This is a genomic window from Candidatus Binataceae bacterium (assembly GCA_035508495.1).
Classification (GTDB): domain Bacteria; phylum Desulfobacterota; class Binatia; order Binatales; family Binataceae; genus JASHPB01.
In genome coordinates this window covers 113,146-155,315 of sequence record DATJMX010000021.1, presented here as the reverse complement: position 1 = coordinate 155,315, position 42,170 = coordinate 113,146, and the positions used below count along the sequence as shown (strand labels likewise).

Genomic DNA, 42,170 nt, shown 5'->3' with positions numbered 1-42,170 from the left:
CCGATCTAATTGTCACCGAGCTCTCGTTGCCGCTTCCGTCCTGCACGAACAGCAATCCACCGATGACCTCCTGCGGATCGTTTAGCGGGATGAGGCGCTCGTCCTCCATCATGTCGCTGCTCATCTTGAGCGTGAGCTTACCGGTCTGACCGGGGGCAATCGGGTTGGTGCCTTCGATTCCGAGCGGAGCCACGAAGTCGGCCGGCCCCGCCTTGGCGAGCGCGTCCTTGTCGCCGTTCACGAATGACATCATGGCCATCGTGAATTGCTTGACAGTGATCGGAGTCGAACCGATGTTCTTGAGATCGACGTTGATAGTCAGCGTGTGAGTACTGGGGTCGTAGATCGAAGAACTCGAAATCGCCTTCGCCATTTCAGTCACATCCGGCTGCGGCGGCGCGAACCGATCGGTCTGCTGCTTGATGCGCAGCGGATAGGTCGATTCCATGTAGATCCATCCGGCGACCAGCAGCGCCACCGTCGCCGCGGCGATCCAGGTCGAGATGCGATGGTCCTGCTCCGTGATGAGCCCGAAGTCTCGCCCCTGGTCCCAGGTCGGAAGCTGCACCGTCACGGCGAGGTTGTGAACTGTGCGGCGGTCCGGCCGAATCGGCAGCGGCACCGTCCAGTAGACCATCCAGATGCATCCGAGGATGAGGCCGGCGAACGACCACCACCATACGCCGCCCGTGCCCAGTGTCTCGAGGTTGACGGTTTTACCGTTGAGCAGGCTGACGTTGAGCGCAAACGGCTTGTCGCCGGGATCGACATTGACCCATACGCCGGGGCCGATAAGAGTACCCGTACCTTCGACGGCGAAACCCGGATGCACGTGCCAGCGGCCGACCTCGCGCGCAACGATCGTCATCGAATAGTTGTAGATACCGTCGCGATCGATGTTGATCGATCCGATCGTCGGGATGCCGTTGATCGTGCGATCCATGAGCACGAAAACCGGCCCCGGCACGACCGCATTGATGTAAGCGGTCTGCGGCGGATCGAGCGTGAACGGCCAAATCGGCAGAACCTTCACGCTGCCTGTGATCGTAACCGGCTCGCCGACCTTAACCTGAAGCGGCGAGATATGCGTGTCGTAAAACGCGACGGTGAGGTCCTTGAGGAACGGCTCGTCCGCCGCCTCGCCATGCGCACAGACCTTGGGTGCGTACGACAACACGAGCGCGAGAAGGAGAAATCCCGTCAGGTAACTGGCTATCTTCGAACGCACTTGCAGGATCTCCTTCAACGCTCGACAGTTCCGCTCCTGTCTTCCGACGTAACCTTCTTGACGAGGCGCATTTGCGGCTTGCGATGGCGCCGCGGCTCAGCGCGCCTTTCGACTTCGCGTACCAAGGGCGCATCATCGTTCTTCTTCGCGGGCCATAGCAGCACGAGCCAATAGCTCGCGAACGCGAGCACCATCGAAATCGTAAGCGGCGGTCCGAGTTCTTCGGGCCCGACCATCCCGCCGTGGGCATGCGCGGCGGTTGCGCCGGCCGCGAGCCAGGTGCCGATCGCGAGCGCGCCGGCGATGCTCGCTCTCGACTTTGTGCGCGTGATTCTCATGGTCAGCTCTACTTTTTGCCAGGCCAGAAAATCATCAGCCAGTACCCGATCAGCGCGAGCGCGCCCGAGATCGCCATCGGCGGCCCCAGCTCATCCGGCCCGACCATCCCGCCGTGGGCATGCGCGGCGGTCGCGCTCAGCGTCACCCAGATACTCAATCCCAAAACAGTTGCTGCGATTCGCCGCACTGATGTGCTCCTCGCCGTCAGCAATGAATCAATAATTCTTGATAAACCGGCCGATCGGCCACACCGCAAGGTATCTGCCGATGAATTGACCGACCCAGTAGCCCGCGATCGCCAGCGTCGAGCCAAACGCCAGCGACACGTATTGCGCCTCGCCGAGGAAGCTGCGCAACGTGCCGCGCTCGATGTGCCGCAAGTACTCGGGAGTCTGGCTGCGGATGTAGGCGACGCCCTGGATGTCGGCAACCGTAACAACATGATGCATAAAGATCGCAGGTTGTAGGAACGGGGCTAAAGGCACGTAGTTGAACGCCCACACGGCGACGGCAAAGACCGGCGCCCCGAATAACGACGTGATCAGGTAGCTGCCGGTCTTGAGCAGGATCCAATCCATGAAGATTCCGGCGCCGATCGTCGAAATCGGCCACACGAAATTCATCGGATAGTATTCGGCGATGTGCCACTGGAAGTAGCGGCCGATCCACGCGCACAGAAATAGCGCCACCGACGTGTAAGTCGCGCCAGTCGGGAAGCGCCACGCCGTCCACTGGATGTACTGCAACGCCGACGGAATGATCACGACGGCAAACGCGGTGACTGTCGGCCACCATACGGGATCCTTCCAGTCAGTCCAGAAATCCCAGTCGCCCGCGAACAGGAGCTTGGTGATATCGGCAGCGGCGCCGACGATCGGAATCGCCGTGAGCCAGAAGATCAGGTCCCACGACCGGTCGAGGTACTTGTATTTCTTGTGAAGGAGTTCGCCGAGTGCCACTCGCTCCGGCGCGATCGCGGTCGGTGTCGCTGCTGCCATTTCAGTCTCTCAATCCTTGCGCAATGCGCTCAATCTGCGACCAACTGCGGCTGCGGACGCGTCGCTTCCGCAGTGGGTGCTTCAGCAGCCTCAATTTCCTTTTCAATCTGGAACATCGCGAGAATGGTCTCGCCCCACAGGGCAAAAATCCCCGACGCGAGCCATCCGTAACCGACAAACGGCCAATGGAACGACACCGAGAAGAATTCCTCGGCGATCCACAGGCTGTGCCCCCATTCGTTCATCGCGACCTGGAAGCATTCGAAGATCGACGCGCCGAGCAGCAGCGCGAACGACCACGGAAAACCCTTGTCGAACGAATAAACGCGCGGCAGCCGATAGCGGCCGTAGAGATACGTGCCGAGCACGAGGATCGCCGAGAGCGGGAACCAGAAGTAGAACATCGGGATATGCGTCGGCGTGAGCGCCGTGTCGCGCACCATCGTCTGATGCCAAGCGCCATCCCAGTTCGGCCAGAAGCTCGCCTCGATGTAGAGCGACAGGCTGATGACGCCGATCAGCGACCAGAACACTGCCATGCGACGGAACTCTTCGCGCGGCTCGACCCGGCCCTGCTCGCGCTCGAGGATTTCGCGCCCGGTGCGGACCAGCCATCCGTACCAGAGGCCCGAAAAGATGCCGAGGCTGATCAGCTCGCACCAGAACAGCGACCGGTAATGGATCGTGAAGGCGCGGGTGCTCGAATCGAGGCCGGCGGAGTACATGAACTTGTAGTTCCACATCTCGAGGAACACGTTGATCGCGAGCAGGATCGCGCAGCCGATGAACAACCATCGCCATCCGCCCAGCCAATCGGTTGGACCGTACGCGCTCGCGGCCGGAGTGCTGCCCGTGCCGCTGCGATACTGCATTGCTGTTGCCATAAGTCGAGCTCCGTCGAAGCTTCACCGTTGCTGTTCGATGCTGCCGTCCTGCGGACCGATCAATCGTTGAACTTTCTCTCCTTTAGCGCATCGGAAAGAAATGTTGAACCCTTGACGGGGTCGAGATTCAGCTTAAGAAATGCCGCCGCCGGTCATTAGAGATGCTGATGCAACCCAGTCTGCACCTTGGCCTGATTGACGGACGCCGCCTGCCGCATCTGATCGGCGACCAGCTTCGGCTTCATGATGATCCCGTTGTAGTCGTGAACCGTGCATCCATCGGGGCCGAGCAGGAACACCTGCGGAATATGTGCGGGCTCGCCATCAGGCTCTTTGCCGTTGAGGCCGAAGGCTTGCAGCATTTTCGCGACGTCGTCAGGCTTCCCCGTGACGAAGTACCATCCGGACTGATCCGCGCCATGCTTGCGCGCGAGCTTGAGCAGTTGCGCAGGATTGTCGTGTTCGGGATCGTTGCTCACCGATAGCAGCATCACGTCGGAGCCCATCTGCGGGCCCAGCTTCCTGGCGACGTCGGAGAATTTCTCCGTGAGCGTCATGCATACTCCCGGACACGAGGTATGGACGAAATCGAGCAGCGTTGCCTTGCCCTTCAGCGATGCGGGATCGAAAGGCTGCCCATGGGAATCGACCAGCGGCACGTCGGGGATGCATGCCTTCGAGCCAGCGCTGGCGAGGCTCGCAATCGACAGCGCCGCAACAAGGATACCTGCTGCGATTATCCCCCCTGGATGACGCTTCAGCCGCACAAACGTACTCATTCGATTCCTCACATCGGATCTGCGCTCAGATATTCTGCTTCGCGCATTCCTCGGAAATATAATTCGCCTGGCGGATTGCCAATGTAACTATAGTCAGTGTCGGATTCTCCGCCGCGCTGGTCGTGAACTGACTACCGTCGGAAATAAACAGGTTTTTGATATCGTGCGATTGACCGTGCTTGTTGCACACGCCGTCGCGCGCCGACTCGCTCATCCGGCACGTGCCGAGGTTGTGCGTCGAGGGATACGGCGGCACCTTGATCGTCTGCACGGCGCCGACCGAATCGTAAAGAGCGCATCCGCGATCGAATGCATAGTTGCGCATCGCCAGATCGTTCGCGTGATCGTCGTAATGCACATTGGGTATCGGCAATCCCCATTTGTCCTTCTCCGTCGGATGAAGCGTGACGGCGTTGGTCTCCTGCGGCATGTCTTCGCCGACGATCCACATCGCAGCCATGTTGGGATAACCCTCGAGCTGCTTCGTGTAGTCGCGCCCCCATGCGCCAGGGTTGAGAAATGCGGCGGTGAACGGCAGGCCGAGCGAGATCGTCTCGAACTCGAAACCGCCGGTAAAGCCGCGCTTGGTATTGAGCTCCGCTTCGTCCTGGATAATCCCGGCCATCACCGTGCCGCGATAAAAATGCACCGGCTCCCTGAAAATGCCGAATACCGAGCCCGTCGTATGCCGCATGTAGTTCTTGCCGACCTGGCCCGACGAATTCGCGAGCCCGTGCGGGAAGGTTGACGATTGCGAGTTGAGCAAGAGGCGCGGCGACTCGATCGAATTGCATGCGACGCACACGACGCGCGCCTTCTGATAATGATGCGCACCGTCCTTGTCCGCATAGAGCAAGCCCGTCGCCTTGCCCTTGTCGTCATGTTGAATCTGGAGCGCCATGCATTCCGATCTCAGATCGAGCTTGCCCGTCGCCTCGGCCTTGGGAATCTCAGTGTAGAGCGTTGACCACTTCGCGCCGGACTTGCATCCCTGGAAGCAGAATCCCATCTGCCAGCATGACGAACGGCCATCGCGCGGGCGGCTGTTGATCGCCATCCTGCCGGTCGAGCAGGTTTTGTATCCGAGCTTGACCGCGCCGTTGTACATCACCTTGAAATTGTTGTTGCCGGGCAGGCCCGGGATGTCGTTAGTGCGCGTCACGCCCATCTTGTTCTCGGCCTTGGGATAGTAAGGCTCGAGATCGGCGAGCGTGATCGGCCAGTCGAGCAGATTCGCGTTCTTGATTCCGGAGTAAGTCGTCTTGGCCTTGAACTCGTGCTCCTGGAGTCGCAGCGAGGCGCCCGCCCAGTGAGTAGTCGTGCCGCCAACCGTTTTGCAGATCCACGCCGGCAAATTCGGGAAGTCCTTGGCGATCTGCCAGGTGCCGGATGTCGTCCGCTTGTCGAGCCACGCGAGCTGATTGAACGCCGGCCACTCCTGGTTCACGAACGTCGCCGGCGATTGACGCGCTCCCGCCTCGAACAGAACAACCTTCATCCCTTTTTGCGTAAGCTCGTTGGCAAGAGTGCCGCCGCCCGCTCCCGAGCCGACAATCACAACTACCGAATCGTCATTGAGATCGTGTTGCGCCATCGCAGTTTCCTCCGCCGATCAGGACGCCTTGGGGCTCGCCGACGCGGGAGGATTCGGCAGCCAGGTAAGATCGTTGAAGCCGCGATGCAGGTATCCGCCCTTCGGAAACGACGGTCCCTGGTAGCCGAGAATCTTCCAGACTTCAGGATCGCTGTAGAACGATTGCAACTCGGTCGCGTGAACCTTCTGAAAGAAGGGCCCGGTTTCGATTTTCTTGAGCACGATGACCTGCTGATCGGCGGACAAAGTCGCAAAGCCCGCGCCGTTCACGGTGTCGATTTGCTCGATACCGTCTTTGAGAAGCTTGGCGGTCTCGGGCGATGTGCCGGCGTCGGTGTCGAGCACGACGACTACTTTGGCGTAAGCGGAATCGGGAACGTTGTCATGCGGAAAAATCTGCCGCGTCATTTTGAGCAGAGTGTCGGCCTGATGCTTGTCGAGCGTCTTGAGCGACGACCATTGATCGTCGGCGCTTGCCACCAGTGGCACTCCGGTCGCGACAGCCGCCGCGCCCGCAACCACCAGGGCGCTGGTCTTGAGAAATTCGCGGCGTTTCATCTCCACAGTTGCTCTCCTTCGATACTCACTTGCCGAACTGACGCACTTTTGCAACCAGCGCTTGCACCACTTCAGGCTGATTTGCAAGATCGGGATTCGGCTGCATCTCCTGGCTGAGCCCCAGCGCCGCGCCGCCCTGCACGATCGCTGTCGCGATTTGCTTATCCGTCACCTTGCGCTGGAATTTTTTGCTGCTGAAGTTCGCCGGCTTGGTGCCGAGTGCAACCGCTCCCGGGCCATCGCCATGCCCTTCCTCGCCGTGACACGACTCGCATCGAGATTCGTAAAGATCGTTGGCCTGCGCGGTGGCTTTCTCGCTCACTCCGGCTGCTTGCGAGTACCCGACGCCGCCCGCCGCAAAACATACAGTCAACAGTCCTACGTTCCACCAGCTCACTCGATTCATGGAACCAGTACCGCCCTTCCCTTCACCTTGCCCGCGTGGAGATCGTGAAGCGCCCCGTCCGCCGCGCTCAATGGATATTCCTTCGTCGCGAGCTTCACCAAGCCGCGCTCCGCGAGCGCCATCAGCTCAAACAGCTCGGCATAGTTGCCGACGAGATTGCCGATGATCGATTTCTCGCTGACGATCAGGTCCATCGTCGGAATTTCGATTTTCCCGCCATAGCCCACTAGGTAGTAAGCGCCCGCGGTGCGCGTCATCGCGAGGCCGCGCGCGACCGCATCGCCTTCGCCTACAAAATCGATCACCGCTTGCGCGCCCTTGCCCTGCGTGAGAGTCAGCACCGCCTCGACCTCGCTGCCGTCAGCTTTGACAACGCGATCGGCCCCGCATTCGCGCGCCAGGCTCAGCGCGAGATCGGATCGATCAACCGCGATTATCTCGGCGGCGCACAATGCTTTCAGAACCTGGATTCCGATATGACCGAGGCCGCCGACCCCAAGCACGACCGCATAGTCACCCGGCTCGAGCGTGCGCGCGGCTTTCTTGGCGGCGCGGTATGCGGTCAGACCCGCATCGGCATATGGCGCGACAGCTTTGGGCGCGAGATCGCTCGGCAGTTTGACCAGCGCGCGCTCGGCGGTTTTCAAATACTCCGCGTATCCGCCGTTGGCGTTGATCCCGGGGAACAGACTCTGCTCGTCGTGCATGTCGTTGCCGCGCCGCGCCGCGAGCGAATGACCGCCAGTTACCAGAGGATGGCAAATAACCGCGTCGCCCTGCTTCACACTCTCGACGCCCTTGCCCACCTCCTCGACCCAGCCCGCATTCTCGTGGCCCATGATGTACGGCAGCGCGACATTGGTGCGCTCGCGCCAGAGCCCCTCGATGATATGAAGATCGGTCCGGCACACGCCGGCCCCGCCGATTCGCACGATCACGTCGGTCGGCTTTTCGATCTTCGGATCGGCGACCGTCTCGAGGCTCACGAAACTCGCGCGGCTGACCTTCGGATCGTAGTCGTGGAGTACTGCAGCTTTCACAGCGGTAATCTCCTGCGTTCGAACATGTCGCGACTATATACGCGAAAGGGCGCGATTCCCCCAACGCCCGGAACCTCGAACGATTCCAACGCGCGAAGACCGGATACCTACTTGAACGAGGCGGCGCGGAAAAGTAAAAGGCGACAGGCGAAACCGCACCACTTGCAGTTCAGGCGGCATTCGATGCACTCGCGCGCGCAGCTTTGCGAACGCGAGATGGCTGGCAAACCGATCTCACCAACGGAGGATGCCCGATGACGCCGCTCAAGATGTACGCCCTCACCACGATCGTACTCGCACTCAAGATGGCCGCGATCTCAATCGCCCAGGGGCGCGCGCGCACCGCTGCCGGAGTGTTTACAAATCCTGAAGATGCGAAAGCTTTCGGCGGTCAGACCGCAACCGAAGAGGCTCCCGGAGTTCGCCGCGCGGCGCGCGCCTGGTTAAACGATCTGGAGAATATTCCGATCTTCCTGTTTCTCGCCGGGATCTACGTTGCCGCTGGTCTCTCGGCCGGAGTGTTCACGATTTACTGCATCGTATTCATGGCGGCGCGCATTGTTCATACGATCGCGTATCTCAACTCACTTCAGCCGTGGCGCACGATCGCCTACGTCGTCGGCTCGCTGGTTACGGTCGCACTCATCATTAACCTGTTCATAAGAGTGGTGCTGGCCTAGGCTTGAAGACATGAGCGAAAAGCTGCCGCAGATTTATCTTGCGCGGCACGGCGAGACTGCCTGGAGCCTATCCGGGCAGCATACGGGCCGGACGGATTTACCGCTGACTGAGAATGGCGAGCGGCTCGCGCGTGGGCTCGCCCAACGGATACGCGGGCTTGCGTTCGCGAAAGTGCTGACGAGCCCCTCGCAGCGCGCGCGCCGAACCTGCGAGCTGGCGGGCTTCGGCGCGGGCGCCGAGGTCGTCGACGATCTGGCGGAATGGGACTACGGCCAGTACGAAGGCCGGACCTCGGCGCAGATTCATGCTGACAATCGCGATTGGGACCTGTTCCGCGATGGCGCCCCGGGCGGCGAATCGCCCGCCCAGATCGGCGCCCGCGCAAACCGCGTGGTCGCGCGGCTGCGCGCAATCAACGACGATATCGTCATTTTCTCCAGCGGCCACATCCTGCGCGTGCTTGCTGCCCACTGGCTCGGGCTCGAAACCAACGCCGCCCGCTATTTCCTGCTCAGCACCGCCAGCCTCAGCGTCTTGAGCTACGAACATAATCTATCGAACCCAGCACTCAAGCTGTGGAATGCGGTTGGCTGAAACGCTTGAGAGAAACAATCGCCTCGCTGGTTCGCGCGATCGCGCCGCACGATGCGATCGAAGCGGCGCACAAGGCCTGGATTCTTGAATGGATCAGGTCGGGCGCTCCGCTTTTCAGAATCAAGAAGCCGGACCTGCCCGCGTGCCACCTCGGCACGTATTGCGCGGTGTTTGATCCGGCGCGGAGAAAGCTGCTGCTCGGCGATCATCGGAATGCCGGCCTATGGCTGCCACCCGGCGGGCATATCGAGCCTGATGAAGATCCTCGCGTGGCAGCCGCGCGCGAGTTGCAGGAAGAACTCGGAATCGACGCGCGCCCGCGCTTCGAGACCCCACTCTTCGTTACGGTCACAGAGACCGTCGGAATCGACAGCGGTCATACCGATGTCTCGCTGTGGTTCGTGTTCCACAGCGACAGTCTCTCACGCCCGCAGTTCGATGACGCAGAATTCAAGTCGCTTGAGTGGTATGAACTCGGCTCGATTCCATTCGCGCGCAGCCACCCTGACATGCAAAGGTTCGTCGACAAGCTGAAGCGCCCGTGGTGCGTATCGGGCCAGCGCTAACGATCAACCGCTGTTTGCGGCGTTACTTCCGAGCGCCTCGGCGCACTGCTAGAATTGTCCGGTTAAGGTGCTTAGTCTCGACAATCTCTCCAAGTCCTTCGGCGCACGGAAGATCTTCGACGGCGTGAGCTGGTCGATGCCTGACGACGCGCGCGTCGGGCTGGTCGGCCTCAACGGCGCGGGCAAGTCCACGCTGCTCAAGATGATCGCCGAGGTCGCGTCGATCGACGGCGGGCGTATTACACGGCCGCAGCGCACTCGTGTCGGCTACCTCGCCCAGGATGCGCCCGATATGCACGGCCGCTCCGTGCTGCGCGAAACGCTGTCGGCGCTCGAGCGGATGCAGGCCATCGACAATCGCCGCCGCGAACTCGAGGAGATCCTTGCGCGCGAGCATTCCGGGCCCACGCACGACACAGCCCTCGAGGAGCTCGGCGAAGTGCTGACTGATCTCGAGCGCCACGATTTCTACAGCGCCGAAAGCCGCGCCACCGCGGTGCTGTTCGGCCTCGGATTCAAGGAAGAGGATCTCACGCGCGATGTCGCCGAGTTCTCCGGCGGTATCAGGATGCGTATCGCGCTCGCGAAACTGCTGCTCGACGCGCCCGAGTTCATGATGCTCGACGAGCCGACCAACCATCTCGATATCGAGGCGCGCAACTGGCTCGAGGAGTATCTGGGCGCGCACGAAGGCGGCATCATCCTCGTCTCGCACGATCGCTACTTTCTCGATCGCCTGACCGATCGCACGCTCGAAGTTTCGCGCGCGCGCCTGACCGAATACCCCGGCGGCTACTCGCGATATCTCGAGCTGCGCGAGCAGCGCTACCTGCTCGAGCAGGCGGCGTACGAAAAGCAACGCGCCGAGATCGAGCATATCGAGAGTTTCATCAGCCGCTTCCGCTACCAGGCGAGCAAGGCGAAGCTGGTGCAGAGCCGTATCAAGCAGCTCGAGAAGGTCGAACGGCTGCAATCGCCCGAGGGTTCGCAGAAGCCGCCATCGATCGTTTTCCCGGCTTGCGAGAAGAGCCATCGCCGCGTCTTCGAGTTGAAGGGCGCGGTGAAGAAATATGGAACCCTCACCGTTTACGACGGCGTCGATATGACGATCGAGCGCGGCGCGCGACTGGCGCTCGTTGGTCCGAACGGCTCGGGAAAATCGACCATGATGAAGATTCTCGCCGGCGTCGAGGACTTGACCGGCGGTGAACGGATCGTCGGAGGAGAAGCGCGGATCGGGTACTTCGCGCAGAATCTCTCCGAAGCGCTCACCTATGAGAAGACCGTGCTGCAAGAACTGTCGGACGACGCGCAGGGCATGACGACGCCCGAGATTCGCGGCCTGCTCGGCGCGATGCTCTTTTCCGGCGACGACGTCGACAAGCGCGTGGCGGTGCTGTCGGGCGGCGAGCGCGCGCGCCTTGCGCTAGCGAAGGTCATCGCGCAGCGCAACAACACGCTGCTCCTCGACGAGCCGACCAACAACCTCGATATCGTGGCGAAGGACACGCTCCTCGAAGCGCTGCGCCGCTTTCCGGGCACGGTGCTGATCGTCAGCCACGACCGCTACATCCTGAACGAGCTCGTGACCGAAGTGATTGAAGTCGGCCGCGGCCACGCGACGAGGTATCTCGGCAACTATGACGAGTACCTGCAAAAGAAGGCGCAGCTCGAATCGCTCGCGAATGGAGCCAGGCCCGAACGTCCGCTGCCGGCTCCAAAGCAGGCGCCCGCGAACATCAACGGCAAAGTTGAAAAGGCAGCAACAGAAAAGGCCGCCAACGATCGCGAGTTACAACGCAAGCGCGAGCGAATCGCCAAGCAGCGCACGCAAGTCGAGGCGCAAATCGAGCAGAAGGAAAACGAACGCGCCGCGCTCGCCACCGAGATGAGCGACGCCGACTTCTACCTCAAACGTAAAGACGCCGACGATCTCATCGCACGGTACGAGCGCCTCGGCCGCGAAATCGAAAAGCTCTACGCCGACTTAGTGAAGTTCGACGAACCCGCGAGCGCCTGACATCGTTTTAGTCTGATTCACTCGCGCGCTGCGTCAGTCATTTGAGTCGCTGGCTGCTATTAAGCCGAGAGCTTTCGACTCCGCAGACTCCGCTCAAGATGACGGACTGGATGGCAACCAACTAAATTTTTAGCTGACAGAAAGTGTAGAGCCTCTCCCGCGGCTGCGGACGCGGGCGAGGGAGAGGCTATTCGGAGAACCCACTCGGTCTCAGGTCAAATCGCGGTAGAACTCGCGGATGTCTTCTGCCAGCAGCTCCGGCTCTTCCATCGCGGCGAAATGGCCGCCCTTTGGCATCTGTGTCCAGCGCTTCACGTTGTAGGCGCGCTCAGCCCAATGCCTTGGCGGTAGGAGCAGCTCGCCCGGGAACAGCGCGACGCCGACCGGAGTCTCGATTCGTGTGCCGGGCTTCAATCGCCACGGATGATGCCGCGCCTCGTAGTAGAGCCGCGTCGATGAATTCGCCGTCTGCGTGATCCAGTAGATCATCACGTTGGTCAGGAGTTGATCCTTCGTGAAGCTCGACTCGACCTGGCCTTTGCAATCGCTCCAGGTGCGGAACTTCTCGACGATCCACGCCGCGAGGCCCGCGGGCGAATCGTTGAGCCCGTAGGCGAGCGTCTGCGGCTTGGTGCCCTGGATCCACTGGTAGCCGCTTTCATGGGTGCGAAATTTCTCGGCGTTGCCGAGGAACACTTTTTCTTCGGGCGTGAGCTCGGGAGCGTTGCGGCCTTCGGCCGGGCCGACCGCGATCATGTTGATGTGGATGCCGTAGAGATGGGGCTGATGGACCTCGCCGATTCGCGACGTAATCGCGGCGCCCCAGTCTCCGCCCTGCACCGCGTAGCGATCGTAGCCGAGCACTGCGGTCATCAGCTTGTGGAACAGTTCGGCGATCGCCTGGATATTCATCGCGCGCGCTTTCGCGTGCTCTGAGAATCCGTAGCCCGGCAGCGACGGGGCGATAACGGTGAACGAGTCCTTCGCGTCGCCGCCGTGCGCCGCCGGGTCGGTGAGCATCGGGATGATCTCCATGAACTCGTAGATCGATCCCGGCCATCCATGAATCAGCAGCAGCGGCTTGGGATTCGGCCCCTTGCCTTTCTCGTGGATGAAATGGACTCCGAAGTCATCGACCTTGGCCTGGAAGTGCGCGAACCGGTTGAGCGCCTTTTCCTGCGCGCGCCAGTCATATTTTGTACGCCAATAGTCAACAAGCTCCCGCAGGTAGGCCAGGTTGGTGCCGTATTCCCACCCGGTGTCGGGAATTTCATCGGGAAAGCGGGTCCGCGCGAGACGATCGCGAAGATCGGCGAGCACTTCATCGGAGACTGCAATACGAAACGCTTCGGGTTTTCCGTGCGCCATCGGGAACCTTTCTCCCTTCAGAATTAGACGCGAACCAGAGTGATAGAGGGAAAAGTGCGCCGCCGTCAACTGTCAAGCGATTGGAAAAGCCGATGCGATCTGTGCGATAGGGTCAGAAAATTGCGTTGCGCGAATCAGAGGTAATTATCGATGGCAGAGGGAAGAGTCGCCGGCAAAATCGCGATCGTGACGGGTGGAGCATCGGGAATCGGCAAGGCCACGGCTGAGCTCTTCGCCAAGGAAGGGGCCAGGGTTTTTATCGGCGATCTCGAATCGAGCGAGGGCGCGAAAGTCGCCAAGAGCATCGATGCGACTTTCGTCGCGACCGACGTGCGCGAGGCAGCGCAGGTCGAGCGGCTCGTGAAGGCCGCGGTCGATAAGCATCGCCGCCTCGATATCATGTTCAACAACGCCGGGATCGGCGTCGGCGTGCCGCTGCTCGATACGAGCGAGGACGTTTATCGCCGTACGATCCAGATCGATTTGGACGGCGTTTACTGGGGCGTCAAGTATGCAGGGCTTGCGATGCGCGCGCACGGCGCGGGCGCGATCGTCAACACCGCATCCGTCGCGGGGCTGATCGGCTCGCCGGGATTGTCGGCCTACAACGCCGCGAAGCACGGCGTGGTCGGGATCACGCGCAGCGCGGCGCTCGAGTTCGCGCGCTTCGGCGTGCGCGTCAACTGTATCTGCCCGGGCGTAATCGAGACTCCGCTCGTCGAGCGCGAGTTCTTTCATGCCGAGGGCGCGCGCAAGCGCCTCGACGCGATGCATCCGCTGGGCAGAATCGGTCAGCCTATCGAAATCGCGAGAGTCGTGATGTTCCTGGCGAGCGATGATGCGTCGTTCGTCACCGGGCATGCGATGGTGATCGACGGCGGCATCATGGCCGGAGGCTTCGGCGGCGCCTTCGAGTAAGATGACGACGGCGCCGCCAGTCGGCGCCGTTTCGACTACTTTTGCGCGAGAGCTTCCTTGGCGAGATCGCTTGCGATCTTGCCGTCGAGCTGGGCGCCGAAGCGATCGCGCAGCGCCCTCATCACGGGACCCATCTGGTTCGCCCCGCCCGCGATAACTTCGGCAATCGCGGCGCGCACGTCGTCGGCTGAGGCGGCGGCGGGGAGATACGATTCCAGAACCTTCGCCTCGGTCTCGTTCTGCTCGATAAGATCGGCGCGGTTCGCTTTGCGCGCGAACTCGAGCGATTCCTCGCGCCGCGCGCGCTCGCGCTTGATGACCTGGATGACCTCGGCGTCGGTGGCTTGGTGAGGCACGTCTTTCTCGACGCGGGTGACTTCGGAAATGATCCCGCGCAAAGCCATCGTGCGCAGCTTCTCGCCGCTCTTCATCGCGGCCTTCAGGTCTTCCTGCAACTTCTGTTTAAGGCTCATAAAAATAGACGCGGCGGCATTCGCGAACCTGCCGCCGCGCCAGATTATAACTCGAACGAACCCGCGAGCGAACCTCGCTACTTGCTCTTGGCAGCCTCAGCCTTCACGTCTTCCCATTTGGGAGGCTCGAGCGACGTCCATTTGTTTCCATCGAGTTGATAATTGAAGACCAGCGCCTTGCTGTTGCCGGTGGCTTTCCCCCTGCCCTCGCCACTCTTCGGCGGCTTGTATTCCGACGCTGTCAGCTTGGCTTCAACAGTGATCTTCCCACCCTTTTGCGCGGGCAGATAGGAAAACTTCGCGTGTTCCAGATCCATGTAGGGCTGACCCGAAGATTTCTTTTCGCTCTCGGCGTTAAGGAACGAGTCAGAGTCATCGCTCACGGTCTGCATCAACTGCTGCTGCGCCGCTTTGGGAATCGGGTTGGCGCGCTGCGGTCCGCCGCCGCTCGGTTGCGCGCTGCCACCGCCACCGCCTCCGCCGCCGTAAGGACCGAGCTCTTTCTTGACCTCGAGCGCACGCGCCGCCATCGGAATACTGAGCAGAGCCACGGCGATTGCCGCAGCCGTTAAGGTTCTGGATGCTTTGGAAGCCATTCCTCCTCCTCCCGAAAACGGCTGTACAACACTGCGGGCCTGATGCGCAAATGGCGCGTGGCCAGTTTTGCGAGGCATCCGGGCCTATTCTTCTGCGGCGACCGTAACTTTTGAGCCTAGCGCCGGTTATACATCTGATTGACGATGCCAAATGGCAAGCCACAGCTCTGCGCCCGCGTTGACGACGACGAGCGGCTTCGAATCGAGGCCGCGCAGCTCGACCGCGGGCGATTCGCGGAGCTTTACGAGGAGTATTTCGCGCGTGTCTATGCCTTCATCGTGCGGCGCGTGCGCGATCGCGACGATGCGCAGGATCTCACGTCGGAGGTTTTTCACCATGCACTGCGCAATCTGTCGCGCTTCGAATGGCGCGGCGTTCCGTTCTCGGCGTGGCTTTACAAAATCGCCGCGAATGCGATCGCGGATCACATGCGCAAGGCAACGCGCGAAACTCCGGCGCCTGATCTCGATCCACCCGGCGCCGGCGCGCTGGACGAAGTTGAAAGCCGCGCGCGCCTGTTCCGGCTCGTCGACCAGCTTCCCGCCGACCAGCGCCGCGTGATCATCCTGCGCTTCGCCGAACAGATAAGCATCGCAGATGTCGCGCGCCAGCTCGGCAAGTCCGAGGGCGCCATCAAGCAGCTTCAGTTCCGCGGGCTAAAGAACCTGCGAATCCGGATGGCCAGCATCAATGCCTAAACGAAACAGCCAAATCGAACAGCTAAACCAGGCGGTGGAGGCCCTTATGAAGCGTCATCCGGCGCCGCCTTCGCAGGTGAGTCCGCAGATCGCGGAGTTGTTGCAGCTCGCGGCCGACTTGCGCGAGCTGCCGCGCGACACGTTCAAGGCGCGCCTGCGCGACGAACTCATCGGCGAGGCGCAAGTCGGCGGCAAGCCTCTCATCACATACGAAGACATCATGCAGCGCCTCGTGGAGATCGAGCATGAGCCGAAGCTCGTGCCGTACGATGTGCGCGCGGCGCTGCGCGGACTGCCTGACAGCGCAATGCGATTCATCACGCCGATGGACGAATGGATCCTCAACGTGTCAGCGGGACGTGAACACTCGCACTGGGAAAAGCACAACGGCGACGAGCTGCTGTACGTGATCGATGGCGCCGCCGACATCAAGATCGCAACGGTCGACGGTCTCAAAACGACTCGTCTCGAGAGCGGCTCGCTCTTCGTATGCCCCGACGGTTTATGGCACATGCTCGTGCCGCGCGGCCGCGTCGAGGCTTTCTATGCAACTCCGCGCGATACCGAGGCATCGGACACGAAGAATCCGCCGCGGCCGCCGAAGCCCAAGCGCAAGCCGCATAAGGCCAAGCCGCAGCACTACGTTGCTCACGATCTGAACGCGATCCTGCGCGATCTGCCCGAGCTTAGAATCACCGATGAAACGACCAAGGAAGAGGCCGACGCCGCGGTGCACACGATCGGCGCCATGGGCGACCGATCGCTCGGAGTGATGCGCTTCTCCGGACCCACGCCTTGGGAGCGGCATGGCGGCGACGAACTTCTGTACGTTTTCGAGGGCGGCGTCGATCTGACTACGTTGACCGACGACGGCCCCGTGGAACGCCGCATCGAGGCGGGGTCGTTCTTCGTATGCCCGCGGGGGCTGTGGCATTGCCAGGCCGCGCGGCCGTCAGCGGCGATCCTCTACGGCACGCCGGCCAAGACTTCGCAGCATTCGTTCGCGGAAGATCCGCGGCTTGAATAATTTTCGCCAACTGCACGAAGGAGAATAGCGATGGCATCGAAGGTGAAGCCCATTCCTGAAGGACCGCGCGCGGTCACGCCCTATCTGACTGTCAAAGGCGCGGCGGAGGCGCTCGAGTACTACAAGCAGGCGCTCGGCGCAGTTGAAACAGTGCGCCTGGTCGGACCCGATGGCCGCGTCGGCCACGCCGAGATCGAAATCAACGGCACGCCCATCATGCTCTCGGAGGAATATCCGGAGATGGAAGTGGTGAGTCCCGCCACGCTGGGCGGATCACCCGTTGGCCTCCACCTCCTGGTAGAAAATTCCGACGCCGTGTTCGATCGTGCGGTGAAGCTCGGCGCAACGGCGATGAATCCCGTGAAGGATCAATTCTATGGCGAGCGCAGCGGCAAGCTGAAAGATCCCTTCGGCCACGTCTGGTACATCTCGACTCGTATCGAGGAAGTGAGCAATGAAGAGATGGTTCGCCGCGCCGAGGCCTGGACCAAGGGCGAGGCCAAGGAAACCTGAGCGGAAATGTCGATGAGAAGATGGAGCGCTGCCGGGATCGCCGTCACTGTGCTCTTTCTGCTGAGCGTGGCCTGGCTGGCGCATTTGCAGAACGGCGGTCCGGCGCATCAGCCCATCGAGCTCAGCAACGGCGTTACCGGAATGATGTACCTACCCGGGCCGATAGAGCCCGCGCGCGCGAATCCGTTTTACGAGCTGTTTGCGAAACCGCAGGCGCTGCGCCCGCCCGCCGTCGTGTTGATGCATGGATTCATGTCGGACAGCGTGATGATGAGCACGCTCGCGCGGCGGCTCGCGGAGAATGGATACGCGGTGCTCGCGATCGACGCCAACGGCCACGGCGCCAATCGCAACCCGTTCGGCGACACGATGACGAGATCGGGCGCGCTGCGTGACGACTTCAGTGCGGCGGTTGATTTTCTTCGTAACTACGAGCGCGTCGATGGCTCGCGAATCGTCGTGATGGGTCATTCGATGGGCGCGGGCGCGACGCTCGATTTCGCCACCCATGAGCCGGGCCTCAGCGGCGCCGTGATGATCTCGGGCGGATGGACGCTCGGCCCGATCCGTCCGCGCAACGCGCTCTTCATTTTCGCCGAGCACGATCCGGCCGAGGAGATCCAGGGGCCTTCGACCGCAATCGCAGAGCACCTTGCGGGAGTGAGTCCAATCGAAGCGGGCAAGCAATACGGCGATTTCGCGCAGGGCAGCGCCGTCGAAGTCGTGCAGATGCCCGGCGAGAATCACATCAGCATAGTGACCTCGCGCGCGGTTGCGATGCGAATCGTGCGATGGGTCGACGGTGTTTTCGGCACAACGCGGACAAGCCCGATCAACCTGCACGACGCGCGGACCCGAGCAAGAAATCTCGCGGCGGTGCTCTTCATCTTCGTGCTGATCGTAATCGGCCGTGTGACCGGGTCGATTGCTCCGCTCTGGAACGAGCGTCCCGCCGGCGCCGCAGGTTGGATCGGCGTGCTGACAATCGCGGTCGCGCTGCTGGCGGCAATGCCGTTGATCTCGACTATCTTACCCGCTGGCTTCTTTCCCATGGTCGTCGGCGATGCACAGGTGTCATGGCTGATAGCGGCGAGCGTGCTCGCGATCGGCTACCTCGCGATCTTCGGCCGGCTCGAAGGCCCGAGCCTGCGCGGTCGCATCGGCCGGACCGTGCTCGCTGCGACGCTCGCGTTTGCGGCGATATACCTGGGCTCGAACGCGATCGCCGTCACAATGCATCGGCTCTCGCTCACGCCCGAGCGCCTGCTGATGCTGGTCCTCGGCACGATTCTCACTCTGCCCTTCTGGTATGCGTTCGAGGTGCTCGTGCGCCGCGGCGGTGTCGTGATCTCAACGGTACTGGGCACGACGGGTCGTATCGTGTTCATCGCGCTGATGGGCGTCGGCGTCGCGCTGCGGATCCTGCCCGGTGTCCTGATGCTGGCGATGCCGATTCTGGTACCTATATTTCTCGTCTTCGAGATCTTCGCAGCCTCGGCTTACAGCACTTCGCGCAATCTCGCCCTCATTGCGACAGTCGAAGCGCTCTGGTTTGTTTGGCTTATCGCGGCGACGAATCCGATCACCTTTATGCTTTAGGCGCGCGCGGCAAGGACGGCCATCATGCTCGAAGTCGGCAAACCATTTCCCGCTTTTTCGCTGCCCGACCAGGACGCCAGGATTCATCAGCTCAGCGACTACGCCGGCAAGTGGCTCGTGGTTTACTTCTATCCAAAGGATGACACGCCGGGGTGCACGATCCAGGGCAAGACGATGACCGCGGCCAAGCCCGCTTACGACAAGGAAGCGATCGCGATTGTCGGCGTCAGCCAGGACGATGTCCCATCGCATAAGAGCTTCTGCGAAAAGTTCAGCTTCAAGATCGACCTGCTCGCCGATCCGAAGGCCGAGCTGATGAAAGCGTGCGGGCTGAACCAGGGTGAATGGCAGGGGATGAAGTTCTGGGAGCGGACCAGCTTCATCGTCGATCCGAAGGGCATCGTGCGCAAGGTTTTTGCGAAGGTGAATCCCAACGGCCACGACAAAGCGTTACTCGAAGCTGTCAAGGAATTGCAGCGTCACGATCTCGCCGCGACCAATCCGCGGCGGCATTGAATCTTTACTGATTGGCACTCGCCTCGCTAAGTGCGAAGCGAATCGGCACCAGCACCCAGCTCTCGGCCGCGAGGCCGTCGTGACGTGCCGGCACGAAGCGCCATCGCTCGCGCACCGTGTCGAGCGCGGCATCGTCGAGCGCATCGAATCCGGATGACCGCGCGATCTCGACGCGCTCGACCGTGCCGTTCGATCCGACCAGAACGTGGAGCAACACCGTGCCTTCTTCACCATCGCGCCGCGAGTGAGATGGATACGGCGGCAGCGGATCCTCGCCGTAGTTTGCATGCGCCAGCGAATCTCCGGGCGCACCGTTGCCAATGCCAGGTCCATTGTCGCCAGTTCCACCGCCAATACCGGCGCCGGTGCCTGCGCTTCCAGAGCCGCCGAGACTCGCGAGAGCGGCTTCGCCCGCTCGCGATGCACCGGCAGGGGCCGCATGATTCTCGAGCTTCGCCGTTGACGACGTAACAGCCGCAGTTGGCGCGATGCTCGCCGCTTTAACCCTCGGAGCCGCAACGAGAAGCGCCGCAGGCTTCGCGCGATGCTTGTGGATGTGCCGTGGTATCGCGATCTCGCTCGACGATGCCGACAGCGCCGGACTCTCGGGCTTCGGCGCGCCCCTCGCACCGCCGTTGCCGAGCTCGACCATGTACGCCAGCACCCATTCGTTGCGCGGCCGTTCGACCGCCGGAATGAGAATCGCCAGCAGCGCAATCAGAACTGCGTGAACTGCAATCGAAATCGCGAAAAACGACGCATGACGACCCGTCGCGATTCCTCGCGTGTCGCTACGTACCTCTGCGATGTCCCAATCGTTCTCCAACATCCCGACCCATCAACGCGGAGAGCAGGCCGGGAGTCAGAAACCATGAAGTGAAAAAAGCGGAACTCCCGAAGCCTCCCTCTCCCGCGAAGGTGCGAACGGCTTCACAGTTCGTCCGGTAGCCTGGCTCGAAATCGCCGCTTATCGCGACGATTCCCTACAGTTGCGGGGCAGCGCCGGCTTCTAACCGGCTTTCCCGAGTCGAACTCTATCGCACACTACTTCGCCAGCCGGGCGAGTCAATAGGAAAGGAAATCACTCGGAGATTTTGAGGTCGCAATCGCAGTCGTTGATAAACTGCGTGTCATCGTCGAGGATCTCGTGCCAGCGATGGCCCTCTTCGCACTCACAGTGCAGTCGCGCGCCCTTCCAGTCAGCCCGCTGGTCCAGCCGTTTGACCTTCAATTCCGCACGCATCGCGATGCAGTGGGTGCCATCAATCAAATCACGCCGGCAACTCATCACAAACTCACAACCGCTCTGCACCCCCTCTGAGCTATTCTTTTAAAGTCATGGTCGCGACGTCAAGCAGAAGTTTGAGACCCCTGATGAGTAAGCGCTCACGAACGTTGACTTTCGCTCATTAGCTGCGATATGAACTAGGATTCATAAAATGAATCTGTATTCATTCGTCCGAGGCAGACACGGTGAGCGTTAAGGACCGTCAGGGGCGTGAGCGCCAGGCGCGGCGCGAGGCGATCGCCGCCTCGGCATTTGCCGTCTTCGCGCGTCACGGCCTCGAAGGCGCGACAATTGAAATGATCGCGCGCGAGGCAGAAGTGGCGGTCGGCACGATCTATCTTTACTTCGCCTCCCGCGACGATCTTTATCTGCAACTCGTCGCCGAGCGAATCGAACGTCTGCGCGCGAGCTATGCCGAAATCCAGGCGCGCGCGCTCGACCCACTGAGCGAGCTACGCGCGGTCGCCGCCGCATATCTCGATTACCTGCGCGAGTCGCGTGAGCTGTTCATCAGCCAGCACTCGGTGGTCTATGCGCAACTGCGCAAGCGCCTCAAGCGAGCCTCGGAGCTGCGCCACTTCAACGAGGTTATCGAGAAGAGCCACGCGGTGTGGAAGCTCTACGAGCGCACGGTGCGCCGCGTTTTCGACGCCGGGCTCATCGTCAACTCCACCGATCCCAAGAAGACCGCCGCCGTGATGTGGTCGAGCCTCAACGGCGCCTTCATGTTGATGGGCGACGGTAACTTCTTCCGCGATCTCACGGGACTCGATCCCGAGCACTTCGTCGAAGAGACACTCGATTCCTATATCAAGACTCCCGCGTCATCGGATCAAACGCGTGCCGCGTTAAACGGCGCATCGACACACAGGCATAAGAGCGCGGTCCGTACCGCCCGTGCAAAAATCAACAAGGACCGCGACGCTGCTCAGCTCGTCGCGTCCGCCCCTGCCTGATTGCGCGGGCCGGGCCAAAGGAGAAGAGGCTATGAAATTTACCTGGTTCCATCTGATGCCCTACCGCTTCCTGCCGGAGGACTTCAAGGACAAGTATCGCAGCGTGTGGGTCGACATCCCGCGCAACCTGTACGATCCCAAGGTCGGGCATCGGCTCTATAACGACTACCTCGATCAGCTCGAGCACGCCGACGAGATGGGCTTCGACAATCTCGGCGTCAACGAGCATCATCAGAATGCTTACGGCATGATGCCGTCGCCCAACCTGATGGCGGCTGCGCTGACGCGCCGTTCGCGCAACGCGAACCTGGTCGTGCTCGGCAATTCGATCGCGCTCTACAATCCTCCGGTCCGCGTCGCGGAGGAGTTCGCGATGCTCGACGTGATGAGCGGCGGGCGCCTTATCGCGGGCTTCCCGGTCGGCACCTCGATGGACGACAACTTCTGCTACGGCGTCGTGCCTGCGACGCTGCGCGAGAAGTATTACGAGGCGCACGATCTGATCGTGAAGGCGTGGAAGGAGGAAGAGATGTTCTCCTTCAACGGCAAGTACACCCAGCTCCGCTACGTCAACTTGTGGCCGCGTCCCGTGCAGAAGCCGCATCCGCCAATCTGGATTCCCGGCGGCGGCTCGGTCGAGACCTACGACTTCTGCGCCGACCACGATTACCAGTACAGCTTCCTTTCCTACTTCGGGTATATCGCTGGCAAGAAGGTCGCGGACGGCTATTGGGACGTGATGGCCAAGAAGGGCAAGCCGCTCAATCCTTACAGCATGGGATTCGCGCAGGTCGTCGCCGTCGCGGAGACCGACGAGCAGGCGGAGAAGGACTACGCCGCGCACATGGACTACTTCTATAACCGCTGCCTGCATGTCTATAACGGCTTCGCCGACGCGCCCGGCTATCGCACCGTGAAGACGATCAAGGCCGGGATGCTCGGCCAGGTCGGCGAACAGGCCGCGATGCGCCGCGAAGGCCTCAAGTGGAAGGACTTCATCGATCAGGGCTACGTGATCGCGGGCTCGCCCAAGACCGTGCGCGAGCGGCTGCGCGAAGCGCTGAAGACGCTCAACTGCGGGCACCTCATGATGCTGATGCAGCTTGGCTCGATGCCGCCGGAGCTGGTGCGCAAGAGCACCGATCTGTTCGCCACCGAAGTGATGCCGCATCTGCGCGATCTGTGGAGCGACTGGGAAGACAAATGGTCGCCCGAGCGCATGCCGCAGAATGAGATCGCGGTTCCGGCTCCGATTCACTTTGAGTCACGTCAAACCAACGGCAAGACCTACGCGGGCGCCGCAGTTGCACAGGAGGCCCGCTCCGCGAAATGAACACGACAGTAAATCTGCTCAACGGCAAATTCTCAATTGAGATGCAGACCTTTGGCAGCGGCGGCGAGCCGCTGCTGTACCTGCACGGCGCCGGCGGTAACAACGGAATCGAAGGATTTCTCGAGGAGCTCGGCAAGGACTTCAAGGTCTTCGCGCCGCAGTTTCCCGGCTACGGCGAGTCGACGGGCAACGAATATATCGACGACGTGGTCGACGCCGCTCTCTTCTATCATCAGCTGATGGACGAGCTGGGCATCCCGACCGCCAACGTCGTGGGTCATTCGATGGGTGGGATGCTCGCGGCGGAGCTCGCCGCACTCGACGTGCATCGCGCGAAGAAGCTGGTGCTGGTGGCGCCGGCGGGTTTCTGGATCGACTCGAATCCGATTCCGGATTTCTTCGCCGCGCAGCTCAACGAGATCGCGCCGCTGCTCTTCCATGACACCAACTCGCCGATGGCGAAGATGATGACCGCCATCCCCGAGGACTTCAAAGCGCTCGAGACAATGTACGTCGAGCGCGTGAAGCGCCTCGCCACGGCCAGCAAGTTCCTGTGGCCGATCCCGGATCGCGGGCTCAAGAAGCGCGCCTACCGGATCCAGTCGCCGACGCTGCTGATGTGGGGCGAATCGGATCGCCTGATTCCTCCGGCTTATGCCAAGGAATTCCAGAGCCGCATCAAGGGCAGTAAACTCGAGGTCATCAAGGCCGCCGGCCACATGGTGCAGTACGAACAGCCCGAAGCGTTCGTGAAGACGGTGAAAGCGTTCCTCAAGGGCTGATCGAGAACAACGAACCGAGAAAAACGGCCGCGGCGAAGACTCGTCGCGGCCGTTTTCTTTTCGCGGCTTGCGGAGCACAGGTTGCGCGGCTACCGTCGGTCGCATGGCTAGCCCAAAGGCACCCGAATCGCGCCGTGGAATCTTTCTGACATTGATGACGATCCTGTTTGCGGTGCTGGCGATTTCCGACTTCACCAAGGCCCTTCAATACTCGAACAATCATCATATGGGCCTGGTCGTGCTCGGCTACAAATTCGTCGGCGTCGGCGCCAACATCGTCGGCGGCGGCTTGTTCGGCTTGTACCTGCTGGCGTACGCCATTGGGATATGGCGGATGCGCTCGTGGGTGCTGCCGCTCGCGATCGTTTACGCGCTCTATGTGCCGGTGAATCTCGTGATGTTCTGGTTCCTGCATACCGATCCGCGACCATCGATCGGATTCATCGCCTTTTACCTGGTCCTCTCGGTCGGGGGTTCAGTCGGCACCGCGCTCTATCTCGCATACAATCGCGATCGGCTTACCTAGTTTCCCGAAAGTGGTACCATGAAATTTTCCGAAACTGGTCTCTGGATTGGGCCTCCGACGGCCCATAGATGCAGAGACTATGAAACTCTATGATTTCACGCTCGCACCAAATCCGCGCCGCGTGCGAATCTTCGCCGCGGAAAAAGGCCTCAACCTTCCAAACGAGCAGGTCGATCTGACCCAGGGCAAGAGCCGCACGCCCGAGTTCCTCGCGATCAATCCCGCCGGCCGGGTCCCGGTCCTGCAACTCGACGATGGCACCTACCTGGCCGAGTCCAATGCGATCGCGCACTACCTCGAAAGCCTGCATCCCGAGCCCAACCTATGCGGCCGCGACGCGCTCGAGCGCGCGAGGATCGAAATGTGGGAGCGGCGGATGGAGCTCGACTTGTTCACGACCGCCCTGCGCGCTTTCCTGCATCTGCACCCGATGAACGCGCAGCGCCTTAAGCAGCTCAAGGAGTATGGCAACTCGCAGGTCGCGGCGGTGCAGACGCAGCTCGAATGGCTCGATCGTCAGCTGAAGGGCAAGGAGTTCATCGCGGGGCCGCGCTTCACGATTGCCGACATCACGGCATTCGTCGGGATTGAATTTGGCGTCGCAACGGCCGGGATCAAAGTCGATCCCGCGCTCGCCGATCTGACGCGATGGCATCGCGCGGTCTCCTCGCGGCCGAGTGCCAAAGCTTAAATCCCCTCACTCAAATTTTTTTATGCGGCGGCCGCGGCGAAATCGCCGAGACTGCCGCTTGTCTTTTCAAACTTGACGATGGCTGCGGATTAGTTTTAATTTGCAACCGTCATGAAACTTTACGATTTTCCAGGAGCTCCCAACCCTCGCCGCCTGCGCATCTTCATGGCGGAGAAGGGAATCAAAGTTCCGCTCGAACAGCTCGAGATTCTCAAGGGCGCCGGGCGCACGCCCGAGTTCCTGAAGAAAAATCCGTTCGGCGGAATCCCACTGCTGGAACTCGATGACGGCAGCTATCTTGCGGAGTCCGTCGCGATTTGCCGCTACCTCGAAGGCCTGCATCCCGAGCCGAATCTGATGGGAAAGGATTTCCGCGAGCAGGCGTTGATCGAGATGTGGCAGCGGCGCGCGGAACTGAGTCTCTTTGGCTCCATCGGGCGCGCGTTTCAAAACACCAATCCGATAATCGCGCCGGTCATCGGCCAGCAGTTCCCGGAATACGGCGCTAAGCAACTCGCCACCGCGCAGCAAACACTCGCCGTCTTCGACGCGCAACTCAAAGGGAAAGAATTCATCGCCGGCCCGCGCTACACGATCGCCGATATCACCGCGCTCGTCGCGATCGAGTTCGGGAAACAGAACGCGGGGCTCCAGCTCGATCCCGCGCTCAAGGAAATCGCTCGATGGCACCAGGCGGTATCGAGCCGCCCCAGCGCCAAGGCTTGAATTTCAACTCCGCGAAAAATTTATCGAGGTAGTCGATCTATGAAACTCTACGAATTTACCCAGGCTCCAAACCCTCGGCGCGTGCGCGTGTTCCTGGCCGAAAAAGGCGTCAGCGTTCCCACCGTGCAGGTCAATATCGGCGCGGCAGAGAATCGCAAACCCGAATTCCTGAAGATCAATCCGATGGGCGGGTTGCCGGTGCTCGAGCTCGACGACGGCACGCACATCGCAGAGTCGGTCGCGATTTGCCGCTACTTCGAAGTGCTCCATCCCGAGCCCAACCTGATGGGCAAGGACGCCAAGGAGCAGGCGGTCGTCGAAATGTGGAACCGGCGCATGGAGTTCGAGGTCCTGGGCATGGCCGCGGGCGCATTTCGCAACACCAGCGACTTTTTCAAGGGCCGCATCCCGCAGGTCAGGGAATATGGCGAGGTCTGCCACGCGGCCGTGATCAAACGCCTCGAATGGCTCGACCAGGAGCTTGCTAACCGCGAGTTTATCGCGGGCAACCGCTACACGATCGCCGACATCACGGCGCTCATCGGCATCGACTTCGGTCGCACGACGCAGATCAGGATCCAGCCCGAGCAGAAGAACCTCGCGCGATGGCATGCGGCAGTGTCGGCTCGTCCCAGCGCCAAGGCGTGACGATCGGATCAAGACCAATTGCGAATTTGACGCGGCGATGCCGGACGGCGTCGCCGCTTCCTTTTAGCGGCTACTCGATGAGGCGGCGACGGCGACCGGCGCGGCGGTCGGCGGCCAGATCGGCGTGAAGACGCGATAGAGCAGGAGATAAATAATCACGCCGGTGACCGACACGTACATCCAGAGCGGCCAGGTCCATCGCGCGATTCGGCGATGACGCATGAAGCGGCCGCGCAGCGCGAGCCAGATTGTGCCGATAACGAGCGGAACGATCACGCCGGCCAGGATGATGTGCGGGATCAAAATCGCGAAATAGACCGGACGAATCGCGCCCTGCCCGCTGAAGCGCACGTCGCCCACGTGATAGTGGAAAATCAGGTACGAAGTCAGAAATAGCGCCGACATCATCAAGGCGGCGATCATGCAAGCGCGATGGGCCGCGACGCGCTTCTGCTTGATGAACACGAAGCCCGCAAGCAGCAGCACGGTCGCGCTGCCGTTCAAGATCGCGTTAAGCGGCGCCAGGGATCGATAGTCAAACACAAATCGGACCTCAGCCCCAGAGAATAATGTCCGCCGGCGCGCGCCGCCAGTACCGCATTGGCGTAGGCCGCCGGGTTAACGACTCATCATGCGCTGGCGACCGATCCATTATTGTTCCACCTGGTGGTAACTGCTTAACTGTTCGCTGCGCGCTTTGATGAAGGCTCGAGACCGCGCGAATCAGGGGTTTCCGCCATTTGAGTTGGACATCTTTTGCTTCCTGCCTGCGTGGCGGAATCACCGGCCTCGCCATGCTGGCGGTGTTAGCGTGCGCGCTCTTTGCGCACGATGCCGGAGCGGAGATGCTTCTGCCGCCAGCGACTTCGAGCACGACCTGGAGCGTGGCGAGCGATCACAAAACGATCCTGCTCGCGATCGATCACGGCCATCCCGCGCCTTTCATGGTCAAAGGCGTCGATTACTCGCCGCGGCCGATAAACGATTCGTCGAAGGTTGGTCCCTCCAGCGATTATTTCTGGGGCGACCCTTCGCATCTCACCTATGAGTTGATCTGGACGCGTGACGTGTGGGGCTCGACCTACAACGACTCGAACCTGCATCTGCCCGACGGATGGATTCGGCAGCTCGGCGCCAACAGTATCCGCACTTACGCGTGGTGGAAGTGGGCGCCACAAACACCGGCGGATTACTCGAAGTGGCGAGATTTGGATTGGAGCGTCGGGCCGCGAATCCGTTTCGGAGATGACAGCACTCCCGCTGGCTTCGCCGCCTACCCTGCTCACGACGGTGGCGATCAATTCCTCGATCTGTGTTGGAACAACGGCAAGAATCCGATCTATGTCGTGATCGGAATCTCAGTCGATCCATGGACCGGCTTCGCTTCAGCCAATTTTGACTCGAAGCAATGGCACGACGAGCAAATCTTTCTCGCCAAGACCACGAAGTGGCTAGCGAAACGGTACGGATATCATCCTGCGGTTCTTGGGTTTGCGATCGGCAATGAGACCAACCTGCCGTTCGATCGTGGCACCGACAGGTTCATCGAGTACTGGAATTATCTCGACTCGCTCGGCGCGATCGTAAAGCGATATGCGCCCGGCAAACTAACGATGAGCGCGTTCGAGGACTATCCCCACCCCGAGCGGCCGATGCTGCTGCGGCAGCTCGTCAAGTTCAAGAACCTCGCCGCCGCGAAACCAGGCTCGCCGACGATCCCGGTATGCGTCGACATGAACGGCGCGCATCCCGGCACCAACTGCGTTTCGCCGCATCGGCGCCCCGCGTATCCCGCCGACGTTTACTCACTCGATGTCTGGGGATTCAATTCCTATCGCAAGCCCGAAACCGAGGACGCTGCCAATTTCAAGCACTGGGTAGTCGATGGCTACTATACACAAGGCGCGAACCACTACGATGCGGCTCCTAATCCCGAGCCCAAGCCACTGTTGCTAACTGAATGGGGAGCACCGGCGTCAGTTCGCACACGCGAGGGTCAGCCGCCGCATCCGCCGAATCCCGAGTGGGTGAATGTCGACCGCGGAATGCCAGGCGAGTTTCACGGCGCCAGTGGATATCGAACTGCGAAACTCATTCAGCAAATTGGCAACGATATTTATGGACCCGATTCGAAAATCTCAGTTTTGAACGGTGGAGTGTTGGCTGGCGGATATATATTCGAATTGCAGGACGAATGGTGGAAAGAGGATCAGCGCAATCCGGCGAGCTGGGCGACGCACGACACAACAACCCTGACATTCAAGTTTCCATTCGGCGAGGAAGGACACGGCTTCTCATCCTTTTGGGATGAAGAGTGGTTCGGCCTGCTGTCGACTAACGTCAGCCCCGCGCGATTGCAACAATGCGCGATAGCTGCGCCGCCGGCTTCGACCACCTGTGAAGGAAGTGGCGCCGGGGCATCGACCGATCCTGTACTCACTGCGGCGGGCAGCGCGGCATGGCTCAACGGCGGGGCGGATGAGCTCACGCCGCGCGCGGGATATTACGCACTGCAATCGATCTTCAAGGGCAACAGCGGCATCGACGCGCCGGCCGGAGGAAAGGCGCCGGTTGTGTTGACGCAGACCACCTGCGCATCAGGCCCATCGGTCTTCTGCCAGGTCGGCGCGACAAACGCCCCGACGCGCTTCGAAGCTCGCGGGCTGCCAGCCGGGTTGCAGCTCGACCCGCGACAGGGAATCATCTTCGGCAGCTATAACAAGCCGGGGAATTTCTCAGTCCGCGTGACGGCCATCAACGAGAGCGGCAAGTCTGCCGAGACTTCGGTAATGGCTACTCGCGAACCTGCGGTCGCATCAGCCGCTCCGAAGCCTCCTCCGAATGTGACTGCGATTTCGTTCAAGCCCAATCATCATCCGTGAGGATGCGGATAGTCACACCATCCGAGATTGCGTGAGGTGCCGTCGAAGGTGTCGCGCGTCTTGTAGTATTCGTATTTTCCTTCGAGCGCGGCTTCCTGGGTTTTAGCGAGAATCACAGCGACCTGCTCCTTACTCATCGGACGGAAGGTGTGCGCCGCTTCGAGTGCCTGATCCAGAAACGACATCCAGTCAATTCCCGTCACGAGCGTGCTGATCGGCAAGTTCATCGTATAGTGCAACGCCTCGATCGGTGTCACCGTATTGCTCTGCAGAATGAAGTTGTCGCCGAATGCTTTCATCCCGATCACGCCCATATTCTTTTCGAGTGCGACCGGCAGCACTTCCCGCTGGAAACTATCATAGTGAGCGTCCATGACATTGAGCGGCATCTGTACCGTGTCGAACGTCACGCCATATTGATCGGCGAGACGAATCATCTTGAGCAGCATGCTAGGCGTCTTGTGACCGGTGAAGCCGATGAACCTGGTTTTGCCGGCTTTCTTAAGGCGCAGCAGTGCTTCTATCGCGCCGCCCTTGCCAAATACCATGTCGGGATCGGTATCGCGTATCACTTCGTGAATCTGCAGCAGATCGACATAGTCAGTTTGTAATCGTTTCAGGCATTCATCGAACTGCCATTCGACGGTCGCGGCCTTGCGGCCATCGATCTTCGTCATAAGAAAGACTTTCTGCCGATAGCCGTCGCGGAGCGCAATTCCCATGCGGCGCTCGCTCTCGCCGAGATGGTAATCCCAGGAGTTGTCCATGAAGGTAACGCCGTTGTCGATGGCGCTGCGAATAATCCTGATTCCATAATTGGGATCGGGCGGCTCACCGATGTGATATCCGCCGAGGCCGATGATGGAGACTTTCGCCCCGGTGCGGCCGAGCGTTCGATACTGCATTTCCCCGCCGGGCGCGATCGCCGCCCAGACTTTGCTGGCCGCCAAAGTTCCAAGTGCACCAAGTCGCGCCGCAAGCGCAATAAATTTTCTCCTCGTCACTAAATCCGGACGCTCCTCTCCACGAACGCAGCTTGACTCGTAGTTATTAACCCTGAGGCCTGGCTGGGTTCCCTCTCCTCATCCTAGGAGAGGGTAAGGGAGAGGTTCAACGCCCGAAGTTGTAGTGCGATGGCCTCGTCGCGATGGTAAGAAACCTGCATTGCAAGCGTCTGTGGAACTTCGCCCTCACCCGCAGTCCGATTCAGATCGTGAATCGGACTGCGGCCTCGCCCGATTCGCGGCGGCAACCAGAGGTTGCAGCCGCGGGGAGAGGCTATTGGCTTGCGCAACCAACCAGAGAAAAAAAAGGCGAGAGCGAAACGCTCCCGCCTTTTTACGTTCGAGCTTGTGTGTTTGCGATTACGGTGCAGCTTCGGGCGCAGGCGCGACCGGATTGGCACCTTCCATCGCTGGATTCGTCACCTTGATGCGATGGTCGTAGTGCGTCCACAGCCGGGTCGTCAGATCGGGCAGCAGCATGAAGCACAGGAACGTGACCAGGACTACCGGCGTAATCGCGATAATCCAGAGACCCTTGCGCTCCATCGCCAGATGCATGAAGTACATCGCGACCATTACTGCTTTGGCCCAGGCGAGCGCGACCAGCAGGCTGACCTTCATCACCTTCGGCAAACCGAGCGCGTAAATTACCAGTTCGATTCCGGTGAGCACCGAGAGGTAGATGAAGATTGCGATGTAGTTCGGTTCTTCGTGCGCCACCGCGTGTCCGGCAACTGCTTGTGTAGCCATTGTCGTTTCTCCTCTGCGCCGCGCCTAGATCAGGTAGATGAAGGTGAAGATCAGAATCCACACCAGGTCAACGAAGTGCCAGTAGAGGCCGGCGATCTCGACTAATTTCGCCTTTTCCTGCGGCAGCTTGCCCATCAGGCCGCGGATCCAGAGCACGCTGTTGTAAACGACGCCGCCGAAGACGTGGCAGCCGTGAAATCCGGTGAGGATGAAAAACGTCGCGTCGAACAGGTCGCGCTTTATCGACATGCCCTTGATTTCGAGCAAGTGATGCCATTCGAAGGCCTGCATCCCAAGAAAGGTCGCGCCACCGACGATCGTCAGGAACATGAAAGTCTTGAACTTGCCTTGATTGCCGCGCTGGATGCCCGACAACGCCTCGACCATCGTCACGCTCGAGCAAATGAGGATGAACGTCATGATCGCGGTGGTAGTGATGCCAAGGAACTGGGCGGGTTCAGGCCAGTTGATGTTGTTGATGCGCAGCGCACCATACGCCGCGATACCGGCGCCAAAGGTCATCGCGTCGGCCGCCAGGAACGACCACATCCCGAGCTTGCCTGAAGTATCTGGCGTTAACGACGGCTCGTGCTGATCGAGCTGTTCGACGCCGTGTCCGTGTTCGAGAGCTGCGGCCTCGCTCATCGCTACCATCCCCGTAGAGGAACAAAGGTTGAGGGCCTGCGCGCGCGCAGACCGTTAGTCACAATTCTCAGCGCTTGGACGCCTCCGCCTGCGAATCGCGCCGCGAGCGCCGCCATGCGAAAAACATGATGCTGCCGAAGACGGCGAAGGTCACGTATGGGGCGGAGAGCATGAAAAGGACGCTGGTGTTGTAGGCGTGGATCGCGTGATCTCCGGGCGACAGCCCGCACATCGCGCAAGCATTGGCGATTTGCGGCGCCGCGGCAATCGCGGTTCCGACTGCGGCCCCGATATATGCTCCGAGTTTCTTCATCTCCGTTCCTCCGAATCTTCTCATCTACATAAGGTAAACGAGCACGAACAAAAGCGGCCAAATCGCACAAACGAAATACCAATACACGGCGCACAGCTCGACGCCGGCGGCGTTGCGCGCGTTGTAGCGGCCCCCGATGGCGGCCGCGACGACCCCGCACAGCCATACGACGCCGGCCGTGACGTGCGCGCCGTGCAGTCCGATCAGAGTGTAGAAAGTCGCGCCGTAAGTGCCGCTGGTGAGTCGCAGGCCGTGCGCTACGAGCCTGACCCATTCCGATCCCTGTACCGCGAGAAAGGTCACGCCGAGGATGCCGGTGATGACCAGCCACTGACGCAACAGGCGCTGGCGATTTTGATGCACCGCGCGCACCGCCATGAACATCGTGACTGCGCTGGTCAGGAGCACGCCGGTGTTGATCCAGGTGATCTCGATCGGCAGGCGCGGCAATGCGGGCGGCGGCCAGAACGGCGCCGAGAGGCGGAATATCAGGAACGACCCGATAAATCCGCTGAACAGCATGACCTCCGACGCGATAACCATCAGCACCGCGAGCATGCCGTTGCTGATGAACGGCCGCTCGGTCGTTTCCAGATCGCTACCACCGCCGGACGTGCGATTCCGCCGCAAAACTGCGGAACCGATCGGGCGTATTTTTGCTGCCAATTCTGCTGCCATCTCTTAGTGCTTCAGGATGATCGTGACAAAGGCCACCGTGGCCAAGGCGATCATCACGCCGATCAGGATTTTCAGCACCCTCCGATTTTCTTCGCGAGCTTCCTCGCGCGTAACTAACGTCGCCATCGCTTCACTCTCAAAGCCTGTCGAGCACCAGCACGAGCAGAACCGTCGGCAGATACACGATCGAAAACAGCAGCACGCGACGCGAGGCGGTCAGATCGAGCGGCCGCCGCACCATGATGATCCCGAGCGTCAGCATCGCGAGGCCGAGTGCGCCCGCGACTAGCATGTAGGGCACGCCGGCGAATCCCATCAGCGTTGGAATCACTGCGAGCGAGACAAGTCCGAGCGACGCGGCGATCACAACTGGATTGGAGGGATTGCCACCGCGCGCAGTGTTCTCAGGAAGCAGGTGGATATTCGCGCGCGCGTAGTCGGTTCGATAAAGCCGCGCCACCGCGAAGGTATGCGGCAACTGCCAGAGGAACATCAGGCCGAACAACGTCAATGGCTCGATTGCAAAACCGCCTCGGGCCGCGGCCCATCCTGCGACAGGCGGGAGTGCGCCGGGGATTGCGCCGACGATGTTGCACATCCAGGTGATGCGCTTCAGCGGTGTGTAGGCTGCCAGGTAAACGATCGTGACCGCGGCAGTCACCCCAGCACAGAGCAGATTAGTCGTGAAAGCCAGGTATGCGATTCCAATCGCGGTCGCATTCGAGCCGAACAGCAACGCCTCGATGGGCCGCATCCGATTCGACGGCAGCGGGCGATGCCTGGTGCGTTCCATCAGGCCGTCGATGTCGCGCTCGAAGTACTGGTTGAGCGCGAGCGTTCCGCCGGCGGCGAGTGCGGTGCCAATCATCAGGTTCGCGGCGAGCGCGAGGTCGAATCCGCCCTGTGTGCCGAGGTAAAAGCCGGCAAGCGTCGTCACCAGGACCATTAGCACGATGCGCGGCTTGGTTAGCTCGTAGTACTCCGCGATACCGCCGTGCGTGGCGGTGAGTGGCGGCGAGGTGGCGACGACTTTGGTGCTCACGCCGTCACCCCGTGGCTCGTGATCGCTTCCATCGCGCGAGCATGACTGCGCGCGGCGCGATTCGACGGTGCGAGCAGATGGCTCGCGCGAATCGCGATCGTGAGCGTCGTCGCGAGCACGCCCGCGCCGACCAGCACGTGCGCGGTCGTCGGAATTACAGCGCGACCCGTCCAGATCGTCAGCGCGCCAAGCGAGATCTGCATCGCAAGCAGGAGGAGCAGCAACAGCGCTGAATGCCGCAGCGGCGTGTTGTTGGTATGCACCCGCAACACGCGAATCACTGTCCACAGCACCATCGTCGTAACGACGACCGCGCCGCATCGATGCGCAAAGTTAATCCCGATGTACTCGTTGATGTAGGGCGGAATGAGATGACCGAACGACAGGGGGAAATCAGGAATCACCAGACCCGCACCAAGATGCCGCATCAGCGCGCCGATCAGTATCTGCACATAGATGATCGCGGTCGTGACGATAGCGAGAGTCGCGAGCGGAATCCTGGCTGGCGGTTCCTCGCGACGCGGCGCATCTTCCCAATTCGGATTCGTCACCAGCGCGATCGAGACCATCAGGCAGACGAATGCCTGCGCAGTCGCCGCATGGGTGACCGCGATCAGGAGCGGCAACTCGAACAGCACCGTGATACCGCCGAGTACTGCCTGAAAGATGACCAGCCCGAACGCGATATATGCGAGGCGCCGGACCCATCCACGCGGCTCGGCTCGCGAGGCCCAGAGCATGAGTGCGAGCGTCAGAACAACGACCGTCGCCGCCACGAGGCGATGCCCGAACTCGAAGCGGATACCGCCCTGCCATGAGGGAATGAGCTTGCCGAACGCGAGCGGCCAATCAGGCACGGCGAGCGCCGATCCCGTCGAGGTAACCAAGCCGCCGACGAAGATCAGGAAAAAAGTTACGCACGCGCTCAGCACCGCAAAGCGGTGGAGTGCGCACGGGGTACGATCAGCTAATCGAGACTGTTCCATTTCAACCAATCGGTCCGCTCAATCAGCCGCCGCAGAAACCTCCGGCAGAGCGCGCGATTGAGGCAGGTAATCCTCCGCAACTTCGTGCGAGCTGTACTCGTATGGACCGCGATAAACGACCGGCACCGGGCCAGGCCAGTTGCCGTGTCCCGGATGTACGGGAGTGGTCCATTCGAGCGTGTTTGCGTGCCACGGGTTCTCCGTAGCCTTCTCGCCCTTGATGAGACTGTAGATGATATTGGCGAGGAAGATAAACTGCGCCGCGCCCAGCACGAATGCGCTGATGGAGATGAACACGTTGATGTGCTGCAGGGGCTTCAGGAAGTCATACTGGGTCGGATTGTAGATGCGCCGCATATGGCCGCCCATGCCCAGGATATGCATCGGGAAAAACGTGCAGTTGAACGCGACGAAGGTGATCCAGAAGTGAATCTTGCCCAGCGTCTCGTTCATCATACGGCCGAACATTTTCGGAAACCAGTACGTGATCGCACCGAATATCGCGAAGATACTGCCGCCGAACAGCACGTAATGGATGTGCGCGACGATGAAGTAGGTATCGTGGATGTACATGTCAACCGGAGTGCAGGCCATCCATACCCCTGACAGGCCGCCGATCACGAACATCGCGACGAATGACAGCGCGTTCAGCATCGCCGCCGTGTAGTGGATGTTGCCCTTGTAGAGGGTGCCCAGCCAGTTGAAGGTTTTGATCGCCGACGGCACCGCGATCACCATCGTGGTCAGCATGAAGCTCGTGCCGAGCGCCGGATCCATGCCCGACTGGAACATGTGATGGCCCCAGACGACCCACGACAGGAACGCGATCGCGATCATCGCATACGCCATCGCGCGGTAGCCGAAGATCGGCTTGCGCGAGAATACCGAAATAATCTCTGACGCCATCCCCATCCCAGGCAGGATCATGATGTAAACCTCGGGATGGCCGAAGAACCAGAACAGATGCTGCCAGAGGAGCGGCTCGCCACCACCGGCGGGCAGAAAGAAGTGGGTGCCGCCAAGACGATCGAAGAGCAGCAGCGCGAGCGCCGTCGTGAGCACCGGCAGCGCCAGCAGCAGCAGGATCGCCGTGATGAAGAGCGACCAGATCACCAGCGGCATGCGAAAGAAATACATGCCCTTGGTGCGCATGTTGATGATCGTGGTGATGTAATTAATCGAGCCCATCAGCGACGACACGCCCAGTACAATGATGCTGATGCACCAGAGATTCTGGCCCCAATCGACACCTGTATAGACGGGGACCGCTGACAGCGGTGCGTACGATGTCCATCCTGCCGCGGCCGGGCCGCCCGGCACGAAGAACGACGACAGCATGATCACGCCGGCCACCGAGCCCACCCAGAATGACAGCATGTTGAGGACCGGAAACGCCATGTCGCGCGCGCCGATCATCAGCGGGATCAGGAAGTTGCCGAAGCATCCGACCAGGATCGGCATGACCACGAAGAAGATCATGATGGTCGCGTGCATCGTGAACATCGCGTTGTAGGTGTTGGGCGGGATCGCGCCTTCATACATGAAAGGCTCGGGAACCCAGCTGAACCCGGGAACCGCGGTTTCGGGAAAGGCCAGCTCCCACCGCATCAGCATCGCCATCAAGCCGCCGATCGACATCATGAAGAGCGCCATGAACAGGAACTGGCGCCCGATCATCTTGTGATCGGTCGAGAAAATGTAGGTGCGCCAGAAGCCGTGCTCGTGATGCTCCGCGTGCGCGCCGTGAACCGCAACCGCTGCCGTGCTGCTCATCTTCGAATGCCCCTCTCCGCGCGCCTACTGGCCGGAGTACTTGTCCTTGAGATACTTCTGGAAATCTTCTTCGGATTCGACCGTCAAGTTACCGAGCATGCCCGAATGGCCGAAGCCGCAGAGCTCGGCGCACGGGATTTCGTAAGTTCCCTTCTCCGTCGCCTCGAACCATACGTGAATGATTCGGCCCGGAACCGCGTCCTGCTTTAGCCGGAGATTGGGGACGAAGAAGCTGTGGATTACATCCTTCGAGGTGAGGTCGATACGCACGACCTGGTTCACCGGCACGTGCATCTCGTTCTCGACCGTGACGTCGTCCTTGGTGCCGAGCTTGCCGTCGGGACCCGGATACGTGATCTCCCAGTTAAATTGCTTGGCGGTGACGTTGTAGAAGACCTGCCCCGGTGGTCCGTGCTCCTTGATATCCGCCCAGGTCGAGCGGCTGAGGAACGCGAGGCTGACCATGATAACGGCGGTCACCGTCGTCCAGATGATCTCGAGGCGCGAATTGCCTTCGATATACTCGGCCTTGCGTCCGGGCCGCGTCCGGTAGCGAACCAGGAAGATCACCATCGTGATCATGGTCGCGATCCAGACGGTCATGACAATCCAGAAGATCAGCTCGAAGAGCCAATCGATCTGGGGACCGAAAGTGGAGATATCGTGTGGAAACCACAGATGCTCGAGCATTAGACCCTCACCGCCCCGTTGGACCCGCGGCCAATCGCAGCTTGGACTGGATAAGTCGTACTCATGCGCGCTGCGAACCGAAATCCGTCGTTGAAAGCTGGCGTGATTATGAACATCAGCTACGCGACTCGTGAAATGAAAAAATATCGCAACTTGTATGAGCCACGTTTCATCGTTGGGTGCCTATGTCTCCACATTTCGGTAGCATTTTCAAGTAATTTCAGAAACTGGGTCCACAAATGCGGCGGCGTCGCGGTTAATCGGTGTTCAGCCGGCGGCGCTCCGCCATCTTAGAACCTGACATGAGCAATTCAATCAGCTGAGGCTCAGTCTTTCTGGTGTATGTTCGCCTGAATCGCGATTGGCGAGAACGCTTCTTTGGGCTAGAACACGCCTTGGCGTTCGCCGGTCAGAGGAGAGTCGTTGATGTCTGAAACCGTGGCCACACTGGCCGAGATGTTTGAACGCCAGGCGCGCAAGCTCGGTCCGCGGCCTCTCCTCAAGAGCAAGGAGGGCAAGGCCTGGCGGGATCATTCGTGGACGGAAATTTCCGACGCTGCGGCGCGTCTGCGCGGCGGTCTGCTCGCGATGGGTGTAAAGCCGGCCGATCGCATCGCGATCCTCGCCGAGAACTGCCCCGAGTGGGTCATCGTCGATCAAGCGGTGCTCGGCGCCGGCGGAGTGGTCGTGCCGCTCTACACGACGAGCGGCAACGAAGAGACGGCGCACGTGCTCGATGACTCCGGGACGCAAATCGTCGCGGTGCACGGCGACGAGATGTTGAAAAAGGTCCTCGCCCTCGCGCCCAATCTGCCGCAACTCAAGACGATCGTCGCAAGTCATCCGGGCGCATCGCCGGCGGCGCCGTTCAACCGTAGTCCACAGGTAGTCACGATCGAGGCGGCCAGCTCCGGCGCTCCTGCCGCACCGATCGAAGGCAGCCGTGAGGATCTCGCGACATTCATCTACACGTCAGGTACGACCGGCGCCTCCAAAGGCGTGATGCTCACGCATGGCAACGTGCTGAGCAACGCCGAGGATTCGCTCGACGCGCTGGGTCTCAACGGCAACGACACGACGCTGTCGTTCCTGCCCGTCGCGCATTCGTTCGAGCGCACCGCGGGTCATTACACCGTGATGATGGCATCAGGCACGATCGCCTACGCCGAAGGGCTCGGGCAGATCGCATCGAATCTGACGGAGATCAATCCCACCGTCGTGCTCACAGTGCCGCGACTGCTCGAAGTCATCTATAGCCGCGTGATGAAGACGGTCGACTCATCGCCGGCGTTTCGTCAGCGAATGTTCCACGCCGCGATCGCCGTAGGATCGCGCGCCGCGGAATATCGCGCGCGCGGCGCTGCGGTCCCGCCGCATCTGGCGCTGCCGATGGCGCTCTTTCGCAAGCTAGTGTTCGAGCGCGTGCGTGGACTCTTCGGCACGCGGCTGCGCTACCTGATCTCAGGCGGTGCACCCCTGCCGGTCGATATCAATCGCTTCCTCTCTGCCGCCGAAGTTCCGATCGTCGAAGGCTACGGCCTGACTGAGGCGGCGCCGGTCGTATCGGTGAATCTTCACGGGCGCAACAAGATCGGCACTGTCGGACGACCGCTGCGCCGCGTCGAGGCGAAGACCGCCGCCGATGGCGAGCTTCTGCTGCGCGGACCGAACATCATGAAGGGTTATTTCCATCGCGATCAGGACACCGCCGAAACCATCGACAGCGAAGGATGGCTTCACACCGGCGATATCGCGACCATCGACTCGGACGGCTACATCAAGATCACCGATCGCAAAAAAGAAATCATCGTGCTGTCGGGCGGCAAGAACGTCTCGCCGGCATACGTCGAGAACAAGCTGACGCACGACAAGTTCATCGCGCAGGCCTGTGTCTTTGGCGATCGTCAGAAGCATCTCGGCGCACTTGTCGTGCTCGATACCGAGGCGCTCGCCGACTTCATCAAGCAAAACGATCTCGCGGGCAGGTCGCCCGAAGAGGTCGTCGAGTCGCCCGCGCTGCGCAAACTCGTCCAGCAGCGCATCTACGAGGTAAACAAGCAGGTCTCCGACGTCGAGGCAGTCGTGAGATTCAAAATACTGCCACAACCTTTCACCCAGGAGAACGGCGAGCTGACCCCGTCGCTAAAGATCCGCCGCCGAATGGTCGCGCAGCACTACAGAGACGCCGTGGCCGAGCTATTCGAATGATCTGACTCGCACGCCTCCGGTGCGCATCCGCCTCGAATCCGGAGATTTGCCGTAAGCAATTTACGCTTTTCCTGCACCGAGCTTACATCTATTGATACAGAGTGCTTGGCGGAATTATTTTCCTCCTAGTTGTAGTATCTTTTATTTGCCAAGCTTAACCTTTTCGGGCAGACCCTCGAGGTCACCGCGACCGATCCCGCATTCAGCGCCGACGAGCTGATGGCCCATCTTGCTGACCCACGCGCGCACGGAGTCTGCCGCTCTTGAAAAGGCAGACGATCTGGGACGGCAAGTCGCTATCCGAAAAACTTTTTTCCGCCATCCTGCCATCGGGCCCCGAGCGCGCCGGCACGTCGAAGCTGCAGATGCTCGGACTCGGCAAGGGCGGCGTGCTCAAACAAATAATGGCTAAACACAATGTTGAGACGCTGCCGTCGCTGATCTCGCTCGCTCCCGAGCTCGGCGTGCGCATGATCGCGTGCCGAATGGCGATGAGCATCATCGGCATCGCCTAAGAAGAGCTAATCGATCGCCTCGACTACGGCGGCGTCGCGACTTATCTCGGCGATGCGAGCGATTCGCGCATAACGCTTTTCATCTAGCGGGCTTCGTGCTTCGCCCATCGAATCATGCACCGCCGGATCGCAAATCCTCGTGTCAGAGGCGACGCATCGTGAAGTTTCGTCAATCATGAAGGTCATCGACCAGATGCAGGTGAGCGCCAAGGGCATCGAGCGGGCGATCACGCTGTTCGACATCGCAGGCGTCGGGCATCCCTACAATCTTGAGCTCGCAGTCGCCCAAGACCCGATGTTCCATCTGCCAGTCGCGCTGCCGCTGCAATACACCGTCGTTGAAGACAAGCGAGTGAATGCGGCGCCGGTGCCGGGAAGCCTGATCAAGGTGGGAAAGAAGAAAGGCGAAATCAGCGCCGAGCAAATCGTCGCCCCGCTGAGCGATATCAGGATCCAACTCACCGACGCCGAAGGCCGCGACGTCCCGGGTATCGTCTACGGCAAGGTGCTCCCCTATTCACCGCGAACGAGCAGCGGCTTTCCGGTCCGCTTCACCGTCGTCTCGCCGGAGACCGCAGTTTTCCTGCGGCGCCTGATCGCGATGTATCAGTGACGGCGTTCAGCGCCGCTTTCGTCTGGCGGGCGTACCCGTTCAGCAATTGAGGATGGTGTGTGCTTCAGCCGCCGGCCGTGATCTTCTCCTGGTAGACGAGAATTTCTACGCGGCGATTGGTGCGGCGCCCTCGCGCGGTGCTGTTATCGGCGACAGGCTTGTTCTCGCCGTACGAGACCACCTGGAGTTGAGTCGGTTCGACGCCTTCCCTGCCGACGAGGTAGCCGGCAACACTTTCGGCGCGCCGCTGTCCGAGGGCATAGTTATAACTTTCCGCGCCGACGTTGTCGGTATATCCGGCAACGACGAAGACACGTCCCGGCGCTGATGCGCTTTCACCCGAACCCTGGAGATCCTCGATGAATCCAGCAATCTGCCGCTTGGCGTTATCGCTCAAATCCGCGGAGCCAAACTTGAACGTCGGCCCATTGGCAGAGTCGAGCACCAGCTTGCGCTCGAGATGCAGGTTCTGCAGTCCGACCAGCGCGCGATCCGCCTTGGCGTCGGTATTGTCGATCCGTCCGTTTATCGGCTGCAGCTGAGCGTCGACCCAATTTCGAGTCGCGAGGCATCCACTCAAACTTACAAGCAGAGCACCGGCTCCCATCGTTCCGATCACGACACGGCAGGCTCGTCGCATTGGGGAGGTTTGGATCTGTCCAAGTTGGCTGTTTGCAGCGTCCCGGGTGTCGTGGCTTTTCCGCATCGTTTTGACCTTATGTATTGGTTTCAATTCGGACTGAAATCGGCTCGTGAGATAGAGCAAGCGATGTGCCTGAAGTTCGGAAGCAGATTCTGTGCTTGTCGCAATCTTGCAACCATGAAAGTGGAAGATTTTACCGGGATCCGGAACCCATTATCGAAATCCCATCGGAGGTAACTGAACTTAACAACATCATGCTCGAGCTAATACATTCCTAGCCCTCGTAACTAACCGGCTCTTGCACTCATCTGAAACAAGTCTCGATCATCGTTTCCCCGCCGTTCGCGGATAGATGTGCGGATAGATGTGTAAGGTCGAGGCTCGACGAAACCATTAACCGAAAATTTCGGATCGCAAATTGGAGAAAAAACCATGGCAGACGAATCCAAGTGCCCGCATCTGGCCGGCATGCATGCGCACACAAATCGCGACTGGTGGCCCAACCAGATCGACCTCCGCGTTCTTCATCAGCACTCCAACCTGTCCAACCCGATGGGCGAGCAGTTTGACTACGCCAAGGAATTCAACAGCCTCGACCTGAACGCCATCATCAAGGATCTTCACGCTCTGATGACCGACTCGCAGGATTGGTGGCCTGCCGATTTCGGCCACTACGGCGGGTTCTTCATTCGGATGGCGTGGCATGGCGCCGGCACCTATCGCATCGGCGACGGCCGCGGCGGCGCAGGACAGGGTCAGCAGCGCTTTGCTCCGCTCAACAGCTGGCCCGACAATGTGCTTCTCGACAAGGCGCGCCGACTGTTGTGGCCGATCAAACAGAAGTACGGTCGCAAGATCTCGTGGGCGGATCTTTTCATTCTCACCGGCAACGTCGCGCTCGAATCGATGGGCTTCAAGACCTTCGGTTATGGCGGCGGACGCGTCGATACCTGGGAACCCGATCAGGACATCTACTGGGGTCCCGAGGGCAAGTGGCTGGCCGACGAGCGCTATTCCGGCGACCGCGATCTTGAAAATCCCCTCGGCGCCGTTCAGATGGGCCTCATCTACGTGAATCCGGA

Annotated in this window: 48 protein-coding genes, 1 pseudogene and 1 riboswitch (1 of these 50 running past the window's edge); of the genes and pseudogenes, 22 read left to right on the top strand and 27 right to left on the bottom strand. The window is 60.7% G+C overall.

The genetic code is table 11. From position 1 onward, the window contains the following. From VMA09_07070 to VMA09_07025, 10 genes are all read right to left on the bottom strand, one after another. The coding region (locus VMA09_07070; GenBank protein ID HUA33348.1) for a methane monooxygenase/ammonia monooxygenase subunit B at positions 1 to 1,228 on the bottom strand (1,228 nt) is incomplete at its 3' end. Between the two features lie 14 nt (positions 1,229 to 1,242). Then, the gene (locus VMA09_07065) at positions 1,243 to 1,566 is read right to left on the bottom strand and encodes a hypothetical protein (GenBank protein HUA33347.1); all 324 of its coding nucleotides are present in this window, start codon (positions 1,564 to 1,566) and stop codon (positions 1,243 to 1,245) included. 8 nt (positions 1,567 to 1,574) lie between these two features. Next, positions 1,575 to 1,754, bottom strand: coding sequence for a hypothetical protein (locus VMA09_07060; GenBank protein HUA33346.1), 180 nt, complete (start codon positions 1,752 to 1,754; stop codon positions 1,575 to 1,577). Between the two features lie 28 nt (positions 1,755 to 1,782). Continuing rightward, on the bottom strand, positions 1,783 to 2,565 hold the full coding sequence (locus tag VMA09_07055; protein ID HUA33345.1) for a methane monooxygenase/ammonia monooxygenase subunit A: 783 nt from the start codon (positions 2,563 to 2,565) through the stop codon (positions 1,783 to 1,785). Between the two features lie 29 nt (positions 2,566 to 2,594). Next, a complete protein-coding gene (locus VMA09_07050) occupies positions 2,595 to 3,449 on the bottom strand; it encodes a methane monooxygenase/ammonia monooxygenase subunit C (GenBank protein ID HUA33344.1) in 855 nt (284 codons plus the stop codon). A 155-nt stretch (positions 3,450 to 3,604) separates the two neighbouring features. Further along, positions 3,605 to 4,228 (bottom strand): SCO family protein, encoded by a 624-nt coding sequence (locus tag VMA09_07045; GenBank protein HUA33343.1) that lies wholly within the window; start codon positions 4,226 to 4,228, stop codon positions 3,605 to 3,607. A gap of 25 nt (positions 4,229 to 4,253) precedes the next feature. After that, positions 4,254 to 5,822: a GMC family oxidoreductase gene (locus VMA09_07040; protein ID HUA33342.1), complete on the bottom strand. Its 1,569-nt coding sequence runs from the start codon at positions 5,820 to 5,822 to the stop codon at positions 4,254 to 4,256. A gap of 18 nt (positions 5,823 to 5,840) precedes the next feature. Then, positions 5,841 to 6,380, bottom strand: a complete 540-nt coding sequence (locus tag VMA09_07035; protein ID HUA33341.1) for a gluconate 2-dehydrogenase subunit 3 family protein — start codon at positions 6,378 to 6,380, stop codon at positions 5,841 to 5,843. Between the two features lie 25 nt (positions 6,381 to 6,405). Continuing rightward, entirely contained in the window at positions 6,406 to 6,702 is a 297-nt protein-coding gene (locus VMA09_07030) for a c-type cytochrome (protein ID HUA33340.1), read from the bottom strand. Positions 6,703 to 6,782: 80 nt separating this feature from the next. Then, a complete protein-coding gene (locus VMA09_07025) occupies positions 6,783 to 7,826 on the bottom strand; it encodes an NAD(P)-dependent alcohol dehydrogenase (protein ID HUA33339.1) in 1,044 nt (347 codons plus the stop codon). Between the two features lie 254 nt (positions 7,827 to 8,080). Between VMA09_07025 and VMA09_07020 the strand changes: the two genes are divergently transcribed. From VMA09_07020 to VMA09_07005, 4 genes are all read left to right on the top strand, one after another. Further along, a complete protein-coding gene (locus VMA09_07020) occupies positions 8,081 to 8,506 on the top strand; it encodes an MAPEG family protein (GenBank protein ID HUA33338.1) in 426 nt (141 codons plus the stop codon). Positions 8,507 to 8,516: 10 nt separating this feature from the next. Continuing rightward, on the top strand, positions 8,517 to 9,101 hold the full coding sequence (locus VMA09_07015; protein ID HUA33337.1) for a histidine phosphatase family protein: 585 nt from the start codon (positions 8,517 to 8,519) through the stop codon (positions 9,099 to 9,101). A gap of 5 nt (positions 9,102 to 9,106) precedes the next feature. Further along, a complete protein-coding gene (locus VMA09_07010) occupies positions 9,107 to 9,667 on the top strand; it encodes an NUDIX domain-containing protein (GenBank protein ID HUA33336.1) in 561 nt (186 codons plus the stop codon). Positions 9,668 to 9,734: 67 nt separating this feature from the next. Further along, entirely contained in the window at positions 9,735 to 11,687 is a 1,953-nt protein-coding gene (locus VMA09_07005) for an ABC-F family ATP-binding cassette domain-containing protein (GenBank protein HUA33335.1), read from the top strand. Between the two features lie 210 nt (positions 11,688 to 11,897). Here the strand turns inward: VMA09_07005 and VMA09_07000 are convergent, their stop codons facing one another. After that, a complete protein-coding gene (locus tag VMA09_07000) occupies positions 11,898 to 13,055 on the bottom strand; it encodes an epoxide hydrolase (GenBank protein HUA33334.1) in 1,158 nt (385 codons plus the stop codon). A gap of 150 nt (positions 13,056 to 13,205) precedes the next feature. On the opposite strand from VMA09_07000, the gene VMA09_06995 reads away from it, so the two are divergent. Next, positions 13,206 to 13,973: a glucose 1-dehydrogenase gene (locus tag VMA09_06995; protein ID HUA33333.1), complete on the top strand. Its 768-nt coding sequence runs from the start codon at positions 13,206 to 13,208 to the stop codon at positions 13,971 to 13,973. Positions 13,974 to 14,008: 35 nt separating this feature from the next. On the opposite strand, the gene VMA09_06990 is transcribed toward VMA09_06995, so the two are convergent. Both VMA09_06990 and VMA09_06985 read right to left on the bottom strand, forming a co-directional pair. Next, positions 14,009 to 14,446 (bottom strand): GatB/YqeY domain-containing protein, encoded by a 438-nt coding sequence (locus VMA09_06990; GenBank protein ID HUA33332.1) that lies wholly within the window; start codon positions 14,444 to 14,446, stop codon positions 14,009 to 14,011. Positions 14,447 to 14,523: 77 nt separating this feature from the next. After that, entirely contained in the window at positions 14,524 to 15,042 is a 519-nt protein-coding gene (locus VMA09_06985; protein HUA33331.1) for a hypothetical protein, read from the bottom strand. A gap of 144 nt (positions 15,043 to 15,186) precedes the next feature. Here VMA09_06985 and VMA09_06980 point away from each other — a divergent pair, with 144 nt between their 5' ends. From VMA09_06980 to VMA09_06960, 5 genes are read left to right on the top strand one after another with little or no spacing between them, the layout of a single operon-like run. Further along, a complete protein-coding gene (locus tag VMA09_06980) occupies positions 15,187 to 15,741 on the top strand; it encodes an RNA polymerase sigma factor (protein HUA33330.1) in 555 nt (184 codons plus the stop codon). Positions 15,742 to 15,787: 46 nt separating this feature from the next. After that, positions 15,788 to 16,768, top strand: coding sequence for a hypothetical protein (locus tag VMA09_06975; GenBank protein ID HUA33329.1), 981 nt, complete (start codon positions 15,788 to 15,790; stop codon positions 16,766 to 16,768). A 30-nt stretch (positions 16,769 to 16,798) separates the two neighbouring features. Further along, complete coding sequence (locus VMA09_06970) at positions 16,799 to 17,281, top strand: VOC family protein (GenBank protein ID HUA33328.1); 483 nt, start codon at positions 16,799 to 16,801, stop codon at positions 17,279 to 17,281. A gap of 12 nt (positions 17,282 to 17,293) precedes the next feature. After that, complete coding sequence (locus VMA09_06965; protein HUA33327.1) at positions 17,294 to 18,880, top strand: alpha/beta fold hydrolase; 1,587 nt, start codon at positions 17,294 to 17,296, stop codon at positions 18,878 to 18,880. Between the two features lie 24 nt (positions 18,881 to 18,904). Next, positions 18,905 to 19,396: a peroxiredoxin gene (locus VMA09_06960; protein HUA33326.1), complete on the top strand. Its 492-nt coding sequence runs from the start codon at positions 18,905 to 18,907 to the stop codon at positions 19,394 to 19,396. A 4-nt stretch (positions 19,397 to 19,400) separates the two neighbouring features. On the opposite strand, the gene VMA09_06955 is transcribed toward VMA09_06960, so the two are convergent. Together VMA09_06955 and VMA09_06950 are read right to left on the bottom strand one after the other, a co-directional pair. After that, the gene (locus VMA09_06955; protein HUA33325.1) at positions 19,401 to 20,225 is read right to left on the bottom strand and encodes an energy transducer TonB; all 825 of its coding nucleotides are present in this window, start codon (positions 20,223 to 20,225) and stop codon (positions 19,401 to 19,403) included. Between the two features lie 92 nt (positions 20,226 to 20,317). After that, positions 20,318 to 20,472, bottom strand: a riboswitch (cobalamin riboswitch). Positions 20,473 to 20,477: 5 nt separating this feature from the next. Then, a complete protein-coding gene (locus tag VMA09_06950) occupies positions 20,478 to 20,639 on the bottom strand; it encodes a hypothetical protein (protein HUA33324.1) in 162 nt (53 codons plus the stop codon). Positions 20,640 to 20,869: 230 nt separating this feature from the next. On the opposite strand from VMA09_06950, the gene VMA09_06945 reads away from it, so the two are divergent. The 7 genes and pseudogenes from VMA09_06945 (at position 20,870) to VMA09_06915 (ending at position 26,346) form a co-directional block, all read left to right on the top strand. Then, complete coding sequence (locus VMA09_06945; protein ID HUA33323.1) at positions 20,870 to 21,640, top strand: TetR/AcrR family transcriptional regulator; 771 nt, start codon at positions 20,870 to 20,872, stop codon at positions 21,638 to 21,640. A gap of 31 nt (positions 21,641 to 21,671) precedes the next feature. Next, a complete protein-coding gene (locus tag VMA09_06940; protein HUA33322.1) occupies positions 21,672 to 22,973 on the top strand; it encodes an LLM class flavin-dependent oxidoreductase in 1,302 nt (433 codons plus the stop codon). Further along, positions 22,970 to 23,755: an alpha/beta hydrolase gene (locus tag VMA09_06935; GenBank protein ID HUA33321.1), complete on the top strand. Its 786-nt coding sequence runs from the start codon at positions 22,970 to 22,972 to the stop codon at positions 23,753 to 23,755. Before VMA09_06940 ends, VMA09_06935 begins: the two co-directional genes overlap by 4 nt. Before the next feature lie 103 nt (positions 23,756 to 23,858). After that, positions 23,859 to 24,281: a hypothetical protein gene (locus tag VMA09_06930; GenBank protein HUA33320.1), complete on the top strand. Its 423-nt coding sequence runs from the start codon at positions 23,859 to 23,861 to the stop codon at positions 24,279 to 24,281. Positions 24,282 to 24,360: 79 nt separating this feature from the next. After that, a pseudogene (locus VMA09_06925) lies at positions 24,361 to 24,954 on the top strand (glutathione S-transferase family protein). 129 nt (positions 24,955 to 25,083) lie between these two features. After that, a complete protein-coding gene (locus tag VMA09_06920; GenBank protein HUA33319.1) occupies positions 25,084 to 25,698 on the top strand; it encodes a glutathione S-transferase in 615 nt (204 codons plus the stop codon). Between the two features lie 39 nt (positions 25,699 to 25,737). Next, on the top strand, positions 25,738 to 26,346 hold the full coding sequence (locus tag VMA09_06915) for a glutathione S-transferase family protein (GenBank protein HUA33318.1): 609 nt from the start codon (positions 25,738 to 25,740) through the stop codon (positions 26,344 to 26,346). A gap of 63 nt (positions 26,347 to 26,409) precedes the next feature. Here the strand turns inward: VMA09_06915 and VMA09_06910 are convergent, their stop codons facing one another. After that, the gene (locus VMA09_06910) at positions 26,410 to 26,889 is read right to left on the bottom strand and encodes a DUF420 domain-containing protein (GenBank protein HUA33317.1); all 480 of its coding nucleotides are present in this window, start codon (positions 26,887 to 26,889) and stop codon (positions 26,410 to 26,412) included. 302 nt (positions 26,890 to 27,191) lie between these two features. Here VMA09_06910 and VMA09_06905 point away from each other — a divergent pair, with 302 nt between their 5' ends. Continuing rightward, positions 27,192 to 29,228, top strand: a complete 2,037-nt coding sequence (locus VMA09_06905; protein HUA33316.1) for an Ig domain-containing protein — start codon at positions 27,192 to 27,194, stop codon at positions 29,226 to 29,228. On the opposite strand, the gene VMA09_06900 is transcribed toward VMA09_06905, so the two are convergent. The 10 genes from VMA09_06900 to coxB all read right to left on the bottom strand — a co-directional run bounded on the left by VMA09_06900 (position 29,219) and on the right by coxB (position 37,109). Further along, positions 29,219 to 30,178, bottom strand: a complete 960-nt coding sequence (locus VMA09_06900; protein HUA33315.1) for an aldo/keto reductase — start codon at positions 30,176 to 30,178, stop codon at positions 29,219 to 29,221. The genes VMA09_06905 and VMA09_06900 overlap by 10 nt on opposite strands. 414 nt (positions 30,179 to 30,592) lie before the next feature. Beyond that, positions 30,593 to 30,982 (bottom strand): cytochrome C oxidase subunit IV family protein, encoded by a 390-nt coding sequence (locus tag VMA09_06895; GenBank protein HUA33314.1) that lies wholly within the window; start codon positions 30,980 to 30,982, stop codon positions 30,593 to 30,595. A gap of 24 nt (positions 30,983 to 31,006) precedes the next feature. Next, a complete protein-coding gene (locus VMA09_06890; GenBank protein ID HUA33313.1) occupies positions 31,007 to 31,627 on the bottom strand; it encodes a heme-copper oxidase subunit III in 621 nt (206 codons plus the stop codon). A 67-nt stretch (positions 31,628 to 31,694) separates the two neighbouring features. Next, complete coding sequence (locus VMA09_06885; GenBank protein HUA33312.1) at positions 31,695 to 31,940, bottom strand: hypothetical protein; 246 nt, start codon at positions 31,938 to 31,940, stop codon at positions 31,695 to 31,697. Between the two features lie 24 nt (positions 31,941 to 31,964). Beyond that, on the bottom strand, positions 31,965 to 32,618 hold the full coding sequence (locus tag VMA09_06880; GenBank protein ID HUA33311.1) for a cytochrome c oxidase subunit 3: 654 nt from the start codon (positions 32,616 to 32,618) through the stop codon (positions 31,965 to 31,967). 3 nt (positions 32,619 to 32,621) lie between these two features. Continuing rightward, positions 32,622 to 32,744: a hypothetical protein gene (locus VMA09_06875; GenBank protein HUA33310.1), complete on the bottom strand. Its 123-nt coding sequence runs from the start codon at positions 32,742 to 32,744 to the stop codon at positions 32,622 to 32,624. A 10-nt stretch (positions 32,745 to 32,754) separates the two neighbouring features. Then, on the bottom strand, positions 32,755 to 33,660 hold the full coding sequence (gene cyoE / locus VMA09_06870; protein HUA33309.1) for a heme o synthase: 906 nt from the start codon (positions 33,658 to 33,660) through the stop codon (positions 32,755 to 32,757). Further along, a complete protein-coding gene (locus VMA09_06865; GenBank protein ID HUA33308.1) occupies positions 33,657 to 34,646 on the bottom strand; it encodes a COX15/CtaA family protein in 990 nt (329 codons plus the stop codon). Before VMA09_06865 ends, cyoE begins: the two co-directional genes overlap by 4 nt. Positions 34,647 to 34,664: 18 nt before the next feature. Next, the gene (locus tag VMA09_06860; GenBank protein ID HUA33307.1) at positions 34,665 to 36,419 is read right to left on the bottom strand and encodes a cbb3-type cytochrome c oxidase subunit I; all 1,755 of its coding nucleotides are present in this window, start codon (positions 36,417 to 36,419) and stop codon (positions 34,665 to 34,667) included. A 24-nt stretch (positions 36,420 to 36,443) separates the two neighbouring features. Further along, positions 36,444 to 37,109, bottom strand: a complete 666-nt coding sequence (coxB, locus tag VMA09_06855; GenBank protein HUA33306.1) for a cytochrome c oxidase subunit II — start codon at positions 37,107 to 37,109, stop codon at positions 36,444 to 36,446. A 426-nt stretch (positions 37,110 to 37,535) separates the two neighbouring features. Here coxB and VMA09_06850 point away from each other — a divergent pair, with 426 nt between their 5' ends. The 3 genes from VMA09_06850 to VMA09_06840 all read left to right on the top strand — a co-directional run bounded on the left by VMA09_06850 (position 37,536) and on the right by VMA09_06840 (position 40,445). Further along, positions 37,536 to 39,317, top strand: a complete 1,782-nt coding sequence (locus VMA09_06850; GenBank protein ID HUA33305.1) for a long-chain fatty acid--CoA ligase — start codon at positions 37,536 to 37,538, stop codon at positions 39,315 to 39,317. Positions 39,318 to 39,580: 263 nt separating this feature from the next. Next, entirely contained in the window at positions 39,581 to 39,832 is a 252-nt protein-coding gene (locus VMA09_06845) for a DsrE/DsrF/DrsH-like family protein (protein HUA33304.1), read from the top strand. A gap of 175 nt (positions 39,833 to 40,007) precedes the next feature. Continuing rightward, positions 40,008 to 40,445, top strand: coding sequence for a hypothetical protein (locus VMA09_06840; protein ID HUA33303.1), 438 nt, complete (start codon positions 40,008 to 40,010; stop codon positions 40,443 to 40,445). A 64-nt stretch (positions 40,446 to 40,509) separates the two neighbouring features. Here VMA09_06840 and VMA09_06835 read toward each other — a convergent pair whose 3' ends face one another. Next, positions 40,510 to 41,052: an OmpA family protein gene (locus VMA09_06835; GenBank protein ID HUA33302.1), complete on the bottom strand. Its 543-nt coding sequence runs from the start codon at positions 41,050 to 41,052 to the stop codon at positions 40,510 to 40,512. Between the two features lie 468 nt (positions 41,053 to 41,520). Between VMA09_06835 and katG the strand changes: the two genes are divergently transcribed. Next, a protein-coding gene (gene katG / locus VMA09_06830; GenBank protein HUA33301.1) for a catalase/peroxidase HPI crosses the window boundary here: on the top strand, positions 41,521 to 42,170 show its beginning. Its footprint extends 1,528 nt past the window's final position; 650 of the gene's 2,178 nt are visible here — the first part of the coding sequence; the start codon lies at positions 41,521 to 41,523; the stop codon falls past the right edge of the window.

Bases quoted from the DNA above. Each gene is read 5' to 3' on its own strand.
- VMA09_07065 (HUA33347.1), bottom strand. From the start codon at position 1,566: ATGAGAATCACGCGCACAAAGTCGAGAGCGAGCATCGCCGGCGCGCTC.
- VMA09_07055 (HUA33345.1), bottom strand. From the start codon at position 2,565: ATGGCAGCAGCGACACCGACCGCGATCGCGCCGGAGCGAGTGGCACTC.
- VMA09_07050 (HUA33344.1), bottom strand. From the start codon at position 3,449: ATGGCAACAGCAATGCAGTATCGCAGCGGCACGGGCAGCACTCCGGCC.
- VMA09_07045 (HUA33343.1), bottom strand. From the start codon at position 4,228: ATGAGTACGTTTGTGCGGCTGAAGCGTCATCCAGGGGGGATAATCGCA.
- VMA09_07040 (HUA33342.1), bottom strand. From the start codon at position 5,822: ATGGCGCAACACGATCTCAATGACGATTCGGTAGTTGTGATTGTCGGC.
- VMA09_07035 (HUA33341.1), bottom strand. From the start codon at position 6,380: ATGAAACGCCGCGAATTTCTCAAGACCAGCGCCCTGGTGGTTGCGGGC.
- VMA09_07020 (HUA33338.1), top strand. From the start codon at position 8,081: ATGACGCCGCTCAAGATGTACGCCCTCACCACGATCGTACTCGCACTC.
- VMA09_07015 (HUA33337.1), top strand. From the start codon at position 8,517: ATGAGCGAAAAGCTGCCGCAGATTTATCTTGCGCGGCACGGCGAGACT.
- VMA09_07000 (HUA33334.1), bottom strand. From the start codon at position 13,055: ATGGCGCACGGAAAACCCGAAGCGTTTCGTATTGCAGTCTCCGATGAA.
- VMA09_06995 (HUA33333.1), top strand. From the start codon at position 13,206: ATGGCAGAGGGAAGAGTCGCCGGCAAAATCGCGATCGTGACGGGTGGA.
- VMA09_06990 (HUA33332.1), bottom strand. From the start codon at position 14,446: ATGAGCCTTAAACAGAAGTTGCAGGAAGACCTGAAGGCCGCGATGAAG.
- VMA09_06985 (HUA33331.1), bottom strand. From the start codon at position 15,042: ATGGCTTCCAAAGCATCCAGAACCTTAACGGCTGCGGCAATCGCCGTG.
- VMA09_06980 (HUA33330.1), top strand. From the start codon at position 15,187: ATGCCAAATGGCAAGCCACAGCTCTGCGCCCGCGTTGACGACGACGAG.
- VMA09_06975 (HUA33329.1), top strand. From the start codon at position 15,788: ATGAAGCGTCATCCGGCGCCGCCTTCGCAGGTGAGTCCGCAGATCGCG.
- VMA09_06970 (HUA33328.1), top strand. From the start codon at position 16,799: ATGGCATCGAAGGTGAAGCCCATTCCTGAAGGACCGCGCGCGGTCACG.
- VMA09_06965 (HUA33327.1), top strand. From the start codon at position 17,294: ATGAGAAGATGGAGCGCTGCCGGGATCGCCGTCACTGTGCTCTTTCTG.
- VMA09_06960 (HUA33326.1), top strand. From the start codon at position 18,905: ATGCTCGAAGTCGGCAAACCATTTCCCGCTTTTTCGCTGCCCGACCAG.
- VMA09_06955 (HUA33325.1), bottom strand. From the start codon at position 20,225: ATGTTGGAGAACGATTGGGACATCGCAGAGGTACGTAGCGACACGCGA.
- VMA09_06950 (HUA33324.1), bottom strand. From the start codon at position 20,639: ATGCGTGCGGAATTGAAGGTCAAACGGCTGGACCAGCGGGCTGACTGG.
- VMA09_06940 (HUA33322.1), top strand. From the start codon at position 21,672: ATGAAATTTACCTGGTTCCATCTGATGCCCTACCGCTTCCTGCCGGAG.
- VMA09_06935 (HUA33321.1), top strand. From the start codon at position 22,970: ATGAACACGACAGTAAATCTGCTCAACGGCAAATTCTCAATTGAGATG.
- VMA09_06930 (HUA33320.1), top strand. From the start codon at position 23,859: ATGGCTAGCCCAAAGGCACCCGAATCGCGCCGTGGAATCTTTCTGACA.
- VMA09_06920 (HUA33319.1), top strand. From the start codon at position 25,084: ATGAAACTTTACGATTTTCCAGGAGCTCCCAACCCTCGCCGCCTGCGC.
- VMA09_06915 (HUA33318.1), top strand. From the start codon at position 25,738: ATGAAACTCTACGAATTTACCCAGGCTCCAAACCCTCGGCGCGTGCGC.
- VMA09_06905 (HUA33316.1), top strand. From the start codon at position 27,192: ATGCTTCTGCCGCCAGCGACTTCGAGCACGACCTGGAGCGTGGCGAGC.
- VMA09_06895 (HUA33314.1), bottom strand. From the start codon at position 30,982: ATGGCTACACAAGCAGTTGCCGGACACGCGGTGGCGCACGAAGAACCG.
- VMA09_06890 (HUA33313.1), bottom strand. From the start codon at position 31,627: ATGAGCGAGGCCGCAGCTCTCGAACACGGACACGGCGTCGAACAGCTC.
- VMA09_06885 (HUA33312.1), bottom strand. From the start codon at position 31,940: ATGAAGAAACTCGGAGCATATATCGGGGCCGCAGTCGGAACCGCGATT.
- VMA09_06880 (HUA33311.1), bottom strand. From the start codon at position 32,618: ATGGCAGCAGAATTGGCAGCAAAAATACGCCCGATCGGTTCCGCAGTT.
- VMA09_06875 (HUA33310.1), bottom strand. From the start codon at position 32,744: ATGGCGACGTTAGTTACGCGCGAGGAAGCTCGCGAAGAAAATCGGAGG.
- VMA09_06865 (HUA33308.1), bottom strand. From the start codon at position 34,646: ATGGAACAGTCTCGATTAGCTGATCGTACCCCGTGCGCACTCCACCGC.
- VMA09_06860 (HUA33307.1), bottom strand. From the start codon at position 36,419: ATGAGCAGCACGGCAGCGGTTGCGGTTCACGGCGCGCACGCGGAGCAT.
- coxB (HUA33306.1), bottom strand. From the start codon at position 37,109: ATGCTCGAGCATCTGTGGTTTCCACACGATATCTCCACTTTCGGTCCC.
- VMA09_06850 (HUA33305.1), top strand. From the start codon at position 37,536: ATGTCTGAAACCGTGGCCACACTGGCCGAGATGTTTGAACGCCAGGCG.
- VMA09_06840 (HUA33303.1), top strand. From the start codon at position 40,008: ATGAAGGTCATCGACCAGATGCAGGTGAGCGCCAAGGGCATCGAGCGG.
- VMA09_06835 (HUA33302.1), bottom strand. From the start codon at position 41,052: ATGGGAGCCGGTGCTCTGCTTGTAAGTTTGAGTGGATGCCTCGCGACT.